56 protein-coding genes, 1 tRNA gene and 1 pseudogene (1 of these 58 running past the window's edge) are annotated in these 53,735 nt (G+C 66.2%); 35 read left to right on the top strand and 23 right to left on the bottom strand.

Annotation, left to right across the window (positions count from 1 at the left end; all coding sequences use genetic code 11):
- The first annotated feature begins 259 nt into the window (after positions 1-259).
- From ispG to C2847_RS01220, 3 genes are all read left to right on the top strand, one after another.
- On the top strand, positions 260-1,465 hold the full coding sequence (ispG, locus tag C2847_RS01210; RefSeq protein ID WP_164835598.1) for a flavodoxin-dependent (E)-4-hydroxy-3-methylbut-2-enyl-diphosphate synthase: 1,206 nt from the start codon (positions 260-262) through the stop codon (positions 1,463-1,465).
- A complete protein-coding gene (gene tgt, locus C2847_RS01215; RefSeq protein WP_105316671.1) occupies positions 1,465-2,622 on the top strand; it encodes a tRNA guanosine(34) transglycosylase Tgt in 1,158 nt (385 codons plus the stop codon). Before ispG ends, tgt begins: the two co-directional genes overlap by 1 nt.
- Before the next feature lie 97 nt (positions 2,623-2,719).
- Positions 2,720-3,955 carry a uracil-xanthine permease family protein gene (locus C2847_RS01220; protein WP_105316672.1) on the top strand — a complete coding sequence of 412 codons (1,236 nt, stop codon included), beginning with the start codon at positions 2,720-2,722 and terminating at the stop codon, positions 3,953-3,955.
- Between the two features lie 18 nt (positions 3,956-3,973).
- On the opposite strand, the gene C2847_RS01225 is transcribed toward C2847_RS01220, so the two are convergent.
- The 3 genes from C2847_RS01225 to rpmB are packed head-to-tail and all read right to left on the bottom strand — an operon-like array spanning position 3,974 to position 6,124.
- Positions 3,974-5,071, bottom strand: a complete 1,098-nt coding sequence (locus C2847_RS01225; RefSeq protein WP_105316673.1) for an AI-2E family transporter — start codon at positions 5,069-5,071, stop codon at positions 3,974-3,976.
- A 4-nt stretch (positions 5,072-5,075) separates the two neighbouring features.
- Positions 5,076-5,771, bottom strand: a complete 696-nt coding sequence (locus C2847_RS01230; RefSeq protein WP_105316674.1) for a M23 family metallopeptidase — start codon at positions 5,769-5,771, stop codon at positions 5,076-5,078.
- A gap of 56 nt (positions 5,772-5,827) precedes the next feature.
- Complete coding sequence (rpmB, locus tag C2847_RS01235; protein ID WP_015718306.1) at positions 5,828-6,124, bottom strand: 50S ribosomal protein L28; 297 nt, start codon at positions 6,122-6,124, stop codon at positions 5,828-5,830.
- 73 nt (positions 6,125-6,197) lie between these two features.
- Here rpmB and lspA point away from each other — a divergent pair, with 73 nt between their 5' ends.
- Together lspA and C2847_RS01245 are read left to right on the top strand one after the other, a co-directional pair.
- A complete protein-coding gene (gene lspA, locus C2847_RS01240) occupies positions 6,198-6,647 on the top strand; it encodes a signal peptidase II (RefSeq protein WP_105316675.1) in 450 nt (149 codons plus the stop codon).
- Positions 6,648-6,719: 72 nt separating this feature from the next.
- Positions 6,720-6,938, top strand: a complete 219-nt coding sequence (locus C2847_RS01245) for a DUF2283 domain-containing protein (RefSeq protein WP_105316676.1) — start codon at positions 6,720-6,722, stop codon at positions 6,936-6,938.
- Positions 6,939-6,942: 4 nt separating this feature from the next.
- Here the strand turns inward: C2847_RS01245 and aspC are convergent, their stop codons facing one another.
- Positions 6,943-8,100 carry an aspartate/prephenate aminotransferase gene (aspC, locus tag C2847_RS01250; RefSeq protein WP_105316677.1) on the bottom strand — a complete coding sequence of 386 codons (1,158 nt, stop codon included), beginning with the start codon at positions 8,098-8,100 and terminating at the stop codon, positions 6,943-6,945.
- Between the two features lie 267 nt (positions 8,101-8,367).
- A complete protein-coding gene (locus C2847_RS01255; protein WP_105316678.1) occupies positions 8,368-9,288 on the bottom strand; it encodes a diacylglycerol/lipid kinase family protein in 921 nt (306 codons plus the stop codon).
- Positions 9,289-9,305: 17 nt separating this feature from the next.
- On the opposite strand from C2847_RS01255, the gene C2847_RS01260 reads away from it, so the two are divergent.
- Both C2847_RS01260 and C2847_RS01265 read left to right on the top strand, forming a co-directional pair.
- Entirely contained in the window at positions 9,306-9,953 is a 648-nt protein-coding gene (locus C2847_RS01260) for a histidine phosphatase family protein (protein WP_105316679.1), read from the top strand.
- 47 nt (positions 9,954-10,000) lie between these two features.
- A complete protein-coding gene (locus C2847_RS01265; RefSeq protein ID WP_105316680.1) occupies positions 10,001-10,855 on the top strand; it encodes a GNAT family N-acetyltransferase in 855 nt (284 codons plus the stop codon).
- On the opposite strand, the gene C2847_RS01270 is transcribed toward C2847_RS01265, so the two are convergent.
- Genes C2847_RS01270 through C2847_RS01280 form a run of 3 tightly spaced genes read right to left on the bottom strand, consistent with a single transcriptional unit; the run spans position 10,825 to position 13,714 of the window.
- Positions 10,825-11,706: a histone deacetylase family protein gene (locus tag C2847_RS01270; RefSeq protein ID WP_105316751.1), complete on the bottom strand. Its 882-nt coding sequence runs from the start codon at positions 11,704-11,706 to the stop codon at positions 10,825-10,827. The genes C2847_RS01265 and C2847_RS01270 overlap by 31 nt on opposite strands.
- A gap of 7 nt (positions 11,707-11,713) precedes the next feature.
- Positions 11,714-12,163: a tRNA (cytidine(34)-2'-O)-methyltransferase gene (locus C2847_RS01275; protein WP_105316681.1), complete on the bottom strand. Its 450-nt coding sequence runs from the start codon at positions 12,161-12,163 to the stop codon at positions 11,714-11,716.
- Positions 12,164-12,166: 3 nt separating this feature from the next.
- The gene (locus C2847_RS01280) at positions 12,167-13,714 is read right to left on the bottom strand and encodes an ATP-binding protein (RefSeq protein ID WP_105316682.1); all 1,548 of its coding nucleotides are present in this window, start codon (positions 13,712-13,714) and stop codon (positions 12,167-12,169) included.
- Positions 13,715-13,934: 220 nt separating this feature from the next.
- Between C2847_RS01280 and C2847_RS01285 the strand changes: the two genes are divergently transcribed.
- The 7 genes from C2847_RS01285 to rlmN are packed head-to-tail and all read left to right on the top strand — an operon-like array spanning position 13,935 to position 19,031.
- Positions 13,935-15,263: an ammonium transporter gene (locus C2847_RS01285; RefSeq protein WP_105316683.1), complete on the top strand. Its 1,329-nt coding sequence runs from the start codon at positions 13,935-13,937 to the stop codon at positions 15,261-15,263.
- Positions 15,260-15,610 (top strand): P-II family nitrogen regulator, encoded by a 351-nt coding sequence (locus C2847_RS01290; RefSeq protein ID WP_105316684.1) that lies wholly within the window; start codon positions 15,260-15,262, stop codon positions 15,608-15,610. Before C2847_RS01285 ends, C2847_RS01290 begins: the two co-directional genes overlap by 4 nt.
- Before the next feature lie 4 nt (positions 15,611-15,614).
- Positions 15,615-16,517, top strand: coding sequence for an HrcA family transcriptional regulator (locus C2847_RS01295; protein ID WP_105316685.1), 903 nt, complete (start codon positions 15,615-15,617; stop codon positions 16,515-16,517).
- Positions 16,507-17,178: a molybdenum cofactor biosynthesis protein gene (locus C2847_RS01300; protein ID WP_105316686.1), complete on the top strand. Its 672-nt coding sequence runs from the start codon at positions 16,507-16,509 to the stop codon at positions 17,176-17,178. Before C2847_RS01295 ends, C2847_RS01300 begins: the two co-directional genes overlap by 11 nt.
- An 11-nt stretch (positions 17,179-17,189) precedes the next feature.
- Positions 17,190-17,414, top strand: a complete 225-nt coding sequence (locus tag C2847_RS01305) for a hypothetical protein (protein WP_105316687.1) — start codon at positions 17,190-17,192, stop codon at positions 17,412-17,414.
- Between the two features lie 31 nt (positions 17,415-17,445).
- Positions 17,446-17,985 carry a Uma2 family endonuclease gene (locus tag C2847_RS01310; protein WP_105316688.1) on the top strand — a complete coding sequence of 180 codons (540 nt, stop codon included), beginning with the start codon at positions 17,446-17,448 and terminating at the stop codon, positions 17,983-17,985.
- Entirely contained in the window at positions 17,982-19,031 is a 1,050-nt protein-coding gene (gene rlmN, locus C2847_RS01315; protein ID WP_105316689.1) for a dual-specificity RNA methyltransferase RlmN, read from the top strand. The genes C2847_RS01310 and rlmN overlap by 4 nt, the downstream gene beginning before the upstream one ends.
- Here rlmN and C2847_RS01320 read toward each other — a convergent pair.
- A complete protein-coding gene (locus tag C2847_RS01320) occupies positions 19,000-20,163 on the bottom strand; it encodes an acyl-CoA dehydrogenase family protein (RefSeq protein WP_105316690.1) in 1,164 nt (387 codons plus the stop codon). The two genes, rlmN and C2847_RS01320, sit on opposite strands and share 32 nt — an antisense overlap.
- A gap of 94 nt (positions 20,164-20,257) precedes the next feature.
- On the opposite strand from C2847_RS01320, the gene C2847_RS01325 reads away from it, so the two are divergent.
- A complete protein-coding gene (locus C2847_RS01325; RefSeq protein WP_105316691.1) occupies positions 20,258-20,980 on the top strand; it encodes a Clp1/GlmU family protein in 723 nt (240 codons plus the stop codon).
- Here the strand turns inward: C2847_RS01325 and leuS are convergent.
- The 4 genes from leuS to proB all read right to left on the bottom strand — a co-directional run bounded on the left by leuS (position 20,958) and on the right by proB (position 26,935).
- Positions 20,958-23,594: a leucine--tRNA ligase gene (gene leuS / locus C2847_RS01330; protein ID WP_105316752.1), complete on the bottom strand. Its 2,637-nt coding sequence runs from the start codon at positions 23,592-23,594 to the stop codon at positions 20,958-20,960. The two genes, C2847_RS01325 and leuS, sit on opposite strands and share 23 nt — an antisense overlap.
- A gap of 131 nt (positions 23,595-23,725) precedes the next feature.
- A complete protein-coding gene (locus C2847_RS01335; RefSeq protein WP_105316692.1) occupies positions 23,726-24,508 on the bottom strand; it encodes a YhjD/YihY/BrkB family envelope integrity protein in 783 nt (260 codons plus the stop codon).
- Between the two features lie 55 nt (positions 24,509-24,563).
- Positions 24,564-25,835 carry a glutamate-5-semialdehyde dehydrogenase gene (locus C2847_RS01340; protein ID WP_105316693.1) on the bottom strand — a complete coding sequence of 424 codons (1,272 nt, stop codon included), beginning with the start codon at positions 25,833-25,835 and terminating at the stop codon, positions 24,564-24,566.
- Positions 25,823-26,935 (bottom strand): glutamate 5-kinase, encoded by a 1,113-nt coding sequence (proB, locus tag C2847_RS01345; RefSeq protein ID WP_105316694.1) that lies wholly within the window; start codon positions 26,933-26,935, stop codon positions 25,823-25,825. Before proB ends, C2847_RS01340 begins: the two co-directional genes overlap by 13 nt.
- Positions 26,936-26,994: 59 nt before the next feature.
- Here proB and C2847_RS12460 point away from each other — a divergent pair, with 59 nt between their 5' ends.
- Positions 26,995-29,775: a PKD domain-containing protein gene (locus tag C2847_RS12460; RefSeq protein WP_244187328.1), complete on the top strand. Its 2,781-nt coding sequence runs from the start codon at positions 26,995-26,997 to the stop codon at positions 29,773-29,775.
- On the opposite strand, the gene C2847_RS01355 is transcribed toward C2847_RS12460, so the two are convergent.
- Positions 29,743-29,952, bottom strand: coding sequence for a hypothetical protein (locus C2847_RS01355; protein WP_128415147.1), 210 nt, complete (start codon positions 29,950-29,952; stop codon positions 29,743-29,745). The genes C2847_RS12460 and C2847_RS01355 overlap by 33 nt on opposite strands.
- 53 nt (positions 29,953-30,005) lie before the next feature.
- Here C2847_RS01355 and C2847_RS01360 point away from each other — a divergent pair.
- Positions 30,006-30,082, top strand: a tRNA-Arg gene (locus tag C2847_RS01360).
- Between the two features lie 94 nt (positions 30,083-30,176).
- Positions 30,177-30,740: a cob(I)yrinic acid a,c-diamide adenosyltransferase gene (locus C2847_RS01365; RefSeq protein WP_164835599.1), complete on the top strand. Its 564-nt coding sequence runs from the start codon at positions 30,177-30,179 to the stop codon at positions 30,738-30,740.
- On the opposite strand, the gene C2847_RS01370 is transcribed toward C2847_RS01365, so the two are convergent.
- Complete coding sequence (locus tag C2847_RS01370) at positions 30,737-31,021, bottom strand: hypothetical protein (protein ID WP_105316697.1); 285 nt, start codon at positions 31,019-31,021, stop codon at positions 30,737-30,739. The two genes, C2847_RS01365 and C2847_RS01370, sit on opposite strands and share 4 nt — an antisense overlap.
- A gap of 54 nt (positions 31,022-31,075) precedes the next feature.
- Here C2847_RS01370 and C2847_RS01375 point away from each other — a divergent pair, with 54 nt between their 5' ends.
- The 9 genes from C2847_RS01375 (at position 31,076) to C2847_RS01415 (ending at position 38,077) form a co-directional block, all read left to right on the top strand.
- Positions 31,076-31,795: an ATP-binding cassette domain-containing protein gene (locus C2847_RS01375; RefSeq protein WP_105316698.1), complete on the top strand. Its 720-nt coding sequence runs from the start codon at positions 31,076-31,078 to the stop codon at positions 31,793-31,795.
- Positions 31,792-32,970, top strand: coding sequence for an ABC transporter permease (locus C2847_RS01380; RefSeq protein WP_105316699.1), 1,179 nt, complete (start codon positions 31,792-31,794; stop codon positions 32,968-32,970). The genes C2847_RS01375 and C2847_RS01380 overlap by 4 nt, the downstream gene beginning before the upstream one ends.
- A gap of 9 nt (positions 32,971-32,979) precedes the next feature.
- Positions 32,980-33,843, top strand: a complete 864-nt coding sequence (locus C2847_RS01385; protein ID WP_105316700.1) for an SPFH domain-containing protein — start codon at positions 32,980-32,982, stop codon at positions 33,841-33,843.
- Between the two features lie 10 nt (positions 33,844-33,853).
- Positions 33,854-34,039 carry a type II toxin-antitoxin system antitoxin gene (locus C2847_RS01390; protein ID WP_105316701.1) on the top strand — a complete coding sequence of 62 codons (186 nt, stop codon included), beginning with the start codon at positions 33,854-33,856 and terminating at the stop codon, positions 34,037-34,039.
- On the top strand, positions 34,005-34,514 hold the full coding sequence (locus tag C2847_RS01395; protein WP_164835600.1) for a hypothetical protein: 510 nt from the start codon (positions 34,005-34,007) through the stop codon (positions 34,512-34,514). The genes C2847_RS01390 and C2847_RS01395 overlap by 35 nt, the downstream gene beginning before the upstream one ends.
- Positions 34,511-35,305 carry a CPBP family glutamic-type intramembrane protease gene (locus C2847_RS01400; RefSeq protein WP_105316702.1) on the top strand — a complete coding sequence of 265 codons (795 nt, stop codon included), beginning with the start codon at positions 34,511-34,513 and terminating at the stop codon, positions 35,303-35,305. Before C2847_RS01395 ends, C2847_RS01400 begins: the two co-directional genes overlap by 4 nt.
- A 9-nt stretch (positions 35,306-35,314) precedes the next feature.
- Entirely contained in the window at positions 35,315-36,136 is an 822-nt protein-coding gene (gene rapZ, locus C2847_RS01405) for an RNase adapter RapZ (protein ID WP_105316703.1), read from the top strand.
- A gap of 73 nt (positions 36,137-36,209) precedes the next feature.
- On the top strand, positions 36,210-37,370 hold the full coding sequence (locus tag C2847_RS01410) for a gluconeogenesis factor YvcK family protein (RefSeq protein ID WP_208619919.1): 1,161 nt from the start codon (positions 36,210-36,212) through the stop codon (positions 37,368-37,370).
- Between the two features lie 8 nt (positions 37,371-37,378).
- Positions 37,379-38,077: a glucodextranase DOMON-like domain-containing protein gene (locus tag C2847_RS01415; protein WP_105316754.1), complete on the top strand. Its 699-nt coding sequence runs from the start codon at positions 37,379-37,381 to the stop codon at positions 38,075-38,077.
- 95 nt (positions 38,078-38,172) lie between these two features.
- On the opposite strand, the gene C2847_RS01420 is transcribed toward C2847_RS01415, so the two are convergent.
- Genes C2847_RS01420 through C2847_RS01430 form a run of 3 tightly spaced genes read right to left on the bottom strand, consistent with a single transcriptional unit; the run spans position 38,173 to position 41,759 of the window.
- Entirely contained in the window at positions 38,173-38,493 is a 321-nt protein-coding gene (locus tag C2847_RS01420) for a DUF3208 domain-containing protein (RefSeq protein WP_105316705.1), read from the bottom strand.
- Between the two features lie 4 nt (positions 38,494-38,497).
- On the bottom strand, positions 38,498-39,631 hold the full coding sequence (gene alr / locus C2847_RS01425; RefSeq protein WP_105316706.1) for an alanine racemase: 1,134 nt from the start codon (positions 39,629-39,631) through the stop codon (positions 38,498-38,500).
- Between the two features lies 1 nt (position 39,632).
- Positions 39,633-41,759 (bottom strand): primosomal protein N' family DNA-binding protein, encoded by a 2,127-nt coding sequence (locus C2847_RS01430; RefSeq protein ID WP_164835601.1) that lies wholly within the window; start codon positions 41,757-41,759, stop codon positions 39,633-39,635.
- Positions 41,760-41,780: 21 nt separating this feature from the next.
- Here C2847_RS01430 and C2847_RS01435 point away from each other — a divergent pair, with 21 nt between their 5' ends.
- The 5 genes from C2847_RS01435 to C2847_RS01455 all read left to right on the top strand — a co-directional run bounded on the left by C2847_RS01435 (position 41,781) and on the right by C2847_RS01455 (position 47,672).
- Positions 41,781-42,830 carry an MFS transporter gene (locus tag C2847_RS01435; protein WP_105316707.1) on the top strand — a complete coding sequence of 350 codons (1,050 nt, stop codon included), beginning with the start codon at positions 41,781-41,783 and terminating at the stop codon, positions 42,828-42,830.
- A 42-nt stretch (positions 42,831-42,872) separates the two neighbouring features.
- Positions 42,873-43,532, top strand: coding sequence for a DUF5639 domain-containing protein (locus tag C2847_RS01440; protein ID WP_105316708.1), 660 nt, complete (start codon positions 42,873-42,875; stop codon positions 43,530-43,532).
- 261 nt (positions 43,533-43,793) lie between these two features.
- On the top strand, positions 43,794-44,855 hold the full coding sequence (pheS, locus tag C2847_RS01445) for a phenylalanine--tRNA ligase subunit alpha (RefSeq protein ID WP_105316709.1): 1,062 nt from the start codon (positions 43,794-43,796) through the stop codon (positions 44,853-44,855).
- A complete protein-coding gene (pheT, locus tag C2847_RS01450) occupies positions 44,852-47,200 on the top strand; it encodes a phenylalanine--tRNA ligase subunit beta (RefSeq protein WP_105316710.1) in 2,349 nt (782 codons plus the stop codon). The genes pheS and pheT overlap by 4 nt, the downstream gene beginning before the upstream one ends.
- Before the next feature lie 16 nt (positions 47,201-47,216).
- A complete protein-coding gene (locus tag C2847_RS01455; RefSeq protein WP_105316711.1) occupies positions 47,217-47,672 on the top strand; it encodes a hypothetical protein in 456 nt (151 codons plus the stop codon).
- A 92-nt stretch (positions 47,673-47,764) separates the two neighbouring features.
- On the opposite strand, the pseudogene pfkA reads toward C2847_RS01455, so the two are convergent.
- From pfkA to C2847_RS01480, 5 genes and pseudogenes are all read right to left on the bottom strand, one after another.
- Positions 47,765-48,696: pseudogene (gene pfkA / locus C2847_RS01460) on the bottom strand (6-phosphofructokinase); the annotation flags it as partial.
- On the bottom strand, positions 48,693-49,505 hold the full coding sequence (rsmI, locus tag C2847_RS01465; RefSeq protein WP_105316713.1) for a 16S rRNA (cytidine(1402)-2'-O)-methyltransferase: 813 nt from the start codon (positions 49,503-49,505) through the stop codon (positions 48,693-48,695). The gene rsmI and the pseudogene pfkA, both read right to left, overlap by 4 nt.
- Position 49,506: 1 nt before the next feature.
- Positions 49,507-50,004 carry a hypothetical protein gene (locus C2847_RS01470; protein ID WP_105316714.1) on the bottom strand — a complete coding sequence of 166 codons (498 nt, stop codon included), beginning with the start codon at positions 50,002-50,004 and terminating at the stop codon, positions 49,507-49,509.
- Between the two features lie 84 nt (positions 50,005-50,088).
- The gene (locus C2847_RS01475; RefSeq protein WP_105316715.1) at positions 50,089-50,619 is read right to left on the bottom strand and encodes an inorganic diphosphatase; all 531 of its coding nucleotides are present in this window, start codon (positions 50,617-50,619) and stop codon (positions 50,089-50,091) included.
- A gap of 10 nt (positions 50,620-50,629) precedes the next feature.
- A complete protein-coding gene (locus tag C2847_RS01480) occupies positions 50,630-51,280 on the bottom strand; it encodes a glycerophosphodiester phosphodiesterase (RefSeq protein WP_105316716.1) in 651 nt (216 codons plus the stop codon).
- A gap of 23 nt (positions 51,281-51,303) precedes the next feature.
- On the opposite strand from C2847_RS01480, the gene C2847_RS01485 reads away from it, so the two are divergent.
- The 3 genes in view from C2847_RS01485 to C2847_RS01495 are tightly spaced (each overlapping or abutting the next) and all read left to right on the top strand, a layout consistent with a single transcriptional unit that may run on beyond the window.
- The gene (locus C2847_RS01485) at positions 51,304-51,954 is read left to right on the top strand and encodes a hypothetical protein (RefSeq protein ID WP_105316717.1); all 651 of its coding nucleotides are present in this window, start codon (positions 51,304-51,306) and stop codon (positions 51,952-51,954) included.
- A complete protein-coding gene (locus tag C2847_RS01490; protein WP_164835602.1) occupies positions 51,927-52,235 on the top strand; it encodes a ComEA family DNA-binding protein in 309 nt (102 codons plus the stop codon). Before C2847_RS01485 ends, C2847_RS01490 begins: the two co-directional genes overlap by 28 nt.
- Positions 52,222-53,735 carry the 5' portion of a DNA internalization-related competence protein ComEC/Rec2 gene (locus C2847_RS01495; RefSeq protein ID WP_105316718.1) on the top strand. The gene runs 556 nt beyond the window's last position, so the window shows 1,514 of its 2,070 coding nt (coding positions 1-1,514); its start codon is at positions 52,222-52,224; the stop codon falls past the right edge of the window. Before C2847_RS01490 ends, C2847_RS01495 begins: the two co-directional genes overlap by 14 nt.

Genomic DNA, 53,735 nt, shown 5'->3' on the forward strand with positions numbered 1-53,735 from the left:
CTGGGGTAAGATGTGCGTGTCCTCTGCACCCTTCAAGGATACAAGACTTTTACGACAGCCTCTCACATGTGTTTGTCCGGGTTCAGCCAAGACCACGCTTCCTAACCAAAGCCTTCGCCAGAGACCCCTTAGGCCCACAGGCTCTTACCTCCCAAGGGGAAGGATAGCCTCCCGGGTCTGAACGCGGGCCAAACGGAGGCTTAACGGAGTGGGGCCCAGGCCCCCCTCCTCCGGGGCCGCCTCCCGTACCATAGGGAGGATGAGACGCCCTACCCCCACGGTCCTTGTAGGGCGCGTCCCCCTGGGGAGCGCCCACCCCATTGCCGTCCAGTCCATGACCAACACCCCTACCGCGGACGTGGAGGCCACGGTGGCCCAGGTCCTGGCCCTCCATCGGGCAGGGAGCGAGATCGTGCGCCTCACGGTGAACGACGAGGAGGCGGCCCAGGCCGTTCCGGAGATCAGGAAAAGGCTCCTGGAGGAGGGGGTGGAGGTGCCCCTGGTGGGGGATTTCCACTTCAACGGCCATCTGCTCCTCAGGAAGTACCCCAAAATGGCCGAGGCCCTGGACAAGTTCCGCATCAACCCGGGCACCTTGGGCCGGGGGCGGCATAAGGACGAGAACTTCGCCGAGATGATAAGGATCGCCCTGGACCTGGGCAAGCCTGTGCGCATCGGGGCCAACTGGGGAAGCCTGGACCCTGCCCTCCTCACCGAGCTCATGGAGATAAACGCCCGCCGCCCCGAGCCCAAAAGTGCCCTCGAGGTCCTCCTGGAAGCCCTGGTGGAAAGCGCCGTGCGGGCCTATGAGGCCGCCCGGGAGCTGGGTCTAGGGGAGGACAAGATCGTCCTTTCCGCCAAGGTGTCCAAGGCCCCGGACCTGGTATGGGTCTACCGGGAGCTGGCCCGCCGCACCCCAGCCCCCCTTCACCTGGGCCTTACCGAGGCGGGAATGGGGGTGAAGGGGATCGTGGCCAGCACCGCAGCCCTGGCGCCCCTGCTCCTGGAGGGCATCGGGGACACCATCCGCATCTCCCTCACCCCCGCCCCGGGGGAGCCCCGCACCCGGGAGGTGGAGGTGGCCCAGGAGATCCTCCAGGCCCTGGGCCTAAGGAGCTTCGCCCCCGAGGTGACCAGCTGCCCGGGGTGCGGCCGCACCACCAGCAGTTTCTTCCAGGAGCTGGCCGAGGAGGTGAACGCCCACCTCAGGGCCAAACTCCCCGAGTGGCGGAGGAAGTACCCCGGGGTGGAGGGGTTGAAGGTGGCGGTGATGGGGTGCGTGGTGAACGGCCCCGGGGAGAGCCGGCATGCCCACATCGGCATCTCCCTGCCAGGGGCTGGGGAGGAGCCCAAGGCCCCGGTCTATGCCGACGGCAAGCTCCTCACCATCCTCAAGGGAGAAAGGATCGCCGAGGAGTTTCTGGCCCTGGTGGAAGACTACGTGGCAAAGCGCTTCGGAACCTGATGGAACCCTTCCGCTTCCAAGTCCTCGCCCGGGCAGGGCGGGCCCGGGTGGGCCTCCTCCAAACCCCCCACGGCCCCGTGGAAACCCCCCTCTTCATGCCCGTGGGCACCCAGGGCTCGGTGAAGGGCCTCCTGCCCAAGGACCTGCAGGCCATCGGCAGCCAGGTGCTCTTGGCCAACACCTACCACCTCCTCCTGCGGCCCGGGCCCGAGCGGGTGCGGGCCCTGGGAGGGCTCCACGGCTTCGCCGGGTGGCGGGGCCCCTGGCTCACGGACTCCGGGGGGTTCCAGGTGATGAGCCTGGGGCACCTGAGGCGCATTGACGAAGAAGGGGTGGTCTTCCAAAGCCACCTGGACGGAAGCCTGGTCCGCCTCACCCCGGAAAAGAGCATCGCGGTGCAGGAGGCCCTGGGGGCGGACCTCATCATGGCCTTTGACGAGTGCCCTCCTTACCCCTCCTCCCGGGAGTACCTAAAGGCGTCCTTGGAGCGCACCCTGCGCTGGCTGGAGCGGAGCCTCAAGGCCAAGACCCGCCCCGACCAGGCCCTCTTCGGCATCGCCCAGGGGGGGACGGACCCGGAACTCAGGGCCCTTTCCACCCGGGAGACAGTGCGCTTCGGCCTCCCCGGCTACGCCATCGGGGGCCTGGCCGTGGGGGAGAGCAAGGAGGAGATGTTCCCCATGGTGGCCCTATCCACCGAGATCCTCCCCGAGGGGAAGCCCCGCTACCTCATGGGGGTGGGGCATCCGGAAGACCTGGTGGCGGCCATGGGCCTGGGGGTGGACCTGTTTGACAGCGTCTACCCCACCCGCACGGGCCGCTTCGGCTCGGCCTTGGTTCCGGAAGGGAGAATCAACCTGAAAAACGCCCAGTACCTGGGGGACAAGCGGCCTCTGGAAGAAGGCTGCGATTGCTACACCTGCCAAACCTTCAGCCGGGCTTACATCGCCCACCTGGTGCGTGCGGGGGAGATGCTTGGAGGCATCCTCCTTTCCCTGCACAACCTTCGCTTCCTGCACCGCCTCACGGAAAAGGCCCGGGAGGCCATCCGAATGGGTACCTACGGAGCCTTTGCCCAGGAGTTTGCGGAAAGGCGCTTCGGCAAGGAGGTACCCCTCTGGTTCCGGGAGGCCATGGCGGCGGGTGGGCATTGGTGATGCGACCCAAGGGGGGATAAGGAAACCCCCCTTCCAAGGGTGAAAGGCCCTGGCTTGGGCAACAGGGCCCACTAAGCACCCTTAGAATGGGCTCGGTATGAAACCACGGCACCTTATCCTGGGCCTCCAGCACGCGGTGGCCATGTTCGGGGCCACGGTGCTGGTGCCCCTCCTCACCGGGCTCAACCCAGCGGTGGCCCTCTTCACCGCCGGCCTTGGCACCCTGGTCTTCCACCTGGTTACGGGGCGGATGGTTCCGGTCTTCCTGGGTTCCAGCTTCGCCTTCATCGCCCCCATCCTGGCCGCCAAGGAGGCGGGCTTCTCTATGGCGGCGGTGGGTGGGGGGATTGTGGCGGCAGGACTGGTGTACGCCCTCTTTGCCCTACTGGTCCTCCTCATCGGCTCGGAAAGGGTGCGCCAGGTCTTCCCCCCGGTGGTCACGGGGCCGGTCATCGTGGTCATCGGCCTCACCCTGGCCCCGGTGGCGGTGCAGATGGCCAGCAAGGATTGGCTTCTTGCGGCCTTCACCTTCCTGAGCGCCGTGGGGAGCGCGGTGTTTCTCCGAGGCCTCTACCGGATGATCCCCGTGCTCCTGGGGGTAGGAGCAGGCTACCTGCTAGCCCTCCTCCTGGGGCGAGTGGACCTAGCGCCCTTGAAGGAGGCGGCCTGGCTCGGCCTTCCCTCCTTCACCCTGGCCACCTGGGAGTGGGGCGCCGTGCTCCTCATCGCCCCTGTGGCCTTCGTCACGGTGATGGAGCACATTGGGGACATCCTGACCAACGGGCGGGTGGTGGGCAAGGACTTCTTCGCCAAGCCTGGCCTGCACCGCACCCTCCTGGGGGACGGCCTGGCCACGAGCCTGGCCGGGGTTTTGGGAGGGCCGGCCAACACCACCTACTCGGAGAACACCGGAGTGTTGGCGGTGACCAAGGTCTACGACCCTCTGGTGCTCCGCATCGCCGCTCTTTTTGCCATCCTCCTCTCCTTTTCCCCCAAGCTCGCCGCCCTCCTCCAGACCCTGCCCCAGGGGGTCCTGGGAGGTATTGCCATGCTCCTTTTTGGCATGATCGCCTCCATCGGTATCCGCACCCTGGCTGAGGCGGAGATCGACTTCACCCACAGCCGCAACCTCATCGTGGTATCGGCCATCCTGGTTCTAGGCCTGGGAGGCGTGGTGGCCGAGCTGGGCAAGGTACAGGTAGCGGGAGCCGCCGTGCCCCTTAAGGTGAGCGGGATGGCCCTGGCGGCATTGGTGGGGGTGGTGCTGAACCTGTTTTTGCCCAAGCGGCTAGAGCCCGAGGGGCTGGCCACCGAGGAGGAGCGCCTGCCCTAGCAGGCCCAGAAAATGCGCCTACCCCTCCCGGTAGAAGCGGCTTTTCCGGTAGTAGTCCTCTAGGAGCACCTTCAGGAAAGCGGCGGCGGGCACCCCCAAAAGGGCTCCCCAGAGGCCGAAGAGGGTGGCCCCCAGGAGGATGGCGGCGATGGCCGTGACCGGGTGGAGGCGCGTGGCCCGGCCCACGATGAGGGGGCCCAGGAGGTTGCCCTCCACCTGGTTGGCCAGCCAGAGGACCAAGAGGGCCAGGAGCGCCTTGACCCACCCGCCGGTGGCCGCCAAAAGAAGGGCCGGAACTCCGGAGACGATGACCCCCACGAAAGGGATTAGGTTGAAGACCCCAGCCAGGAAGCCCAGGCTGGCGGCCAAGGGCACCCCCACGAGCCAGAGCCCCACCCCCACCATGAGGCCCACCAGGAAGGCCACCAGGAGCTGGCCCCGCACGAAGCCGCCCACGCTTCGGTCCAGTTTGTGGGCCAGCTCAGCCACCAGGGGCTGGTAGGGTTCGGGAAAAGCCAGGAGGGCCGCCCGGCCCAGGCGGGGCAGGTCATAAAGGAAGTAGACGGAAAGGGTGAGGGCGGTGAGAAGCTGGAGAACCCCGCCCAGGAGGGAGGTGAAGAAGCCCAAAAGGTTGCCCCCTTGGGCCAGGAGGCCCTGGAGCCAGCGGGCCAAGGTTTCCAAGAAGCCCTGGAGGAGGCCTTGTAGGTTGCGGCTAGCCTCGGCCAAAACGGGCTTCAGGACCTCGGGGACGGGCACCGCCCGCACCCGGTCGGGCAGGGCGAGGAGCCAGGAGAAGAGGGGGTCCAGAAGGCGGGGCAACTCCTGGGCCAGCCGGGTGAGCTCCAGGACCGTCTGGGCGGTGAGGAAGGAGGCGAAGCCCAGGAAAAGGCCCAGTCCCAGGTAGACCAGGACCACCCCCAGGAGCCGGGGAAGCCTTTTGCCTTCAAAGAAGCGCACCACGGGATGGGTGAGGTAAGCGATGGCAAAAGCGGTGAGGAGGATGGAAAGGGCGGGCCAGGCCCGGAGGAGAAAGCGGTAGAGGAGAAAGAAAAGAAGGAGGTAAACGAGAACCCGCACATACGGGTTCTCCCAGACCCGGGCGAAAGCCTCGCGCATGGGGCTATTCTAAGCGGAAGAAGGCCTTGGCCTCCTTAAAGAGCTCCTCCCGGGACAGGCTCTGAAAGAGGAACCTCCCCCGGTCGGGCTCCCCTTCCCAGATCTCAAAAAGAAGCCTGGGAGCCCCTCCCATGAGCCCGGTGTTGCCCACATAGCCGATGGGATCCCCCCGGTACACCCTCTGCCCCACCTTAAGGCCAGGGTAGGGCCCCTCGAGGTGGGCATAGACGCTGGTGCGGCCATCCGGGTGGCGGATCCAGACCTCGAGGCCCCGCAAGAAGTCCATCTGCTCGGGGGAAGCTCCGTTTCGCACCGCCTCCAGAAGCCTCTGGTACTCCTCCGGGGAGGGCTCCTTGTAATCCCCCTCCACCTTCACCACCTCTCCCCCAAAAGCGGCCACCACCCCCATCCCCCGCACCACGGGCACACAGGCATCCCCTTGGATGAACACGAAGCCCGCGCTCACCCCCTTGCGGTAGGGGCGGGGCGCACCCGGGAGGTTTTCGGGCCTAGTGGGCAGGCAGGCCCCAGGTAGGGGAAGAAGATAACCCTGGGGAGCCAGGGCTGCCTTCTGGCTGAGGATCCCCACCTCCTGGCGCAGGCTGGCAAGCTGCCTTCCCCTTAGGGAAAACCCCAGGGTAACCACCAGGCTGTAGAGGGCCAGGGCTAGAAGGAGATAATGCCCCGGCTTCCAGACCATGAGCCCATGCTACAAAAAAAGCCCCCTTTGGGGGGCTTTCCCAAGGGAGGAAGGCCTTAGAGTAGCTTCAAGAGCCTTTCCTTGATCTCCTTGGCGGAAAGGCCCTCCAGTTTAAGCCCTTTGGCCCGGTCCAGAAGCTCGTAAACCTTGGGAATATGGCTCGCCGCCACCCGGAAGGTGATCTCCTGGCCCGCCACCTGGACGCGGATCTTCTGCAGGTTGGGGTACTGCCGACGCTTGGAAATGCCGGTGGTCTTCTTACCCACGCCCCCTTCCCGCTTGGCCTTACCCCGCCTTTGGATGCTATTGGCCACGATGGGCCTCTTTCCGCTGATCTCGCACACCTTGGACATAAGACCCTCCCGTGCCCGAAGGCAAACCCTTTGGAGTATAGCACAAAGGGGGGGATCCGGTAGACTCTCCCCTATGCCCACGGTGCTCATCCCCCTTCTCTTGGCCCTGGACCAGATCCTGAAGCTCTGGGCCCTGGAAAACCTCTCCCCGGTGCCGAGGCCCTTCCTAGGAGACCTCCTCTACCTCACCCTGGTCAAGAACACGGGGGCAGGCTTTGGCCTTTTGGAGGGAAGGGCCTTCCTCCTGGGGTGGCTCAGCCTGGGGGTGGGGACCCTCCTCCTTTACCTTCTGGCCCAAAGGCGCTATGCCTTCTGGCAAACCCTGGCCCTTTCCCTCATCACCGTGGGGGCTTTGGGTAACGGGATAGACCGCCTGGGCCGGGGCTTTGTGGTGGACTACCTGGACCTGGGAACCTCCATCCCCCTTATCGCCACCTTCCCCGTCTTCAACCTGGCGGATGTATGCGTGACGGTGGGGGCGGCCCTGCTCCTCCTGGCTCCCAGACGGAAGCACCGCTTTTAGAGTCCAGGGGCATGCCCAAGAGACTTATCCGGCTTACCCAGCGTACTCCCAGGGCCACAGCGGAGGAAAGCCATGCCAATTACCTATGACCCCGAGGCCGATGCCCTGTACATCGCCTTAGGAGAGGGGCCGGCCACCCCGGAAGAGGTGGGAGAAGGCATTGCCCTGGACTGGGATGCCGAGGGAAAACTCTTGGGCATCGAAATCCTGGATGCCAGCAAGCGGCTTTCCGACCCCAAGGCCCTAAGGCACTTCTCCCTGGAGGCCCTTCCAGTCTGGGATGGAACCTGAGGGCCTAGACCCTTTGCAAAACCTGCGCAAAGCGCTCCAGGGCTTTCCTCAGATTTTCCTCGCTGGTGGCGTAGGAGAGGCGCACGTGCCCGAAGGCGGCGAAGTCGGTGCCCGGCACCACCGCCACCCCCCCTTCGAGGAGCCTCTCCGCCGCCTTCACCTCGTCCTCGGCGAAGGGGGAGGTGTCCAGGAGGACGTAGAAGGCCCCGCTGGGGCGCACCGCCTTCAGGCCAAGCTGGGCTAAGCCCTCAAGGAGCAGGTCCCGACGCCGCCTGTAGGCCTCCCGGGCCATTTGGATGAAGGCCCTCGAGGCCTCCTGGTTGGTGAGGGCCTCGAGGGTGGCCCACTGGGCAATGGTGTCGGGGCTGGTGGTGGACTGGCTGGAAACGTCCGTCATGGCCTTGATGACCGCCTTGGGGCCACAGGCGTAGCCGATGCGCCAGCCGGTCATGGCGAAGGCCTTGGCCGCCCCGTTCACGGTGAGGGTGTGCTCGGGAGCCAGCCGCCCCGGGGAGAAGTGCTCCCCCTCGTAGATGAGGTGCTCGTAGATCTCGTCGGAAACCAGATAGAAGTCGTGCTCCAGGGCAAGCCGGGCCAGGGCCTCGAGGACCTCCTTGGGGTAGACCGCCCCCGTGGGGTTGTTGGGGGAGTTCACCACCAAGGCCTTGGTGCGGGCCGTGATGGCCCTTTTCACCCGCTCGGGGTCGGGCACGAAGCCCTCCTGGGGCAGGGTTTCCACCTCCACCGGAACCCCGCCAGCAAAGCGCACCATCTCCGGGTAGCTCACCCAATAGGGGGCAAGCACGATGACCTCGTCGCCCGGGTCCAAAATGGCCTGGAAGAGGTTAAACAGGGCCTGCTTTCCCCCCACGGTGACGAGGGTCTGGTCGGGGGAGACCTCGAGGCCATTTTCCCGGCGGAACTTTTCCGCCAGGGCCTCGCGAAGCTCGGGGATCCCTGCCGGAGGGGCGTACTTGGTCTTGCCCTGGGCCAGGGCCCGCCGGGCTGCCTCCTTCACGTGCTCGGGAGTGTCAAAGTCGGGTTCCCCAGCGGTGAGGGCCACCAGGTCCACGCCCTGGCGCCTCAGCTCCAGGGCCCTGGCGTTCACCGCCACCGTGGCCGAGGGTTTCATGGCCCTAACCCTTTGCGAAAGGCCGCGCATGGCCTAAGTATACGGGCTACGATGCGTGGGTGGGGGAAGGAACTCGGGAAGAGATAAAAGAGGCCTCGAGGCGGGTGGCAGAGCCCCTCATCGGAAAGGCTTCGCCAGCTTTTGCAAGGGCTGGAGGAGGCGGAAGGGGAAGACACCTAGGCCCACAAGGTTTTCCGAAGCCTCCCCAAGCCCCCTTCCCGGTACGTTGGACACCTCCACGCCCAAGCCTTGAGGACCGGGCATTTTTCCAGGTTCAAGAACCGGCACCTCCGGGCCTCAACCCGCTCCCACCGGGCTTAAAAGGGGCCTTTCCCCCTTCTGCCCCGCCCTGCCTCCCACCACCCTAAGGCCCAAAGGCTCCACCCGGGCCCGGTAAAGGCTGGCCTCGGGAAGAAGCTCCCCATCGGCATGGCCAGGGACAGGATGGGCGAACTCCACCACCACCTCCCGGCCCGCAAAGGCCACCACCTGGGGGTGGGAAAGGTGCTTACCCAGAAGGAGCCGGGGCAGGATGAAGACCACCCCGGGCCGGGTGAAGGAACGGGCCAGGATCATGGAGAGGAGGCCATCCCGGGGGTCGGCCATGGGGGCGATGGGGATGCCACCCCCGTAGGCGGGTCCGTTCATCACCGCCACCAGGAGAAGGGGCCCCCGATGCACCTCCTCCCCCTCCACCACCACCCGCCCCTCGGGCAGGCGAAGCGCCTTAAGCACCCCGAAGAGGGCGTAAAGGTAGCGGGGCATGCCCCGGAGGAAGGAGGGGGCGGTGAGGGCCTTCTTGGCCACCAGGGCATCGAAGCCAATGCCCAGGGAGGCCCCGAAGGGCTCGCCGTTCACCCAGCAGAGGTCTATGGCCTCCTCCTGGGCAAAGAGGGCTAAATCCAGGGCCTCGTTCCAAGGAAGCCTCCTCAGGCCCAGCATGCGGGCGAAGTCGTTGCCGCTGCCGATGGGCACCACCCCCAGGACCTTTTCCGTGCCCGCCAGGCCCCTTAGCACCTCGTGCACCGTGCCATCCCCCCCCACGGCCACCACCCGGGCCCCTTCCGGGGCTCCCCGGGCGATCTCCGTGGCGTGGCCCGGGCCCTCGGTGAGGAAGGCCTTAGCCCCCTTTTCCCGCGCAGCCTTGAGGATGGACCCGGAAAGCCTCCCCACCTTTCCCCGTCCCGCCGCCGGGTTAACGATGACCCACCTTTCCACCCCCGTATTCTAGGGCCATGGGGCTTCTAGCCCATTTCCTCAAGGGCCCCCACCCCAAGACCACCCTGCTCCTTACCCGGGCGGGGCCGGTGGAAAACCCGGGACACGTCCTTTACAGCCATCCGGGCCTTCCCCTTGCGGAACCGGGCAGGCAGGCCCTTCGCCTTCTGGCCAGGCTGGCCTTGCGCTACCCCGTGGCCTGGGTCTACGCCCCCGACAGCCTGGCCGAGGCTGAGGCGGCCGGGCTTCTTGCGGAAGCCCTCGGGGTGCCTTTTACCCTCCTCCCGGAACTGAGGGAACGAAGCTGGGGGAGATGGGAAGGGCTGAGCTTCGCCGAGGTAAGGGAGCGGTATCCCCAGGAAGTGGCCGCCTGGCTCGAGGACGAGGCGGGCTTTGCCCCCCCGGGTGGGGAAAGCTTGAGGAAGGCCTGGGAAAGAGGGCGGGAAGCGATCAGGACCCTCCTTGGAAAGCATCAAGGCCAGGCGCTGTTGGTGGTGGGGAACTGCACCTTAAACCGCGCCGCCTTGAGCTTAGCCCTGCCCCTTCCCGTGGAAGAAGGCCTCAGGGTGGAGCAGGACTATGCCCGGCTTTCCGTGGCGGAGTTCTACGGCGAGGAAGGAGTGGTGAAGGCCCTCAACCTGGGTCAGCTTGAGGAACAAGCTTGACATTTGTCCCTGGCTCCGTCCCGGGCAACGGGGAGTAGACTAGAAGCATGATCCGGCCCGTGGCCCGCCAGGACCTTCCCGGGCTCTTAAAGCTCCTCCGCTGGATGGACGAAAGCCCCAAGCGGGGGGTCTTGGCCCCGGAGGCCCGGGACCTCGAGGGCCTGGCCGAGGAGCTGGAGGACGGCCTGGTCCTCTTGCGGGATGGGGAGGTGGCGGGGTACGTGGGCCTTTATGCCTTTTGGGATGGAGCGGCCCTCGAGGGGCCCCTGGCCTACCGGGAGGAGGACCTTTTCCCCCTTCTCCATGCCGCGGAAAAGCGGGCCAGTGAGCTTCACCTGGACCGGCTTTACGCCTTCCCCCGGGAGGAAAACCACACCCTGCGCCAGGTGCTGGAGGAGGACGACTTCGGCCTTTTGCACCTCACCTACTTCTTCGTAAAAAACCCGGAGGGCCTGGACTACCCATCCCCTGAGGGCGTGGTCATCCGAAGGGGTTTCCCGGGCCCCGGGGCTTACCGGGAGCTTTACCGGGAAAGCGAGGAGGGTTGGGCCCTGCGCCTCAAATGGACGGACGAGGAGCTTTGGGAACACTTCCAGGATCCCCATGTCCGCCTCCTGGTGGCCTACCGGGGGGACGAACCCGTGGGCCTGGCCGAGGTGGAGCTGGAGGACCATGAGGCCAGCGTGGCCTATATCGGCGTGGTGCCCAAGGCCCGGGGCCAGGGCATCGGGCGGGCCCTCTTGGCGGAAGCGGCGAAGCTGGCGCAGAAGAAGGGTGCCACCCTCCTGAGGGTCCGGGCCCACGACCACGAGACCGGGGCCCTGGAGCTTTACCGGGCCTTGGGCTTCAGCCTCGAGGAGGCGGTGGCCACCTACGCCAAGGAGCTCAGGGCCAGGCGGTAGGTCCCCGCATGGGCCTCCACCGTGAGCCGGGGGTCGCGGTTGTACCCCCCGCCCATCACCACCACCAGGGGTACCCCCAAGGCCTTTACCATGCGAAAAACCCGTTCGTCCCGCTTCCGGACCCCCTCGAGGCTCAGGCCCAGGCGGCCAAACCGGTCCCCCTTTAGCACGTCCACCCCGGCGTTGTAGAAGACCAGCCCGGGCCGGAAAGCCTGGGCTATTTCCAACGCTTCATCCAGGGCGTAGAGGTAGACCTCATCCCCCACGCCGTCGGGAAGCCCCACATCCAGGTCGCTCCTCTCCTTCCTTAAGGGGTAGTTCCGCTCCCCGTGGAGGGAAAGGGTGAAAACGGTGGGATCTTCCTGGAAAAAGACCGCGGTGCCGTTGCCCTGATGGGCGTCCAGATCCACCACCAAAACCCGGCCCCCAAAACCCTCCCGCCTGAGCCAAGCCACGGCCACCGCCACATCGTTGAAAAGGCTATACCCCTCGGCCCGGTCGGGAAAGGCATGGTGGGTGCCCCCGGAAAGGTTGAGGCCTAAGCCCAGCTCCAGGGCATCCCTGGCCGCGGCCAGGGTTCCCCCCGCGGCAAAGAGGGCACGCCTGAGGAGGCTTGGACTAAAGGGTAGGCCCAGGCGCAAGGACTCCTGGCGAGAAAGCCCCTCGGTGAAAAGCCTTTCCACATACTCCGGGCGGTGGGCCAGATGAAGGGCTTCCCGGGGCACTTCGGGGGCAGGCAAGATGGGAAGGAGTTGTTTCAAGGCCTCCGCCACCCCCGGGTACTTGTAGAGGGGGAAGGGATGGCCCTGAGGGAGGTCCACCTTTAGGTGGGCGGTGGTATAGGCCCACACGCCTCCATCATGCCCCATGAAGCTGCCGGTAGGCCTCATAGGCCGCCACCCCCACGGCCACCGCCAGGTTCAAGGAGCGCACCGGCCCCGGCATGGGGATGTACACCCCGGGGAAAAGAGCCAGGACCTCCGGGGGAAGCCCCCGGGTTTCGGGGCCAAAGAGGAGGTGGTCCCCGGGCTGGAAGCTCACCCTATAGAGGCAGGTATCCCCCCGGGCGCTAAAGGCCCAGACCCGGGCGCCCGGGGGCAGGCTCTGCCAGAAGGCCTCCCAGGTATCGTGGAGGCGCAGGTCCACGTGGGGCCAGTAGTCCAGGCCTGCCCGTTTAAGCCGGGGACCGCTCAGGCGGAAACCCAAGGGGCGGATAAGGTGCAAGGGCCAGCCCAAGGCAGCGGCGGTGCGGGCGATGTTCCCGGTATTCTGTGGGATCTCCGGCTGGAAAAGGACCAGGTGGAGCATGGCCTAGACCCGCCTCCGGTAACGGGTAGCGGTTCCCCGGCCTGTCCGCTCCACCTTGCCTTCCCGGATAAGCCGGTTCAACAAGGCTAGGGTTGCCCTGGGGGTAAGCCCCAGCTGGGCTTCCACCTCCCGCCGGGAAAGGGGATCGGCCAGGAGGCCCAAGGCCCTTTCCCCCAAGGGATCGCGCCGCACCAGGTAGTACCTTCCCCCTTCCTTGCGCAAAAGGCCCATGCGCTCCATCCGGGTGAGGACCTTGCGGGTCGCCTCTAGAGGAAGCTGGAGGGCGCGGGCCAGCTCCTCAAAGGCGGCCTCCCCCACCCTCCGCAGGTGGCCCACGGCGATGAGGTGGTCCAGGCTGAAGCCACCCAGGCGCTCCTGGGCCTCGGCCAGCTCCCGCACGAAGGCCTCGTCCAGCTCCGGGTTGTAGAGGACCAGGGTGAGGGCCTCGGGGAAAAGGCGGTACTCCGGGGGCTCCTTGCCGTACTTGAGGAGGAGGCGGTACATCTTGTCCACCCCGCTTCCCGCCCGCTCCACGTAGCCCAGGCGGTAGAGGGCCTCGGCCAGACGGGGATTCCGCCTCTTGGGGGGATGGCGGAGGACGTTCTCCGGGGTGATGCCCGGGGGGAAGCCGCCGGGGTTGGAAACCTCCAGGCGATCCGGGTAGTGGTGCACCTGGATGGCATCCGGGCTTTGCCAGTCCCGGTGGACCAGGGCGTTTAGGAGGGCCTCCCGGTAGACCTCCTGGTCAAAGTCCCAGACCTCGAGGCGAAACAGGCCCACCGTGAGGTAGCGAACCCGGTTCCTGGCCTGGATCAGGTCCCTAAGCCTTTCCAAGAGGGCGGGGATGGAGCGCAGGATGTCCTCCCTGAAGGCGTAACCTTCCGGGTCCACGCCGGCCTCGTGATAGTAGTAGCTTACCTCCGCCTGGGGAAGAAGCCGCTTCAGGGCCAAGGGGGTTCCCGCCAGAAGGAGGCCCGCCACCGTGGGCTTGTCCTGTCCCTCCACTCGCTCCAAAAGTCCCAGGGCGAAGAGGAGTTCCAGGTCCGGCAAGGCCGCCAGGTTGCTCCCCCGCTCCTCCAGGATGCGCCTAAGGCGCAGAACCTCCACCGGGTCCAGGTCGGAAAGGCTGGCCGCCGGCAGCACCTGAGCGGTGAAGTCGGGCTCCGGCAGGGCCTGGCCCATCCTCAGCTCCGTGAGCCTTTTGCCGTCCCAAAAGGGCACCCTCCCCGCCCCCACGGCGATGGCCGCCGGGCTCTGCGGTACATGAAGGGCTAAAACCCGGCCCATAGGCCCCTCGATCACCTCCACATAGGGCAGGAGAAGCCCCTGGGTGAGTTGGAAAAGGGCATGGGTGATCTGCAAGGGATGGATCTCCGAGGCTCCCACCACCCGCCCCTCCCCATCCATCCCCAGGAAGAGGATCCCACCCCGGTGGTTGGCTAGACCTGCGGCGTAGCGGGCCAGCTCCTCCGGGGAAAGGTCCGGGGGCAGGAAGAGGGTGCGCTCGTCCTGTCCCAAAGAAAGCCGCTCCAGGAGTTCTTCCCACGTCACGGGCCTCAGTTTAAGGGGAGAGGCCCGGTGTCGACCGGGATGGATTGTGCGCAATGCTGTGCGATCTTATGTGCACATCTGTACACTTTAGGGCCGACAGTATGCGATATAAATACGGCTATTTGCGTTGCATGCTCCAAAAGCTTTTGCTAAGTGTCAAGCTATTGCTTGACATTATGCACACCCGGTGCTACCCTCAGCCCTAAGGGGGTGACGGACCATGCGGAAAACCCTTTTTACAGTGGCAAGCGGGCTTTCAGGGCTGGCCTTAGCGGCAGAGGTGGATGGAGCCGCCACGGCCTGGATGCTGGTTTCCACGGCCCTGGTCCTCCTCATGACCCCGGCCTTGGCCTTCTTCTACGGCGGGCTGGTGCGGAGCAAAAACGCCTTAAACACCATGATGATGAGCTTCGCCGCCTTGGGCTTCGTGGGGGTGGGCTGGGCCCTAGTGGGCTACAGCCTGGCCTTCGGCGAAGGGGGGCCGTGGCTGGGAGGCCTGGGGCACGCCCTGCTGAAGGGAGTGGGCCTCGAGGCCAAGGGGGAGATCCCCCATCTCCTCTTCATGGCCTTCCAGGGCACCTTCGCCATCATCACCGCCGCCCTCCTCACGGGGGGCATGGTGGAGAGGATGCGCTTTCCCGCCCTCCTCCTCTTCCTCACCCTGTGGGGCGTCCTGGTCTACGCCCCTCTGGCTCACTGGGTCTGGGGCGGGGGCTTCTTAGGGGCTTTGGGCGCCCTGGATTTCGCCGGGGGCACGGTGGTGCACATCAACGCCGGCGTGGCCGCCCTGGTGGGAGCCCTGGTGCTGGGGGCCCGGAAGGACTACGGCCGCCAGGCCATCCTTCCCCATAACGTCCCCTTCGTGCTCTTAGGAGCGGCGCTTCTTTGGTTCGGTTGGTTCGGGTTCAACGGGGGAAGCGCCTTAGGCTCTGGCGCCCTGGCCGGCCTGGCCTTCGTGAACACCCTGCTGGCCCCAGCAGCCACCCTGGTGGCCTGGGCCCTTCTGGACCTCCTGCGCACCGGCAAGGTCACGGCGGTGGGCCTAGCCACCGCCATCGTGGTAGGCCTGGTGGCCATCACCCCGGCGGCGGGGTTCGTATCCCCCCTTTCCGCCTTGGTGCTGGGGGCGGTGAGCGCCCTCCCCAGCTACTTCTTCCTCCTTTGGCGGCCTAGGACCCGGTTGGACGACTCCCTGGACGTCTTCGGCGCCCACGGGATCGCCGGTATTACCGGGGCTCTCCTCACCGGCCTCCTGGCGGAAAAGGCCTGGAACGGGGTGGCGGACGGCCTTCTTTTCGGTAACCCAGGGCAGCTCGCCATCCAGGCCCTGGCGGTGGGGATAGCGGTGGCCTACTCCGCCTTTGGCACCTTCCTCCTCCTGAAGCTGGTGGGCCTCCTCACCCCCTTGCGGGCCAGCCCCCAGGAGGAAGGGCTGGGCTTGGACGTGACCCAGCACGGGGAGGAAGCCTACGTGGAAGGCGAGGGAGCCATCCTGGTGCTCTCCGAGGCCACCCCCCCTGCCCTCAAGCCCGCTGGAGGTAAGGCATGAAGCTCATCGTGGCCATCATCCGGCCGGAGAAGCTACAGGACGTGCTGGAAGCCCTCTTCAAGGCGGAGGTGCGGGGGCTATCCATCAGCAGGATCCAGGGGCACGGGGGGGAGACGGAGAGGGTGGAAACCTACCGGGGCACCACGGTGAAGATGGAGCTCCACGAGAAGGTGCGCCTGGAAATCGGGGTGTCCGAGCCCTTTGTAAGGCCCACGGTGGAGGCCATCCTCAAGGCCGCCCGCACCGGGGAGGTAGGGGACGGGAAGGTCTTCGTCTTGCCGGTGGAAAAGGTCTACCGCATCCGCACCGGGGAGGAAGACGAAGCGGCCGTGACCCCGGTACAATAGGGGTGTGACGGCAAGGCAACGGGCCATCCTTCACCTCCTGGTGGAGGAGTACATCAAGACCAAAGCCCCGGTACCCTCGGCGAGGCTTGCCGAGGGGCTGGGGCTTTCTCCAGCCCTCTGCCGCTACGAGCTCATCGCCCTCGAGGAGATGGGCTACCTGCAGAAGCCCCACGCTTCCGCTGGGCGCGTGCCCACCCGCCAGGGTTTCCGCCAGTACTCCCTCTCCCTCCTGCCCCCCAAACCCCTCCCCCAGGCCACCCAGGAACGGATCCAGCGGGCCATGGAGGGGGCCAGGGAGCCCGAGGTCTTCCTGGTGAAGATGGCGGTGGGGCTTTCCGGGTACCCCGCCCTCATGCGGCTCAGACCCAGGACCACCCCGCGGGTGCTCCAGGTCCACCTCTCCCCCCTCCCCGAGGGCACCTTGGCGGTCTTCGTCCTGGAGGGCGGGCGGGTGAAGGAGGCGAGGCTTCCCCTCGCCCTACCCGTAGAGCGGCTGAGGCGGGCGGAGGAGGTCCTTTCTGGCCCCTTTACCGCCCTCCCCGAGGCCCCAAAGGGCCTAGAGGAGCTCTTCGTCCACCTGGGAAGGGCCCTGGCGGCAGGGCTTTCCCTCACCTACCGGGAGGGGCTCTCGGAAGCCCTGAGGGAGCCCGAGGCCAAGGACCGGGGCTTCCTGGAGCGCTTGGTGGACCTCTATGAGGGCCAAGGGGGGGAGGTCCTCACGCCCCCCGGCCGGGTGGACGTGCGGGTGGGGGAGGTGGAGGGCTTGGCCCAGGTGCAGGCGGGCTTCGCCAAGGGGGAGTGGCTGGGGGAGCTGGTGCTCCTCGGCCCCATGCGCATGCGCTACCTCGAGGCCTTCTCCGTGGCCTCGAGCCTCAGCCAGGTCTATACTGGGCAGCATGCGGGTTGAAGTGCGGCTCTTCGCCCTTTACCGGGAACAGGCGGGCACGGACCGCCTCTTCCTGGAGCTTCCCGAAGGAGCCCGGGTACTGCATGCTAAAGAAGCCCTGGAGAAGCGTTTTCCCGGCCTAAGGCTGGAGGGCGGCATGGCGGCGGTGAACCAGGCCCTGGCCCAGGGGGAAACCCCCCTAAAGGAGGGGGACGAGGTGGCCTTTCTGCCCCCGGTCTCGGGAGGGCAGGACTCCTACGGCCTCACCCATGAACCTTTGGACCTTGAGGCCCTGGTGGACTGGGCCACCGCCCCCGAGTACGGGGCGGTGGTGAGCTTCCTGGGCACCACCCGAAGCCCCAACCGGGGGGAGGAGGTGGCCTTCTTGGAGTACGAGGCCTACCCCGGCATGGCGGAGAAGGTCATGGCGGAGATCATCGGGGAGATGCGCTCCCGCTGGCCCCTGGGCCGGGTGGCCCTCTGGCACCGCCTGGGCCGGGTGAACCCCGGGGAGGCCTCCATCGCCATCGTGGTTTCGGCCCGGCACCGCCCCGAGGCCTTCGCCGCCTGCCAGTACGCCATTGACCGGGTGAAGCAGATCCTTCCCGTCTGGAAGAAGGAGCACCGGCCGGACGACAGCTTCTGGGTGGAGGGCTTCGCCCCGAAGGACCACCGCCTCTAGGGCCCCCAGCCATGGCCTCCTTTTCCTTCCTCCTGGGCCTCCTCCTCCTGGTCCTCTGGGCCTTGCCCCTCCTTCTGGGCTTCCTCTCGGGCCGGGCCTACCGGCATGGGCGCACCAGGGTGGGCCTGGGCCTTCTCCTCTTCGGGGGCTTCCTGGGGCTCCTGGCCCGGCCCAGGCCCTTGGGGCTTCTCCTTCTCCTTCTGGGGCTAGGTCTGGGCTACGGGCGGCTACGCTGAAAAACCCCGGCGAAAGCCTTACAATAGGACGATGACCGAGCGGTCCTTGCGCCCGCTAACGGAAGAGGAATACCTGACCCTGGAAGAGGCTAGCCCCGTGCGCCACGAGCTGGTAGGGGGCATCCCCTATGCCATGGCCGGGGCCAGCCTGGACCACAACCTCATCGTCACCAACCTGGTGGCCCTCTTAAAACCCTTGGCCCGGGCCCAAGGATGCCGGGTCTACAGCGAAACCGCCCGGCTTAAGGTTTCCGAGGACACCTTCTACTACCCAGACGTCATGGTGGTCTGCGGCCCCAAGGCCCATCCCCTCTACGAAACCGCCCCTTGCCTGGTGGTGGAGGTTCTCTCCCCCGGTACCGAGGCCCAGGACCGACGGGAAAAGCTTTCCCGTTACCTTAGGCTTCCTAGTCTCCAGGCCTATCTCCTCCTGGAGGGAACCAGGCCGGGAGGCGTCCTTTACCGCAAAACCCCTTCGGGCTTTGGGGAGGAAAGGGTGGAGGAACTCCTCATCCTCCCCTGCCCGGAGGGGACCTTGAGGCTTGAGGAGATCTACGAGGGTGTGGCATGAAACCCATCCTGGAACTCCTCCCTGAAGAGCTTCCCGGCGAGGGCTACCGCAAGGCCCAGATCGCCCACTGGCTCTATGCCCGGGGGGCCATGGACTTCTCCGAGATGACCGACCTGCCCCAGGGCCTGAGGGAGGCTTTGAGCCAGGAGTGGCGCATCTCCGAGTTTGCCCTGGTGGAGGCCTACCCGAGCCGGGATGGAAGCGTCAAGTACCTCTTCACCCTGCTGGACGGAAAGAAGACGGAAGCCGTCTACATGCCCTACGAGAACCGCAAGACCGTCTGCCTTTCCAGCATGGTGGGCTGCCCCGCGGGGTGCACCTTCTGCGCCACCGGGGCCTTGGGCTTTGGCCGTAACCTCACCGCGGCGGAGATCCTCTCCCAGCTCCTGGCCATCGCCCACCACCAGGGCATCTCCCCCAGGGAGATCCGCAACGTGGTCCTCATGGGCATGGGGGAGCCCCTCCTGAACCTGGGCAACGTGCTTCGGGCTATCCGCACCCTGCTCCATCCCAAGGGCCTGGCCATGAGCCCAAGGCGCATCACCCTTTCCACCGTGGGCATCCCCAAGGGCATCCACCGCCTGGCGGAGGAGGACTTGGGGGTGCGGCTTGCCCTCTCCCTCCATGCCCCCGACGACGAGACCCGCAGGAAGATCATCCCCACCGCCCACCGCTACTCAGTGGGGGAGATCCTCGAGGCGGTGCGCCACTACTACGCCAGGACCAAAAGGCGCATCACCTTTGAATACACCCTCCTGAAGGGTTTAAACGACCACCCCTGGCAGGCCCGGCTTCTCGCCAAGCTCCTTAAGGGCATAAGCGCCCACGTGAACCTGATCCCCTTTAACCCCTGGGAAGGCGCTCCCGTGGAGGGTACCCCTAGGGCGGGCATCCTGGCCTTCGCGGAGGAACTGAGGCGGCTCGGGATTCCCACCTCCATCCGCTGGAGCCGAGGGCAGGACGTGGGGGCAGCCTGCGGCCAGCTGGCCCTAAGGGCCCCCAAGGCCCTCACCTTTACACCGACTCTAGAAGGCGCCGGGCAATGACGAGCTTCAAAATTTCGCTCGTCCCCTCCCCGATCCGGGTCAGGCGGGCGTCGCGCCAGTAGCGCTCCACGGGGTAGTCCTTCACGTAGCCGTACCCCCCCAGGACCTGGATGGCCTCGTCGCAGGCCTTCACCGCCGCCTCGCTGGCGAAGAGTTTGGCCTGGGCGGCCTCGAGGGTATAGGACCTTCCCGCATCCTTAAGCTCCGCCGCCTTCAGGTAAAGAAGCCTTGCCGCCTCCAGCTCCGTGGCCGCCTCCGCCAGCTTGAAGGAAACCCCTTGGTACTCGGCAATGGGCCCGCCGAAAGCCTCCCTTTGTTTGGCGTAGTGGAGGGCGTAGTCCAAGGCCGCCCTTCCCAGGCCCACCGCCATAGCGGCGATGCCAATCCTGCCCCCATCCAGCACCTTGAGCACGTCGTAAAACCCCTTGCCCCTCTCCCCCAAAAGGCTGCCCTCGGGCACGAAGAGGTCCTCGAGGACCAGCTGGGCGGTGTCGGAGGCGTTCAGGCCCAGCTTCTCCTCCTTGCGGCCGATGCGGAGGCCCTTTTCCGGGCGGAAAAAGGCGAAGGCGGAAATGCCCAGGTGCTTCCTCTCCGGGCTTGGAGCCGGGTCGGTGCGGGCCACGATCACATAGACCCCGGCCACGCTCCCCTGGGTGATGAACTGCTTGGTGCCGTTCAGAACATACCCCCCGGCCACCGCCTCCGCCCGGGTCTTCAGGGCGGCGGCATCCGAACCCGAACCCGGCTCCGTGAGCCCCCAGGCCCCCAGGGCCTCCCCCGAGGCCAGCTTGGGCAGGAAGGTCTCCTTCTGCCTTTCGTTCCCCGCAAGGAGGATGTGCCCCGTGGCCAAGGAGTTGTGGCTGGCCACGGTGAGGGCCAAGGCCCCGTCGTAATAGGCGATCTCCTCCACCATACGGGCGAAAAGCCGGCTTTTAAGCCCCGCCCCGCCATAGGCCTCGGGCACCGTGGCCCCGAAGACGCCGAACTGGGCCAGCTTCCTCACCAGCTCAAAGGGAAAGGCCCCCGTGCGGTCCCTCTCCGCCGCCCCCGGGGCCACCTCCGCCTTCAGGAACTCGCGGAAGGGCCCCAAGACCGCCCGCTCCTCCTGGCTTTCCTCAAACCAAAGCCCCATGGTGGGGATAGTATAACACTTTCTTGCGACATAGCAAAAATACGTTATCCCACAGGCCCCCGGAATCCCGGGGCATGGGGTAGTTTCAAGGGGGATGCTCCTCCTGGCTGGCCCCACGGATACCGGCAAGTCCACCCTGGCCTTAAGGCTTCTAGAAAAGGCCAAGGAAGCCTACCTCCTGGACCTGGACCCGGGGCAGGGAGCCCTCCCCGGGGCCTTCACCCTCTTCCACTACCGGGAAGGAGCCCTCACCCCCCTACGCCGCTACCTTCTGGGGGCCCTGTCCCCCAGAGGGATGGAGGCGCAGGCGGTGGTGGGGGCCCTGCGCCTAGCCCGTCTCATCCCCAAAGGAAGCCCCGCCGTGGCCGACACGGATGGCTACCTGGACCCCGGGTTCCGGCTTTTGCAGGTGGAGGCCCTGGTGCCCGCCGAGGTGCTGGTCCTGGGGTGGGAGGAACTTTACCAGGCCCTTTCCTGGCGCAAGGACCTAAGGGCGCGCCTGGCCCCGCCCCTTCAGGGGGTCCGCAGGAAAACCCCAGCCAAGAGGCGGAAAAACCGCCTGGAAAAGCTTTTTGCCCACTTTCAGGAAGCCAGGCCCCGCCCCCTTCCCCTCGGTCGCGTGCCCGCATACCCTATGGAACCCCCCGAGCCCCAGCGGCTTTACGGGCTCCTGGACGGGGAAGGGTTCCTCCTGGGCTACGGGCAGCTTCTGGCCTGGGCAGGGGACAAGGGGCTCTTCCTCACCCCCGTGGGGGAGGAGGTGGCCAGGGTGGTACCCACCCGGCTTCTTTTCCCTATCCCCGCACTACCAGGTTGAGGATCTTGCCGGGGACGTAGATTTCCCTCACGATGGCTTTGCCCTCCAGATGGGCCTGGACGTTCTTCACCTTGAGGGCCTCGGCCAGGGCCACCTCCAGGGGGGCGTCCTTAGGGATCTGGATGGTCCCCCGCACCCTTCCGTTCACCTGCACCGCTACCTCCACCACACCCCTTTCCAGGGCGTTTTCGTCCAGCTCGGGCCAGCCCGCCTCAAAAAGGCTATCCGGCCAGAACCAGTGCCAAAGTTCCTCCGCGATGTGGGGGGCGAAGGGGAAGAGCATCTGCAGGTAGTAACGGATGGCGGTCCGGTAGACGGGGGTCACGGGCCGCACCTTCCGGTAGTCGTAGAGGGCATTCAAGAGCTCCATGAGGGCGGCGATGGCGGTGTTGAAGCGCAGGGCCTCGAGGTCCTCCGTGACCTTCTTGAGGGTGGCGTGGAGCTTCCGGTAAAGCTCCCGGTCCGGACCCTCCAGGGCCTCCGCCTGGAACTTCCCGCTTACCGAGAGGAGGGTCTCCTTGTCCTCGGCCACCCGGCGCCATATGCGGTTCAGGAAGCGCCAGGCCCCCTGCACCCCCTCCTCGGTCCAGACCATCTCGTTTTCGGGGGGTGCGGCGAAGAGGATGGTGATGCGGGCGATATCTGCCCCCTCCTCCTTCACGAAGGGCCCCACCATGACCCCGTTGCCCTTGGATTTGCTCATCACCGCGGGCTTCCAGAAGTGAAGGGTGCCGTCCTCGTGGGGCCGGAGCTCCGCCCCCATCTTCCGCACCTCCTCCAGGGAAAGCTCCCTCTCCTGGATCTCCAGGCGGATGCGGGTGGGCTCGGGCAGGCGCACCCTATCTCCCTCCACCTCCACGGGACCGAAGTCCGTCCAGGCCAGGACCATGCCCTGGGTGAAAAGCCCCTGGAAGGGCTCCTCCACCTTCACCATCCCCAGGTCGTGGAGGAACTTGGTGAAGAAGCGGCTGTAGAGGAGGTGAAGCACGGCGTGCTCCACCCCGCCGATGTACTGGTCCACCGGCATCCAGAAGTCCGCCTTCTTGGGGTCAAAGGGCAGCGTCTCGTTCCTGGGGTCAGTGTAGCGCAGGTAGTACCAGCTGGAGTCGAAGAAGGTGTCCATGGTGTCGGTGTCCCGCCGGGCGGGGCCGCCACATTTGGGGCAGGTGATCTCGTAGAACTCGGGGTGGGCCTCCAGGGGGCTTTTCCCCTTGGGCCGGATGTCCTCGATGTCCTTGAGGTCGGGGAGGAGGACGGGAAGTTCCTCCTCGGGAACCGGCACCACCCCGCAGGCTTCGCAGTGGACCATGGGGATGGGGGTGCCCCAGTAGCGCTGGCGGCTGATGAGCCAGTCCCGGAGGCGGTAGGTAACCTTAGCCCTTCCCAGGCCCCTCTCCTCCAGCCAGGCCACCACCTTCCTCTTGCCCTCCTCGCTGGGGGTGCCGTCAAAGGGCCCCGAGTTCACCATGATGCCAGGCTCCTCGTAGGCGGCCTCGAGGGGCTCGGGCAAGGGCTCACCCGGGCGCTCGATCACCTTCCTTATGGGAAGGCCGAACTTCTGGGCGAACTCAAAATCCCTCTGGTCATGCCCGGGCACCCCCATGATGGCCCCGGTGCCGTAGCCAAAGAGCACGTAATCCGCAGTCCAGATGGGGATCTTCTCCCCGGTGGCGGGGTTTATGGCGTAGGCCCCGAGAAAAACCCCCGTTTTCTCCCGGCCCTCCGCCTGGCGCTCGATCTCCGTCTTGCGCTTGGCAGCCTCCACGTAGGCCTCCACCTCGGCCCGCCTTTCGGGAGAGGTGAGCCTTAAGGTGAGGGGGTGCTCCGGGGCCAGGACCATGAAGGTGGCCCCGAAAAGGGTGTCGGGCCGGGTGGTGAAGACGGTGATGGCCTCGTTCAGGCCCTCCACGGGGAACTCGATCTCCGCCCCCTCCGACCGGCCGATCCAGGCCCGTTGCATGGCCTTCACCTTTTCCGGCCAGTCCAGGCCCTCGAGGTCCTCAAGCAGCCTTTCCGCATAGGCGGTGATGCGCAGGTACCACTGCACGAGCTCCCGCTTCTCCACCGGGGTGTCCTCGTGCCGCCAGCAACGGCCCTCCACCACCTGCTCGTTGGCCAGGACCGTCTGGCACTTGGGGCACCAGTTCACCAGGCCCTTGGCCCGGTAGGCCAGCCCCTTTTCCCACATCTTCAGGAAGATCCATTGGTTCCAGCGGTAGTAGTCGGGCTCGCAGGTGGTCACCTCCCGGTCCCAGTCGTAGAGGATGCCCATGAGCTCGAGGCTCTCCTTGGCTTGGCGGATGTTCTCGTAGGTCCAGTCCCGGGGGTGGAGGCCGAACTTGAGGGCGGCGTTTTCCGCGGGCAGGCCGAAGGCGTCCCAGCCCATGGGATGGAGGACCTCATACCCCTGCACCCGGCGGAAGCGGGCCAGGACGTCCCCCATGGTGTAGTTCTTCAGGTGGCCCATGTGGAGGTCGCCGGAGGGGTAGGGGAACATGACCAGCACGTACTGCTTCCCCTTCCTTCCCGGGACCTCCTTGGCCTTCATGAAGCCCTTTTCCTTCCAAAAGCGCTGCCACTTGGGCTCTATGGCGTGCGGGTTGTACTTCTCCATGCGCTCCTCCCTCAAAAAAACCCTTCCCCCAAGGGGAAGGGACGGCCAGGCCCCTTCCCGCCTTAGGGGATTAGCCTGGCCGGACTCATGGGAACATGATACTGCAACCCGGCAAAAAAACGTGGGGCGCCCTAGTCCTCCATCGCCCTCGCCACCACCGCCCCCAGGAGAAAGACCCAAAGCACGAGATATAGGCCAAGGAGCGCCAGGACAAACCCCGCCAGGGGTCCGTAGAGGAGCTCGTACTGGGAGCGGGGAAGGAGCTTGGGAAGCCCAAGCCGAACTCCTTCAAAGAGGAGGGCGGCCACCCCTGCCCCCACGCTCAAGGGCACCAGGTGGCGAAACCCTTTGAGGCCGCGGAAAAAGGCGTAGGTGAGGAGAAAGAGCAAAAAGGCCAGGAAGAGGGGTAAAAAAGCCTCCAGGGGCCCCAAGGCCCCCCGCCACTCCGGAGGGAGGAAGCGGAGGAGAAACCCCAGGGCCAGGCCCAAAAGGGCCAGGAGAATAAGGGCTAGGCCCAAGACCACCGGCATGAGGAGGCCCAAAAGGCGGTGGCGAAAACCCGGGGGGCGGCCAAAGATGAGCCCCAGGGCGTAGCTTAGGGCGGCGAAGAAATTGCTTCCCGACCAAAGGAGGAAGAGGGCGCTCACCAGGGTGAGGGGGAAAGCCCCCCGGGTGAGGAAGCGGAGAAGGTCCTGGGCCAGCTCAGGCCGGGCCGGGAAAAGACCCTCGGCCAAGGCCTTCACTCCCCCCAAAAAACCCTCCCTCAGGGCCTCGCTTCCCGAGAGGAAAAGGCCAAAGACCCCCACCAGGAGAAAGAGAAGGGGCATGAGGGAAAGAAGGGCGTAGTAGGCTAGGGCGGCGGCGAAGAAGGGCACGTGGGCCTGGGTATAGAGGCGTAACACCTTCTGCAGCACGGGCTCCCCTTCCCTAACCCGCTCCCCCCGGCGGGCATCCTCCCCTAGGGGGCACCTATTCCCGCTCCTGCCCCTCCCCCAGGGCCACCCATTTGGTAGTGGTGAGCTCCATGGGCCCCATGGGGCCGTAGGCGTGGAGCTTGGAGGTGCTGATGCCGATCTCCGCCCCCAGGCCCAGCTGGAAGCCATCGTTGAAGCGGGTGGAGGCATTCCATAGGACCAGGCTGGCGTCCACCTCCTCCAGGAAGCGCCAGGCGGCCTTGGGATCTTCCGTGCAGATGGCCTCGGTGTGGCGGGAGCCGTAGCGAGCGATGTGCTCCAGGGCTTCCTCCAGGCCCGAGACCACCTTCACCCTCAGGATCAGGTCCAGGTACTCCCGGTCCCACTCCTCCTCCTGGGCGGGCACTGCCTCCTTGAGGAGGGGAAGGGCTTTGGGACAGGCCCTGAGCTCCACGCCCCTTTCCCGCATGGCCTTTTCCAGCAGGGGGAGGAAGACCTCGGCCACCCTCTCGTGCACCAAAACGGCCTCGAGGGCATTGCACACGGCAGGCCGCTGGGTCTTGCCGTTAATGGCCAGGTGGAGGGCCATATCCAGGTCCGCCCTCTCGTCCACATAGAGGTGATTCACCCCCTTGGCGTGGGCCAGAACCGGCACCCGGGCCTCCTTTTGCACCAGGCGGATGAGCTCCTCCCCACCCCGGGGGATGAGGAGGTCCAATAGCTCCAGGCGGCACATGGCCAGGATGGCCTCCCGGTCCGTGGTGGGCACCAGGCTCACCGCCTCCACAGGAAGCCCGGCCTCCCTCAAGGCCCGATGCCACAGGGAAACCAGGGCCTGGTTGGAGCGGAAAGCCTCCTTCCCTCCCCTAAGGAGCATGGCGTTTCCCGCCTTCAAGGCCACGGAAACCGCCTCCACCGTGGCCCCGGGCCGGGCCTCGTAGATGAAGCCGATGAGGCCCAAGGGTACGCGCATCCGGCCCACCCTGAGGCCGTTTGGCCTCTTGCTAAGCCCCTCAATCCTCCCCAAGGGATCCGGGAGGGCGGCAATCTGACGAAGACCCTCGGTGAGGCTCTTAAGGTCCTTGTCCTTGAGGGCCAGGCGGTCCAGCTTGGCCTTGGGAAGCCCCGCCCTTTCCGCCTCCTCGAGGTCCTCTTGGTTGGCCTTTAGCACCTCCGGCCAGGCCTCCTCCAAGAGGCGGGCCATGGCCAGAAGAGCCCCATCCCGGTTCCCCTTGGCGATCTCGGGAAGCCGGGCCCGAGCCCCCTCCGCCAGTTCCCTCAGCGTTTTCTCAAGATATTCCCTTTGGGAAGCAGCTAACTCCCCCATGCCTCCTCCTTCAACGCCAGGTGGTCCCGGTGGACCACCTCCTCCGTGTAGCGGTAGCCCAGCAGAACCTCAATCTCGGTGCTTTTGTGCCCCTTGATGCGCTCGATCTCCTCGGCGGCGTAGTTGGCCAAGCCCACCCCCACCTCCTCCCCTGCCTCGGTGAGGAGGCGCACCGCCTCTCCCCGGCCAAACCGCCCCCGCACCGCCTTGATACCGGCAGGCAGGAGGCTTGCTCCCCTCTCCCTTAGAGCCCGCACCGCCCCGGCGTCCAGCACCAGCTCCCCCTTGGGCCGAAGGAGGCTGTAAAGCCAGGCTCTTTGGCCCCGGTAGCGCCTTCGGGCGTGGAAGTACGTACCCAAGGAAGCTCCTGCCAGAGCCTCGAGGATCACCCCGGGCCTTCTCCCCGGGAGAAGGAGGGTGGGTATCCCCACCCTTCCGGCGATGCGGGCGGCAAGGAGCTTGGAGCGCATCCCCCCGCTTCCCAAGGGATTCCCCTCCCCGGCATGGGCCAGCACAGCCTCCACCCGCTCCACCTCCGGGATGGGGCGGGCCCTGGGGTTCTTCTTGGGGTCATCCTCATAGAGGGCGTCCACATCGGAAAGGAGGAGCAAAAGCCCTGCCTCCACCAAGGCCGCCACCCGGGCGGAGAGCTGGTCGTTGTCCCCGAAGCGGATCTCCTGGAAGGCCACGGTGTCGTTCTCGTTGATGATGGGAATGGTCTCGAGGCGCAAAAGGGCCTGCAAGGTGGCCTTGGCGTTCAGGTAGCGCCCGCGGGAAGCCAGGTCTTCAGCGGTAAGGAGGACCTGGGCCACGGGAACATCCCCGAAGGCCTCCCGCCAAGCCGCCATGAGGAGGGGCTGGCCGATGGCCGCCAAGGCCTGCTTCAGGGGCATGTCCTGGGGCCGGGGAAAGCCGGTAGCCGCCATGCCCGCGGCCACGGCCCCCGAGGACACCAGGACCACCTCCCTGCCTTCCGCCCGCAGGACCAGGACCTGGCGGGCGATCTCCCCCATGACAGAAAGGTCCAGGCCGGAAGGCCCAGCCAGGACCGCGCTTCCCACCTTGATGACCAGCCGCTTCGCCGCAAGCCCGGGCCGCATTAAGGCCCAGGATAGCACCTCTCATTCCCATCCCTTGGGGACCTGCTAGGGTAGGTGAGATGGCCCGGATAGCGAGCCTCCTCGTTTTGGCCCTGGTCTTGTTGGCTGCCTGCAACGAAGCCTCCCCCAACCGTCCCCCTCAGCTCACAGCCTTCCAGGCGGATCCCCTCGAGGGGGAAGCCCCCCTCACCGTGCGCTTCGCCTGGCAGGCAGTGGACCCCGACGGCGATCCTCTTTCCTGCGTGCTGGAACCGGGGGACGGCGCCAGCCTGGCCTTTGCCCCGTGCGGAAGCGGCACCACCTACACCTACAGCGCCCCGGGGGAGTACTCGGCGCGGCTTCGGGTGCAAGACCCAAAGGGGGCCACCGCCCAAAGCCCCGTTACGGTGAGGGTGCGCCCCAGCAAGAGCTTCACCCTCTCCCTCTCCCCCACCAGCCTCAGTGTGGAACAGGGCAAGACAGGCACCGCCACCCTCACCCTCACTCCCCAAGGGGGATTTAGCGGCACCGTTTCCCTTTCGCTGGTGGGCGCCCCTTCTGGGGTAAACCTTTCCCCAGGAAGCCTGCCCGTGAACGGGTCCAGCCCCGTCAGCCAAGCCCTCACCCTCCGCGTGGGAAGCGCCGTGCCCACCGGTACCTACCCCCTAAAGGTCCGGGCCACAGGGGGTGGCCTCACGCGGGAAGCGGACCTCACCCTCACGGTCGCTCCGCCCACAGATGGGGACTTCAGCCTGACCCTCGAGGGTTCCTCCCTCTCCGTGAACCAAGGAGGAACGGTTTATGTGCGTCTGGTGGTGAGCGGCACCTACACCGGCCAGGTGACCCTTTCCCTGGTGGACGCTGTCAAGAACCCCTTCAGCGGGGTGAGTCTCAGCCCCACCAGCACCTCGGTCCCCTCGGCCCCCATGCTGGCGCTCACCGCCTCCCCCACCCTTGCCCCCGGCACCTACAACCTCTTCGTGCGGGGCCAGGGAGGCGGCCTGGTGCGGGAGGCTTCCCTCACCCTCACGATCAACCCCGCCGCACCGCCTCCTGATTTCAGCCTCAGCTTGAACCCGGCCTCTTTGAGCCTGTCCCAGGGGCAAAACGGCACCACCACCCTGACCCTGACCCCGCAAAACGGCTTCACCGGACAAGTAGCCCTCTCCCTGGAACGCCAGGACGGCACCCCCGCCCCTAGCAGCCTGACCCTCTCCCCCACGAGCCTGAACGTGGCCAGCCCCAACCCGGTCAGCCAAACCCTCACCCTCAGCGTGGCCAGCAGCGTCCCCACGGGTACCTACCCCCTGAGGGTCAGGGCCACCTCGGGGTCTTTGAGCCGGACGACCAACCTCAGCCTCACGGTGACCGCCCCCTCCTCCTCCCCCAACCTGCGCTTCGCCCAAACCGAGTGGGGCCAGACGGTGCTGAAGGAAAACCTGCGCTTGGTGGCCGGCAAGCCCGCCCTCCTAAGGGTGCACCTCCTGGCGAGCCCCTCCCCCATACCCCTAAGCAACGCCCTTTCCGGAGCGGTGTACCTGAACGCCACTTTCCAGGGCAACCTCAGCTTCGCCTGTCCCAACCCCATCCCCACCGCCACCGACCCGGGAAGCCTGGCCAGTACCTGCACCGCCACCCTACCCGCGGCCTGGGTGGCCCCCGGGCTAAAGGTGGAGCTACGGGCCGACCCCCAGGACCAGGTGGCGGAACACGATGAGGGCGATAATCTCCTCACCCTTACCCCCGAGGTGGGCGCAGGTACCACCCTCTACCTCACCACGGTGCCGGTGGTGCACCAGGGGCAGACCGCCACGGTGCCCAACTTCAGCCAGACCCTCTGGCGCATCTGGCCCCTAAAGGAGGTGGCCTTCTCTCAACGGGCTCCCTATACCTTCTCCGGCACCCTGAGCGCCACGGATGGGAACACCTGGGCCCAGCTTCTGGACGAACTCCGCATTTTGCGCCAAACGGACGGGAGCAACCGCTACTACTATGGCTTCGTCAGGGTTTCCTACACCTCGGGCATCGCCGGGATTGGCTACTTGGGTTATCCCGTGGCCGTGGGGTGGGACTACTCCCAGAGCGCTCCTGCGGTCATGGCCCACGAGCTAGGGCATAACTTTGACCGGGAGCACGCCCCTTGTGGGGTATCCGGCGACCCCAGCTATCCCTACGCAGGCGGCAAGATCGGCACGTGGGGGTACGATCTCGCCAACGGCTCCTTAAAGGACCCCAGCCAGTTTTACGACCTCATGAGCTACTGCGGCCCCCAGTGGGTTTCCGACTACACCTACGAGGGGGCCCAGGGTTTCCTGGAGACCTCTCCCCCGAAGCCCCTATCTCTGCCCGAGGAAGGACTCCTCTTTTCCGGCCGTATACGGCAAGGGGAGGTGGTCTTCAACCCGCCCCTCAGGGTTCCCGCAGAACCGGAAGGAAAAGCCTCCCCTTACCATCTTCGGGCCCAAACCCCCTCTGGAGAAGTCCGGGAGGCCCCGGTATTCGTCCTTAAAGACTCCGAGGGCATCCTGCACTTCCAGGCCCGTCTTCCCCCGGAGCCTTACAGCCGGGTGGGGCTTTACCTTGGGGCCCAGCTTCTCAGGGAAGCGGTTAGTCCCCTGCTTCCCCTGGCCGAGCCCCAGGTGGACCTAAGGGAAGAAGGGGGCTTCCTCTTAGCCAGGGTCCAGGGCTACCCCTATTTCTCCCTCTTCCACGTGGCCGAAGACGGTTCCCGCACCACCTTGGGCCTCTGGCACCGGGCGGGGGAGGTGCCGTTTGCCCTCGAGGGCCTGCCCCCGGGCGGCCAGTGGGAGGTCCAGCTCTCCGATGGGCTAGGGGTCCGCATCCTGCGGTTTTCCCGCTAGGAAGTGGCCTTCCCGGAAGGCCACCTTCCCTTCCCGCCTTAGCCGCACCAGGAGGGCGAAGAGGGTGGCCTTCTTGAGGCCAGGGTGGAGGGCTTGAAGCTGGGTGTGAAGGTCCTCGAGGGTCCTGGGCTCCCGAAGAAGATGGAGAAGATGGGCTTCCAGACGCTTATCCCGCACCAACCCCATTATTGACAAGGGGGGCTTCCCCATGCTACCTTGAGGGTCGGCTTGGGCCCGTAGCTCAGTTGGATAGAGCGGCTGACTACGGATCAGCAGGTCAGGGGTTCGAATCCTCTCGGGCCCGCCACATCCAGGACGCAAAGCTTCCGGGGTCGGTAGCGACCCCGGAAAGCGCTTTTTACTGCCCTTGCCGCCGCAGGTTACCCCCTAGAATGGGGGCCATGAAGATCTACACCAAGACGGGGGATGCGGGGGAGACCGGCCTCTACGGGGCCGAACGGGTGGTGAAGGCCCACCCTCGGGTGGAGGCCTACGGCACCGTGGACGAGGCCAACTCCGCCATCGGCTTGGCCCGAAGCCTCCTGCCCAAGGAACACCTGGACCTCCAGGACCTGCTGGAGCGCATCCAAAACGCCCTCTTTGACCTGGGGGCCGACCTGGCCACCCGCATGGGGAGCCCCTACGAGAAGAACGTCGCCCGCATGGACGCCCAGGACGTGGAGGAGCTGGAACAGGCCATCGACCGCTACATGGAGGAAAGCCCTCCCTTCCAAGGCTTTATCCTCCCGGGAGGGCACCCGGCGGCGGCAGCCCTGCACCTGGCCCGCACCGTGGTGCGACGGGCGGAGCGCAAGGTGGTGGCCTTAAGCCGGGAGGAGCCCGTGAACCCCGAGGCCATCCGCTACCTCAACCGCCTTTCCGACCTCCTCTTCGTCCTGGCCCGGGTGGTGAACGCCCGCCAAGGGGTGCGGGAGGAGGCGTGGCTGGTGAAGAAAAGGCGCTAGGGCCAGGGCTTGCCGTAGACCCGTACTTCAGCCCCGGGGAAGGCGGTTTCCAGGAGTTCCTTTAGATAGATCGCCGCCGAGGGCAGAAGCCCGCCGCAGGGGCCTTCCATGTAGAGGAAGAGATAACGGGGACGCCGCGGCGACTGGGAGAAACCCAGGCACCCCTCGTACTCGGGGAAGTACTCGTAGAAAAGTTCCAGGAGGTCCTGGACTAAGTCTTTGGCCTCGGGCAGGGCCTCGATGGAGCTCCGCGGCTTGACCCAGAAGGTCATGGCCTTCATCAGGACCATTATGGGCCTTGACCGCCGCTGGGAGTTGTGATATCATCGAAATATATGATTGAAGTCAACCACCTCTCCAAGGCCTACGGCAAGCGCCTAGCGGTGGCGGACCTCTCCTTCCAGGTAGCCCCCGGGGAGGTGTACGCCCTCCTAGGCCCCAACGGGGCAGGCAAGACCACCACCTTGCGCATCCTCTCCACCCTGGTCCGCCCCACAGGAGGAAACGCCAAGGTGGCGGGGTTTGACGTGGTGCGGGAGCCCCTCGAGGTGCGCCGGCGCCTGGGCCTGGTCAACGGGGGGATGCGGGTGTACGACCGCCTCACGGGGCGGGAAGCCCTGGCCTTCTTCGCAAGCTTCTACGGCCTGGAAGGGCAAGCCTTCCAGGAGGCCTTGAACTGGGTCGTGGAGCTCTTGCAGATGGAGGAAACCCTGGACCGCAAGGTCATGGAGATGTCCACGGGCATGCGCCAGAAGGTGGTCATCGCCCGGGCCATCCTGCACCGCCCGCCCGTCCTCCTCCTGGACGAGGCCACGGCCGGGTTGGACGTCTTCGCCCGCCGGGCGCTTTTGGAGTTCGTGAAGGCCTACCGGGACCTGGGCCACACCCTTGTCTACTCCACCCACGCGATGAGCGAGGCGGAGGAGGTGGCGGACCGGGTAGGTTTTCTGCACAAGGGAAGGCTGGTGTACCAAGGAAGCCTGACCGAGGCCCGGTCCCTGGGGCAGGGAAGCCTGGAGCGGGCCTTTGTGCAGGTGGTGAAGGAGGCGGCGTGAAGGGGATCTACCGGGTTCTCTGGAAGGAGCTGGTGCAGGTCTTCCGCGATGGCAAGCTGGTCTTCTCCACCCTGGTCCTGCCGGTCTTCTTGATGCCCGTCTTCATGTTCGGGCCAAGCCTGGTCCTGGATAGGCTCCTGAAAGGGGCCCAAGAAGAGCGGCAGGAGGTGGCGGTCTTTGGGCTTCCAGAAGAGGCCCTATCCGCCCTACGGGCGGCCAACCTTCTTCCGAAGCCCCACCCGGATCCGGAAAAAGCGGTGCGCGCCGGGGAGTACCCGGTGGGGGTGCGGTGGGAGGGCGGGACCTACCGGGTGTATGGCCGCCTCTCGGGGGGACTCACGGAGGGGCAGGTGGCGGTGGGCAAGGTGCAGGCCGCCCTACAAAGCCTCAAGGAGGCCAAGGTGGCCGAGGTCTTGGCCAGGAAAGGTATACCCCACGAGGTCCTTACCCCCTTCCGGGTGGAAGTGGTGAACGCCTCCTCCGAACGGGAAAAAGCCGGGGGGCTTCTGGGCTTCCTCCTGCCTTTCTTCTTGGTGGTCTTTGTCCTCTCCGGGGGGCAGGTGGTGGCGGTGGACGCCACGGCGGGGGAGAAGGAAAAGGGCACCCTCGAGGCCCTCCTCATGGCCCCGGTGCCCCTCCTGCACCTGGCCCTGGGCAAGACCCTGGCCACGGTGGCCATGGCCCTCCTTTCCGGGGTGTCGGGGCTTTTGGGGCTGGCCCTGGGCGGGGCCTTGGCCGCCCGCTTGGGCGGGGGCCTCCTCACGGAAACCGGCCAGACCCTGGAGCTAGGGGGCCAGGTAGCCCTGGACGGGGGAAGCTTTCTCGCCCTCTTCCTCAGCGCCTTCCTCCTGGCCCTCTTCATGGGGGCGGTGATGGTGAGCCTGGGGCTTTACGCCCGGAGCTTCAAGGAAGCGCAGAGCTACATGGCCCCCCTCCAGCTGCTGGCCCTTTTGCCCCTCCTCTTCCTGCAGTTCCGGGGCTTCTTTGAGCCTCAGGCTTGGTACCACCTGGTGCCCCTCTTCAACGTGGCCCTGCTCATGGACGCCCTCTTGAAGGGGAGCGCCACCCCCCTGCAGGCGGGCCTCACCTGGGGCTCCACCCTGGCGTACGCCGGGCTAGCCCTCCTCTACGCCGTGCGGGTTTTCGCCCGGGAAGAAGTGGTCTTCAGAAACTAAGGAGGCAGCATGCGCGAGGTAAAGGAACACAAGGCATGGCAGGCAAGCGGCTTTCTGGCCTTCCTGGCCCTCCTTCTGGCCCTTCTCTGGCTGGGTTGGGCAGGGTACCGGCTGGTGGGGGAAAGGGAGCTTCTCTACCTCTGGCACCTCCTCCTCGCCCTTCTGGCCTCGGGGCTTCTGGCGGCGGGGATCTTCACCGTGCAGCCCAACGAGGCGGTGGCCCTGGTCTTCCTGGGGCGGTACGTGGGTAGCGTCCGGGAGGAAGGCTTCCACTTCGCCAATCCCCTGGCCCAGCGAAAACGGGTCACCCTTAGGGTCCACAACTTCACCTCCGATAAGCTCAAGGTGAACGACGCCCAGGGCAACCCTATAGAGATCGCCGCCGTGGTGGTGTGGCGGGTGGTGGACACCGCCAAGGCTCTTTTCCAGGTGGAGAACTACCAGAGCTTCGTGGCCATCCAGTCGGAGGCGGCCATAAGAGCTCTCGCCAGCCGCTATCCCTACGATGCCGAGGGCAAGTCCTTGAGGGGAAGCCCCGAGGAAATCGCCGAGGAGCTGAAGGCCGAGGTGCAAGAGCGCCTGAGGGTGGCCGGGGTGGAGGTGTTGGAGGCCCGCCTCACCCACCTGGCCTACGCCCCGGAAATCGCTCAGGCCATGCTCCGCCGCCAGCAGGCCCTGGCGGTGGTGGCGGCCCGGAGGCTCATCGTGGAGGCGGCGGTGGGGATGGTGAAGGAAGCCCTCCTGGGCCTCGAGGCCCAGGGCATCGCCCTGGACGAGGAGCGCCGGGCCGCCATGGTGAATAACCTCATGGTGGCCCTGGTGGCCGAAGCCCAGGCCCAGCCGGTGGTGAACGTGGGCACCCTGTACGCCTGAAGGAGGTGGGGTGAGAGAGGAGAAGAAGCGCTTCCTCTTGCGGCTTGACCCCAGGCTCTACCGGGTGCTGGAGAAATGGGCCCAAGACGAGCTGAGGAGTGTGAACGCCCAGATCGAATACCTCCTTAAGGAAGCCGCCAAGAAGGCAGGGAGGTGGAAGGATGAAGCTCCACCCGAAGAGGGACGGGAACCCTAGGCGGTTTTTCCCGGTTTTGTTCCTCCTTTCCCTCCTGGCCCTGGGTGGGGTTATCCTCCTGGCCGCCCGGGAGGATCCCGAAAGCCTTCCCCTCCTCCTCGGCATCCTCCTGGTGGACCTCTTCCTAATGGGGGGCCTCCTCTACTGGCTCATGGGGTTTCCCCAGAGGCTTTTCTACGAGCTCAATGGCCCGGTGCTCGTCGTCCACCACCCCCTAGGCCGCCGCACGGTCCACCGCTCGGAGGTGGCGGAGGTGAAGCCCCTCTCCTTCGCCCTTCCCTGGTGGGCCCTTCAGGGGGAGGTCTCCATGCCCGGCTACCACCGCAAGCGGCTCCGCCTCGAGGGCCTCCCCGTGGAGGCCTTCGTGGGGGCCAGGCGGGGGGAGGGCGTACTTCTTGTGCTTAAGGACGGCTCTGGGCTCCTCCTCAACCCGGAAGACCCCGCACCCTTGTTGAGGTGGAAGGAGGAGGCATGAAAGCCCTTTATTGGACTTTGGGCCTTTCCTGGAGTGCCTTTTTGGCCTTCTACCTGTTGGGCGGAAGGGTGGGTACCCCCGCCCATCTAACCTTCAGCCTCCTCTACATGTGGATTCCCGGCCTGGTGGCCCTTTCCTTCGCCCGCAAGGAGGGAGTACGCCTCCCCCTTGCCCTACAGCCCAACCGCTACTGGCTTTTCGCCTGGCTCTTCCCCGTGGCCCTCACCCTGCTTTCCATTCCCTTAAGCCTCCCCTTCGGCGCCTGGAAAGGATGGGAAGCCCTCCGGCAAACCGTGCCCCCAGGGGTTGTCCAGGAGCTGCCCGAGGTCTTCTGGAACCTATTGCCCTTGGTCCTGATCCTCTCCGCCCTGGTGGCGGGAGCCACGGTAAACCTCCTGGCTGCTCTGGGAGAGGAGCTTTTGTGGCGGGGGTACCTGTGGGAAAAGCTCAAGGAGCGGGGCTTCTGGCCCGCCAGCCTGGAAATCGGCTTCTTTTGGGGCCTGTGGCATGCTCCCCTTATCCTGGCTGGCCACAACTACCCCAAGGAGCCCCTCCTCGGCGTTCCCATGATGATCCTTTTCACCCTGGCCCTGACCCCTGGGCTCCTCTGGGTCCGGGAAAAGGCGGGCTCGGTGCTGGCGGCAGCCCTCTTCCACGGAACCCTGAACGCCATAGCGGACCTTTCCCTCCTACTGGTGGAGCGCACCCACGACCTCCTCATCGGGGTGATGGGGCTTCCCGGGCTTTTCCTCCTTTCCCTTTTCAACCTCTGGCTGAGGAGGCGGGTATAGTCAAGGGGGATGCGGTTTCTGGTGCTTTCGGGGCTTTCCGGGGCGGGCAAGACCACGGCCAAGGGATACCTGGAGGACCTGGGCTACTTCATGGTGGACAACCTCCCCCCAAGCCTGTGGGAAGCCCTTTTAGAAGAGCTTGCCCAACGAGGGGTGAAGCGGGCCGGGGTGGTGTTGGATGCCCGGGCCCTGGCCTTCTTCGGGGATCTGGAAAGGGTATTGGACCAGCTCAAGCCCACGGTGGTCTACCTCGAGGCCCGTCCTGAGGTCCTCCTCCGCCGCTACAACCTGACCCGGAGGGTCCACCCCCTGGGGGCGGGGAACCTCATGCGGGAAATCGGGGAGGAGCGCCGCATCCTGGGGCCCTTAAGGGCCCGGGCCCACCTCATCCTGGACACCTCGGAGCTCTCCCCTCGGGCTCTAAAGGAGGCTTTGGTGAGGTTTTTGGGGGAGGAAACGGGCTTTACCCTGCGCCTCCTCTCCTTCGGCTTCAAGTGGGGCCCGCCCCAGGAGGCGGATCTGGTCCTGGACGTGCGCCCCCTGCCGAACCCTCACTACGACCCGGCCCTCAAACCCAAGACGGGCCTGGACCCGGAGGTGAAGGCCTACGTCTTCCGGGAGGAGGTGGAGCCCTATTACCGCGCCCTCTTGAGCGTGGTGGGCCTGGCGGCGGAGGGGGCCCAAAGGGAAGGAAGGGCTTTTTACACCGCGGCCGTGGGCTGCACCGGGGGAAGACACCGGAGCGTGGCCGTGGCGGAGCGGCTCGCCGAGGAGCTTGCGGGCCGCTTCCGGGTGGAGGTGAGCCACCGGGATGTGGACAAGGAGGAGTAAGTACCAGGAATTGTACCGAGTAGCCAAAGGGCTTGCCCGGCGCTTTCCCCCGCTTCGGTGGCTTTACCCAGGGATGCGGGTCAAGCGCTACGCCGCCTTGGCGGGCCTGGGGGTAGGCCTCATGGCCTACGGGCTTGCCCGCTTCCTCCCTCCCCCACCCCCGGAACCCTGGGCCCTGGGCCTGGTCCTCCTGGGCCTCGCCCTCTTGGTGGGAGGGGTAAGGAGCATGAACCGGAGCATGCTCTCCGCCTTCACCGAGCCGGAGGAGGTTCCCGAAAGGGTCTACGTGCGTAGGAGGCTGGAGCAGGGTCCCAAGGTGGTGGCCTTTGGCGGAGGGACCGGGCTTTCCCGGGTTCTACGGGGCCTAAAGGAGCACACGGCCAACACTACCGCCATCGTGGCGGTAACCGACGACGGGGGCTCCACGGGCCGGCTCCGCCTGGCCTTTGGCCTGCCGGCGGTGGGGGATCTGGTGGACTGCCTGGCGGCGCTTTCCGACCATCCAGCCTTGCCTAAACTCCTCCACCACCGCTTCCAGGAGGGGGAGCTTAGGGGCCACACCTTTGGCAACCTCTTCCTCTTGACCCTGAACCAGGAGGCCAGGGATTTCGCCCAGGCCATCCTCGAGGCCAACGCCATCCTGCAGCTGAGGGGCCAGGTCTTTCCCGCCACCCCCGAGGCGGTGCGGCTTAAGGCCCGCTTCCGCGATGGCTCGGAGGTGGTGGGGGAGGTGGCCATCCGGGAAAAAAGGGGACAAATCCGGGAAGTCTTCCTGGAACCCGAACCCCTAAGGGTTATGGAGGAGGCCCTCCAGGCCATCCGTCAGGCGGACCTCCTGGTCCTGGGACCGGGAAGCCTGTACACCAGCGTCATCCCCAGCTTCCTGCCCAAGCCCCTCATGGAGGCCATGGCCAGGGCTAAGGCCCCCCTGGTCTACGTGGTGAACCTCATGACCGAGCCGGGGGAAACCGATGGCTACACCGCCTACGACCATTACAAGGCCATCGCCTATCATCTCGGCAGGAGGCCCGAGGTGGTCCTGGTGCACACCGCCCCCATCCCGGAGGAGGTCCAAAGGCGGTATGCGGCAGAAGGGCGTTTTCCCGTGGCCTTTGACCCCAGGCCCTTCGCCGTGGACGGGGTGCAGGTGATCCCCGGGGATTTCCGGGAGGAGGGACCCTTGGCCCAGCACGATCCGGAAAAGGTGGTGAGGGCCCTCGTGGCCCTGGTATAAAGATGGGCGTGCTGTTTCTCTTCCAGGACCCCGTGGGCGACGATCAAGGCCTGGCCTACCTCTATCCCCGGGCAGCCCTTTTCCAGGAGGCGGGGGAGGGCTATGCCGACCTCCTGGCCCTAGCGGGGGAGGAGCGGGAAGGCCACCTGGTCTTGAAGGTAAGGCTGGCCCGCTACCCGAACCCCTTAGGGGGGTCCTTAGGCTTCAGCCTGGCCACGGTGGTCCTCTGGTTGGACATCGAGGAGGGAGGTGAAGAGGAGCTCCTCCCTGGCCTCCATACCCCAAGCCGGGGGGGCTGGGAGGTGGCCTACGTCCTCACGGGCTTTGGGGCAGAGAAGAGGACCCCGGAGGGATCGCGGGAGCCGGTGCGGGCCTGGCGGGAGGGGGAGTGGGTGCTCCTGGACACCGGCCTGCCCCCAGGGCCTTATGCCTATTACGGAGGGGTAGGGCTCTTCGACCCTTTCGCCCCTTGGTACCTGCGACCGGTGGGGCTCGAGGGGGGGGCCTGGACCCTGGGCGGCCCCGCGGGGAGCCCCCCCCTGGTGGACCTCCTGGCAGAAAACCCCATGGACCAGGTGCGGGCCTACCAGGAAGGGGTCCTATGGCCCCTCAGGAAACCCAGCCCCTCCCTCCGGCGGGAAAGCCTTTTAGCCTTCACCTTGGGCGGGGTTGCCCTCCTCTTGGCCTTCCTCCTGCGAAAGCGCTAAGGGCCTTTGCCCGGGCACAAGAGCCCTTTCCTACGTCCGCGTTCTCCCTGCCCAAGCGGACTCCCCAGCCCACGGCCGGCCCAGGGCGAGGGAGGTCATAGGGGGCGGAGGTCCTCCAGGAGAAGCCAGACTGCCCCGGGGGGAAGGGCCTGGAGAAGGGGCTCCAAGACCCCCGCCACCCGCTCCGCCAGGGGCTTCAAGGCCTCGGGCGGCTCCTCGGTGAGGACCAGAAGGGTGACCTGGTAAAAACGCTGGGTGTGGGTGGGGGTGCCGTCCTCAAAGAAGGGCGTGGGGGGCGGCACCTCGTCCAGGAGAAACCTGGCTCCCTCCACCTCCTGGGGAAGTAGGGTTTTCAGGTCCAAGGCAAGCCCCCTGGGGTACCAGAGGTAGCCCTGGAACAGGCGCACCGCTTGCACCCGTCTAGTTTAGAACCTCCCACACTTCCTCGCCATAGCGGTAAACCCGAGGAAGCCTCCGGGAAAGGTGCACCGCCACCTCGTAAGGGATGGTCCCCCGGGCCTCGGCCCAGGCGCAAAGCCCCGTGGGGCCGAAATCCGGGGAGAGTACCTCCAAGACCGCCTCCAGGGGCAAAGGCCCCGGGGAAAGCACCGTGGTCTGGTCCATGGAGATGCGGCCCACCACCGGGTAAAGACCTCCTTCGGGACCCTTCACGAAGCGCACCGCCCCCCGGGGAAGGCCGTCGGCATAGCCCACGGGCAAGGTCAGAAGCCACTCCCCACCCCGGGCCACGTACTCCCCTCCATAGCCCACCCGGTCACCCGCCCTCAGCTCTTTTACCAGGGTGGGCCGGGTGAGGAGGCGGAGGATGGGCTTTAGACCGAAACCCGGGATGAGGCCATAGAGGGCGAGCCCCACCCGCACGTTCTCCCCCCCGTGCAGCAGAAGCCCGTAGGAGTTTTCCAGGTGGTAGAAGTAGCCTTCCCCTAAAGCCTCCCGCACCCTTTGGAAGCGGCTTCTTTGCACCTCCACGAAAGCCTCGTCCTCCCCGGCGGTGGCCAGGTGGGTGTAGACTCCCTCCACCCTTATCCCCAAAGCCTCCACCGCCAGGAGGGCATCCTTGGCCTTCTCCCAGGGAAAGCCCACCCGGTTCATCCCCGTGTCCACCTTGAGGTGGGCCCTGGGGGTTAGGCCCAAGGCTTGGGCCCTAGCCGAAAGGGCCTTGGCCGCCTCGAGGGTGGAGAGGGTGGGCACCAGGCCCAGGCGCAAGGCGGCTTCCGCCTCCAGGGGATGAAGGCTTCCCAAGAGGAGGATCTCCCCCTCCACCCCGCCTTGCCTTAGGGCCTTCCCCTCCTGCACCGTGGCCACCGCCACCCGCCTCGCCCCCTTTGAGAAGAGGAAGCGGGCCAGGGGTAAGGCTCCATGCCCATAGGCCTCGGCCTTGAGGACGGGGATCACCTCTCCCCTGGCCTTGGCCTTGAGGAGGAGCCAGTTGGCCTCGAGGGCCTTAAGGTCCACCTCTATCCAGGCGCGGGCCTCCTTGGGGCCCCCTAGACCCCCCAAATGAACTCCCAGGTACGCCGCGGCGTGACCCATGCTAATCCTCCAAAAGCCCCACAAAGCGGTGGGGATCGGGATCCAGCTTAAAGCGACGGCGGTCCAGGTGGGCAAGAAGCTCCCTAAGCCGCTCCGTGCTTCCCTTCAGGAGAAGGTGGAAGACGTACATCCCCTTCACCCTGGGCACCGGGGCAGGGGCCGGGCCCAAAACCTCCCCTTCTCGGGCCACACCCTTCAAGGCGGAAAGGAGGCCATAGGCCTCCTCGAGGGCCCGCTCCTCCTTGCGGTTGGCCACCTCCAGCTTCACCATCCGCACCTTGGGAGGGTAATCCAGGGCCTCCCGCAGGGCCTTTTCCCCCCAGGGAAAAACCTCCACGCTTCCCTCTAAGAGCGCCTGGTGGGCAGGGTGGTCGGGGGTGTAGGTCTGGAGGACCAGAAGGGGCCTTCTCCCCGGCCTCAGCTCGGTGAGGGCCCAAAGCAGGCGATGGTACCGCTCGGCGGCGCGGAAATCGGAATCGTAGAGGAAGCCATCGGCATAGGGCAGGAGGACCAAGGCCAGCTCGGGGAGCACCGGGCCCCGGAGAAACGCGGTGGTGCCCACCACCACCCCTGGCTCCCCCTCGAGCAGGGGGCCCAGGTCGTCCTTCCCCTCCTTGGAGTAGCGGTACACGGGTAGGGAAAGGCGCCCCCTTAACTCCTCCTGCAGCCATTCCAGCCCTGGCCCCTTGGGCTCGAGGAGGGGGGAACCGCACTCCGGGCACAGGACCGGGGGAGGCTCGCGGTGGCCGCACTGGTGGCAGACCAGCTCCCCCCTGCCCCCCTTGTGGTAGCGCAAGGGAAGGGCGCAGTTGGGGCAGGTGGGCTTGTACCCGCAGTCGGCGCAGAGGAGGAGGGCACTATAGCCCAAGCGGGGAGAAAGGACCAGGGCCTGCCGCCCCTTCTCCTCCACTTGCTTCAAAAGGGCCCAGGCCCTCCCCACAAGGGGATAGCCCTTCTCCCTCCTCAAGTCCAGCAGGAGAACCCTTGGCTTGGGTACGGGGAAGGCCAGGCCGGGCTTTTCCAAGATCTCCACCGCGGGCACTAGGGAAAGGTAGGTGAGGGGCACTCCCAAAAGCCTCGCCCTGAGCTCCGCCAAGGGGGGCACAAAGGCCCGGGTCCCCGAGGGGAGCTTGTAGCTTTCGCTTCCCTCTTCCACCACCACCAGGGAATCCGGGGTGAAGGGGAGAAGAAGCCCGCCATAGGTGGCAAAAATCAGGCCCCCAGGCTGCCGAAAAAGGGCCTCCCGCGCTTCCCGGGAAAGGCCCCCATGGTACGGCTTGGCCTGGGGGAAGTGGCGGAGGAAGCGTTCCAAAAGGCTTACCTCGGGAAAGAGCACCAGGTGGCTTCCCTTGGCCACCAGACCCGCCAGGAAACGCATCCTCTCCCCAAGCCTTCCCCCGTTGAGCCTTTCGGGCCTTTCCGGAAGGAAGAGGGGCTTTAGGGGCTCGCCCGCAGGGGAAGGCTCCCTAGGAGTCCCGTAACCGATATACCCCTCGGCGAGAAGCCTCTTCACCCGGCCCACGCCTACCCCAGCAGCCCGGGCCAAGGCTGCCAAACTCTCCGCTTGGCCCAGGGTCCAAAGGACCTGCAAAACGGCGTCCAGAAGAGGGTCTGGATGCCGCTTCTTTAGGGGGACGAGAACCTTTTTCCCCTCCTTAAAGGCCACCTCCTCCTGCAAGACCCCAGCCTCCCGCAGGTAATCCAAAAGCTTAGGGTCAAACCCCTTAGCCTCCTGCCAGGTGATAAGGCCCTCCAACCCCTTGGGCAGAAGGGCTGGGTCCGCCCCCGGGTAGAGGCGCACCCGGTGCCTTAGTTCGGGAAAAGGGGGCAGAAAATCGGCAAGCACCTGGCCCAAGGGAGCAAAGAGGTAGCGGGCGGCTTCCTCCAGAAACAGGATCTCCTCCGGGCGCAAATAGGGCCTCGAGTCCAGATAGGCGATGGCGTGCCGCAGGGCATGGGAGGGCCTCCCCCCCTCCCCCACCACCACCCCCACCCGCACCTCCCCCCGCCAGGGCACCGCCACCCGTTTCCCCAGGGCTTCTTCCCCGTCTACCCCCTCCTGGCCCAGGGGAGCCAGGTAGGTCATGGGGGGAAGGGGCAGGGGTAAGGCCACCTGAAGAAGGCGCATGCTGCCCATAGGATAAGGGGGATGCGGTGGGCGGTGGTGCTCTCTGGGATAGCCCTCTACAGCGCCCTCTACGCGGTGGTGCCCCTGCTTCCCCTTTTGGAAAAGCTCTTCGCTGCCCCTCCGGGGGCTGCGGGGCCAGGCATGGGCCTGCCCCTTTTGCTTCTGGTGCTCCTTTCCCCCTGGGTACCCCGCCTGGGCCTGCCGGCGGGTACCCTGTTGGGCGGGGGCCTTCTTTTGGTGGGCCTAGGGGGGGTGCTTGGGGCTTTTAGCCCAAGCCTTCTCCCCTGGACCCTTTGCCGCATCCTCCAGGGGATCGGGGCTGCCCTCGTGCCCACCTTGGCCATTGCCCTCATCCCCCTTCTCTTCCCCCAAAAGGCCTGGGAGATGGCCGGGGTATACATGGCGGGGAATGTTCTGGGCGGGGGCATGGGCCGGGTGCTGGCAGGGCTTTTGGCGGAGATCGTCGGGGTGAGGGAGGCCCTCTTCCTCCTTTCCCTACCCGCTTTTCTCCTGGGTCTTCTCCTCATCCGGGCTCCTGCGGGGCTTCCCACCCTGGGTAGGCCGCAATACGACCTTTCCGCCTTTCCCTTGTACCTGGCGGGTTTCATCCTCCTTTTCCTGAACCTCTTCCTGGCCAACCTCCTCCCTTACCGCCTTTTGGAGCTGGGCTTCCGCCCAGGCGAGGTGGGGCTCGTGTACATGGCCTACCTCTTCGGCATCCCGGGAAGCGCCCTTTCGGGGCTTCTGGCCCGCCGGTTCGGGGCGGTGGCCACCTTTCGCCTGGCCTTCTCCCTGGTCCTCCTCGCCCTGGGGCTCCTGCTCCTCCCACCCCCAGGCCTGGTTCTGGGATTCGTGCTTCTGATGGCCGCCCTCTTCACCGCCCAAAGCCTGGCCTCAGGAGCTGCAGGAAGAAGGGGAGCGGGGGTAAGCGGCACCTACGTGGCCGCCTTCTACCTGGGGGGCACCCTGGCCGGGCTTCTTTATCCCTTCTTCCTCCATAGCTTCCCCCTGGCGGTGGCGGTGGGCGTGGCCCTGGCCCTTCTCAACCTCCTCCTGGCCCCCGTCAGGTAGGCTCTTTTTTCCGGAAGCCTCCGCCCGCGCTACCATAACCCCATGGAGCTCCATGCCGCCGACCAGTACCTGGTGGCCCCCGGGGAAGCCGGGTTTCTTTCCGTGTACGAAAGGCTTTCCGGCACCCGGCTCTACCCCCCTTTCCCCCCGGTGGAGCTCCCTGGTGGGGTGGGGGGGCTTTTGGAACGGGGGGGCTTTGGCCAGACCTTCTTCTTCCCGGCGGAGGTCCTGGGCTTGACCTTTAAGACCCCCAGGGGAAGGGTAGTGCGGGCCGGGGGGGTGGTGGTGAAGAACGTGCAGGGCTACGACCTGGTGCGGCCTTTTGTGGGGAGCTTCGGCCTGTTGGGAAAGGCCCTCGAGGCGGTCTTTCGCCTGAGGCCGGGGCAGGCCTCCGTCTTTTTAAAGAGGCCCTTCACCGGAGAGTTTCCGGAGCTCACCCCCCATCCCCGCTTCCTCTTCGCCCTCCAGGAGGGAGGGAAGTGGTGGCTTTACGCCTTTCACTTCGGCCACGAGAAGGAGGTGGACCGTTTCCAAGAGGCCTTCGGCGGGGAGGAGGCCAGACCCCTGGACCTGCGGCCCCTCTTCCCCCAGGGGATGGGGGTGGGGGAGGGTCCTCTCAGGGACCTCCGCTTCTCCTGGGCGGATGGGGGCAGGGCCCCGGAGCCCCCAGGAGCCCTCTGTAGGTTGGCAGAGACGCTCTAATAAAAACCCCCACCCCTAGAGGGTGGGGGACGGATTTAAGCCCTAGAGGTTTCGCACCACCACGTAAAGCCCTAGGGCAAAGTAGAAGGCGAACCAGGCGAAGACGATCACCGGCTGGGTACATCCACTCACCTCCTTGGCCTTGAGGGTTTACCCTCAGCCATTGTGACCCACATGCCAGTCTTCTTGGCAGCAATCCGGGGGTATCCCAAGTTCTCCAAGGAGTTTTGCCCTGGGTGGAAGCAGGGTATCCTTTAAGGGATGCGGGAGCTCGAGCAAGAAGCCCTAGCCGCCATCCGGGAAGCCCGGGACCTCGAGGCCTTGAAAACCCTGAAGGCCCGCTACCTGGGCAAAAGGGGCCTCCTCACCCAGGAGATGAAGGCCCTTGCCAGCCTTCCCCTCGAGGAAAGGAAAGCGAAGGGCCAGGCCCTAAACGCCCTCAAGGAGGCCATCGAACGGGCCCTGGAGGAGCGGGAAAAAGCCCTGGTGGAAGAGGAGCTGAGAAGGGCCCTGGAAAGGGAGCGCCAGGATGTCTCCCTGCCGGGGGTGGAGGTTTTCATCGGGGGACTCCACCCCATCACCCTCATGGAGCGGGAGCTGGTGGAGATCTTCCGCTCCCTTGGTTACCAGGCGGTGGAGGGCCCCGAGGTGGAAAGCGAGTTCTTCAACTTTGACGCCCTGAACATCCCCGAGCACCATCCGGCCCGGGACATGTGGGACACCTTCTGGCTGGAAGGGGAGGAGCATAGCCTTCCCGGCCCCTTGGGAGAAGAGGCTAGGGGCAGGCTCCTTCTTCGCACCCACACCTCCCCCATGCAGGTGCGCTACATGGTGGCCCACACCCCCCCCTTCCGCATCGTGGTGCCGGGGCGGGTCTTCCGCTTTGAGCAGACAGACGCCACCCACGAGGCGGTCTTCCACCAGCTGGAAGGCTTGGTGGTGGGAAAGGGGATCACCATGGCCCACCTGAAGGGGGCCATCTACGAGCTGGCCCAGGCCCTTTACGGCCCTGAGTCCCGGGTGCGTTTCCAGCCCGTCTACTTTCCCTTCGTGGAACCCGGAGCCCAGTTCGCCATCTGGTGGCCGGAGGGGAGGAAATGGCTGGAGCTGGGAGGGGCCGGGATGGTCCACCCCAAGGTTTTCCAAGCGGTGAACGAGTACCGGAAATCCCGGGGCCTTCCCCCTGCCTACCAGGGGGTCACGGGCTTCGCCTTTGGGCTCGGAATCGAACGCCTGGCCATGCTCCGCTACAACATCCCCGACATCCGCTACTTCTTCGGGGGAAGGCTTAAATTTTTGGAGCAGTTCCGGGGGATTTTATGAGGGTGCCTTTTACCTGGCTCAAAAGCTACGTACCTGAGCTGGAAAGCCCCCAGGTGCTGGAGGAGCGCCTGGCGGGCTTGGGCTTTGAAACCGACCGCATGGAGAGGATCTTCCAGATCCCCAGCGGCGTGGTCTATGCCCGGGTCCTCGAGGCCCACCCCATCCCCGGAACCAGCCTGAAACGCCTGGTCTTGGATGCGGGGAAGGTGGTGGAGGTGGTCTCGGGGGCGGGAAACGCCCGCGCGGGGATCGGAGTGGCCCTGGCCCTTCCCGGCACCGAGGTGAATGGGCTCAAAATCGGGGAAAGGACCATCCAGGGGGTGGTTTCCCACGGCATGGCCCTTTCCCCCAAGGAGCTTGGGGTGGGGGAGTACGGGGGAGGGCTTCTGGAGTTCCCCCCCGATGCCCTTCCCCCCGGCACCCCCCTGGCCGAGGCCTGGCCGGAAGAAGAGGTGCTGGACATCGAGGTCACCCCCAACCGCCCAGATGCCCTGGGGATCCTGGGCTTGGCCTTTGACCTCCACGCCCTAGGCTACAGCCTGATTCTGCCCGAGGTGCGGCTGGAAACGGGGAAGGTACCCTTACCCTTTGGCCTCAGGGTGGAGGACCCTCGCGGGGCTCCCCACTTCACCCTTTCCTACGCCTTTGGCCTCCAGGTGGGGCCAAGCCCCATCTGGCTCCAACGGGTGCTTTTCGCCTGCGGGATGAGGCCCATAAGCAACGTGGTGGACATCACCAACTACGTGATGCTGGAACGGGCCCAGCCCATGCACGCCTTTGACCTCCGCTTCGTGGGGGAGGGTATCCTGGTGCGACGGGCCAAACCCGGGGAAAAGCTGGTCACCCTGGATGGCGTGGAAAGGGAACTCCACCTCGAGGACCTGGTGATCGCCGGGTACCGGGGAGAGGAAAGCTTCCCCATCGGCCTCGCCGGGGTCATGGGGGGCGCGGAAAGCGAGGTGAGGGAGGACACGGAGGCTATCGCCCTGGAGGTGGCCCAGTTTGACCCCGTTTCCATCCGCAAAACCGCCAGGCGGCACGGCCTCCGCACCGAGGCCAGCTACCGCTTCGAGCGAGGGGTGGACCCCGTGGGCCAGGTGCCCGCAGCCCAAAGGGCCCTAAGCCTCCTCCAGGCCCTGGCGGGGGCCCGGGTGGCGGAGCGCGTCCTGGAGGAGGGAACTCCCAGGGAACCCAAGCCCATTCCCTTTCGCCCCCAGTACGCCAACCAGCTCCTCGGCACCCAGTATCCGGAAAAAGTACAGCTTGGCATCCTAAGACGCCTGGGCTGCCGGGTAGAGGGGGAAGGTCTTTACCGGGTCACACCCCCCAGCCGCCGCCTAGACCTCGAGCTGGAAGAGGACCTGGTGGAGGAAATCGCCCGAATCCAGGGTTACGAAAGCATTCCCCTGGACCTGCCCGCCTTCTTCCCTGCCCCCGACAACCGGGGGGTGGAGAGGCCCTACCAAAGGGAGCGCCGCCTGCGGGAACTCCTTTCGGGCCTTGGCTTCCAGGAGGTTTACACCTATAGCTTCATGGACCCCGAGGAGGCCTCCCTCTTTCGCCTGCCCCCGCCCCCCTGGCGCCTCAAAAATCCCTTGAGTCCCGAAAAGGCCGCCCTGAGGACCCACCTCTTCCCCGGCCTCCTCAGGCTCCTCAAGGAAAACCTGGCCCTGGACCGCCCGGAAAGGGCCCTCCTCTTCGAGGTGGGCAGGGTTTTCGGGAAAGAGGGGGCTTGGGTGAGGGAGGAAACCCATCTGGCAGGCCTCCTCTTCGGGGAAGGCCTAGGGCTTCCCCATGGGGAGAAGCTTTCCGGCTACCCCCTCCTCAAGGGGCTTCTGGAGGCCTTTTTGAACCGGCTGGGCCTGGACCTCAGGGTGGAGGCCCATCCCTACCCCTTCCTGCACCCCGGGGTCTCCGGGAGGGTCTGGGTGGAAGGGGAGGAAAAGGGATTCCTGGGCCAGGTACACCCGGAGATCCTCAAGGCCCTCGAGCTCCCCCCGGTCCATATCTTTGAGCTCCACCTCCCCCTTCCCGAAAAGCCCCTCCGCTTCCAGGACCCCTCCCGCTACCCCTTAGCCCTCAGGGACCTGGCGGTGGTGGTTCCCGAGGCCACGCCCTACGGGGAGGTGAAGGCCCTCCTTCGCCAGGCAGCAGGACCATACCTGGAAAGCCTTCAGATATTTGACCTCTACCAGGGCCCACCCCTCAGGGAGGGGGAGAAGAGCCTGGCCTTCCACCTACGCTTCCGCCACCCCGAGCGCACCCTCAAGGACGAGGAGGTGGAGGAGGCCATGGCCCGCCTCCTGACGGCTTTAAGGAGCCGGGGCTGGGACATCCGGGGCTAGAGGGTAAACTGAAGCCATGCTCACTTGGGTGGACCTCCTGGCCCTACTGGGCTTAGCCGTGGCCCTGGCCTGGGGCTACCGGAGCGGCCTCCAGGGGGCCTTCGCCGGGCTTGGGGTGGTGCTCTACCTCCTCCTGGCCCAGGTAGGGTTTGCCGGCCCCTGGTGGGGTCTGGGCCTTGGGCTTCTCCTGGGGCTTCTGGCCAAAAGCCTCCCCCTTCCCTCCCTTTCTCAGGGCCTCGAGGCCCTTCTGGGCTCCCTGGGAGGGTTCCTTTTGGGCCTCTTCGTGGCCCTGGCCATCTGGACCGGCTATCCCTGGGAAAAAACCGCCGCAGGAAGCCTCCGCTACCCCTCCCTGAACCTTCCCACCCCGGTCTACGACGGGGTGAGCCAGAGCCCCTTCGCCCGGGAGGCCTTCCGCCTGGCCTGGACCTCCCCCTGGCTCAAACGGGCCCTGGGCCTGGGCCAGCCGTAAGGCCACTTATACCCCTTTCCATTTCCTTCTTCGGGTACTCCCGCAATGGAGCCTACAAAAGGGCTTCCCCGAGGCTCCCACCCCCGCGCCANCGGTTGATGTCCTTTTTCCGCTCCACCGCCTCCTTAAGGGGGGTAAGCTCCACCTCCCCCTCCACCTCCCCCACCATGACCCCGCTGGTCCCCCCGGCCAGGGCCTCCACCGCCGCCGCCCCCAAGCGGCTTGCCAGGATGCGGTCCTTGGCGGTGGGGCTTCCCCCCCGCTGGATATGGCCCAAGACCGTGACCCGGGCCTCCACCGGCACGTGCTCCCTTATGGCGGCAAGAAGCCCCGCCGCCCCTCCGGGATAGGCCCCTTCCGCCACCACCACGATGGAGCTGGACTTGCCCCGGCGCAGGGATTCCAGAAGCCCCTCGGCGATGGCCCTGGGGTCCACGGGCTCCTCGGGCACGGCGATCACCTCGGCCCCCCCCGCTAGGCCCACGTCCAGGGCGATGAACCCGGAGTCCCGCCCCATGACCTCGATGAAGAAGACCCGCTCGTGGCTGGCGGCGGTATCCCGGATGCGGTCTATGGCCTCGAGGACCGTATTCACCGCGGTGTCAAAGCCAATGGTGTAATCGGTTCCGTAAAGGTCGTTGTCGATGGTACCGGGCACCCCCACCACGGGGACTTTATGCTCCTCCAAAAGCCGCATGGCCCCGCGAAAGGTACCGTCCCCCCCGATGGCCACCAGGCCCTCTATGCCCGCCGCTTTGAGCTTCTCCGCCGCCTTGGCCCGGCCCTCTTCCGTGAGGAACTCCTGGCTTCTTGCAGTGAGGAGGATGGTTCCTCCCCGCTGAAGGATGTTGGCCACATCCCGCACCCCCAAGGGCACCATCTCCCCCTGGATCATGCCCGCATAGCCCCGGCGGATACCGATCACCTCGAGGCCCAAGGCATAGGCCTGGCGCACCACCGCCCTGATGGCCGCATTCATCCCCGGGGCATCACCGCCGGAAGTAAAGACCCCTATGCGCTTCATTCCCCCTCCTCAAAAGGCTCCTTCTCCCCTTCCAAAGCGAGGCGATAGGCCTCGTTCCTGGGAACCCCCCTCTGCAGAAGGGCCCGGAAAAGCTCCTTACCCTTAAGGCCCTGGGCTTTTAGCTCCTCCAAGAGCTGGTTGGCCTCCACAGGTGGCGCCTCCTTGGGTCCCAGCACCAAAACGAACTCGCCCCTCGGGTTTTGAAACAGCCTCCAGGCCTCCTCTAGGGTCCCTCGGAAGATCTCCTCGTGCACCTTGCTGATCTCCCGGACCACGGCCACGGGATACCCGGGACCGTAGATCCCCATGAGGTCCTCCAGGGTTTTTTGCAGACGATGGGGGCTTTCGTACAGCACCGCGGTCCTTCCTTCCCGGGCCAGGGCCCAAAGCCGTTCCTTGCGCTCCTTGCCCCCCTTGGGCAGAAAACCCTCAAAGGTAAAGCGGTGGGTGGGCAGGCCCGAGGCCACCAGGGCGGGGATGAGGGCGGTGGGACCCGGAAGCGCTTCCACCCGCCAGCCCCATTCTAACGCCAGCCGCACCAGCTCCGCCCCGGGATCGGAGATGCCCGGGGTGCCGGCGTCCGTGGCGTAGGCCACGTAAGCGTAAGGGGAAAGGAGTTCCCTGGCCCTCCCCATCGTGTGCTGGTCCAAACGCAGGGTGGGGGTAGCGATGCCGTAGTGGCGGAGGAGAAACCCGGTACGCCGGGTGTCCTCACAGGCCACCACCTCCACCTCCTTGAGCACCCTCAGGGCCCTTAGGGTGATGTCCTCCAGGTTGCCGATGGGGGTGGGTACCAGGACCAGACGCACCTTAGAGGAGGATGGGCTTTAGAAGCTCCTGGACCTCGCGGAAGGTGAACTGGTACACCGAGCCCGAGGGCAGGGTGAACTCCAAAAGGTCCGGGCTTCCCGGGAAAAGGATGCGGCGCAGGGCCATGGGGCCCTGGTCGGTTTCCACATGAGCCGTCAGGTAGTCGGGCTCCAGGTTGGGTTCGTCCTCGGCCTCCTTGGGGGGTTCCTCCCCCACCCCCTCCTCCAGGCGGCGAAGGGCTTCCAGGAGGTCGGCCTTGAGGGTCCGCATCTCCTCCTCCAAGGTACCGTCGGAAAAAACCAGAACCGCCTCGTCCCCTTCCCCATAGGCGGTAAGCCCCCAAAGGACCTCCCCTTCCTCCTCAGGAGGGGCCTCCACCAGCTCCAAGGTGCCGTTGGAAAGCAGGCGCAAGACCGCCCCGCAGGCCTCGCAGTCCACGAGGTCCCCCGCCTTGTACCCCTCCAACTCCAGGGTTTCCCCACATGCCGGGCAGACCATAAATCCCCTCCAACCCTATTGTAGTCCGCATAAGAAGGGCCTCGCCTTTCGCGAGGCCCCTCCCAGTATCCCCCGGGGCTGGCCTCAATGGGCCCCATAGCGGGCGATGCAGGCCCTCACCTCCTCCAGGGCCGCCTGCCGGTCTCGCCAGCCCGTCACCTTCACCCATTTGCCCTTCTTGGCCTCGAGGGCCTTGTAGGTTTCAAAGAAGTGCTGGATTTCCTGCTTAATCCCCTCGGGCACATCGACGATGTCCTGAATGTGGTCCAGGCGCTGGTCCTCCGCCACCACCCCGATGACCTTGGCGTCCCCGCCCTTCTCGTCCTCCATGAGCAGAAGTCCCACCACCCGTACCTCCACCACCACCCCGGGCAAAAGGGGGTAGGTGGAGAGAACCAGGCCGTCCAGGGGATCCCCGTCCTCGGCCAGGGTGGAGGGAATGAACCCGTAGTCCCCGGGATAGAACTGGGCTCCGGGGAGAACCCGGTCCAGCTTGATAACCCCAAGATCCGGATCGTACTCGTACTTGTTTCCGGAACCCCTGGGCACCTCGATGACCATGTTCACCACCTCGGGGGCACCCTTACCCACGGGAAGGCTCTTCAGGTTCGCCATAGCCCCTCCATTATACGAGGACCCCCGGGAAATCGGTGACCAGGGCATCCACCCCCCAGGCGGCAAGCTCTTGGGCTTGCTGGCGGCGGTTTACCGTCCAAGCCAGCACCCGGTAACGGACCTTTAGCTCCCTGACCCTGTCCTCGGTGAGCAAAGAGGCCTCGGGATGCACCCATTCCACCCCCAGGCAGGGGGCCAGGGCCTCCGCCTCCCCGTGCTGGTAAAGCAGGCCCAGGGGCCCCACCCCAAGCCGTTTAAGGCGCACCAGGGCCAAGGGATCAAAGGAGCTCACCCAGATCCTATCCGAGGGGTAGCGGGCCAGGAGCCTGGCCAAGGCCTCCTCCCGGCCGTCCGTTTCCGGGGGAAGGCTTTTCAGCTCCACGTTGATCCAGGCTTCGGGGAAGGCCCGGAGCACCTCCTCGAGGGTGGGCACATAAGCCGGGAGTTCCCTAGAGGAAACCCCGCTAATAGGGATGCCTCCCAGGGTGAAGTCATGGTGCACCACCAGCACCCCATCGCGGGTGAGGTGCACGTCCAGCTCAAATCCATCCAGCCCAGCCTCCAAGGCCTGGCGGAAAGCCTCCAGGGTATTTTCCACATAGACCTGGGCCTCGCCTTCCGCCAGGCGAGGGGCACCGCGGTGTCCCAAGCGCAAGGGCACGAAGGGAAGTATACAATGGGGCCATGGGCAAGTATGAAGCGGCGTTTTCCCGCCTGGGCGAGGAAGCCTTGGCTAAGCTGGAAGGGCCGGGTGGCTTTCTGGCCGTCACCGAGGCCCACCTGGTCTTCGTGGACGACGCCGGGGTAAAGCGCCTGGAGCTTTCCAGGATCCGCCGGGTGGGCAAAGGAGAGGCCGGCACCCTTTTGGTGCAGGGGGAGGAGGATTCCCTGGTCCTCCCCCTGAAGGCCTTCCCCCTGGAGGAGCTCAAGGCCTTTCTGGAGGGGTTGAAACCCCACGTGGCCCGGGCCCGCAAGGCCACCTCGGCTCCCGCCCCCGGCCCCAAGGCTCCCCTGACCCAGGAAACCCCTCCCCCACCCCCTCCTCCCGAGCCCCCGAAGGCCCCGGTGTGGGAGGAGGAACCCCCTCCCAAACGGGACTCGGTGGAGCTGGCCCCGGAGCCGGAGTCCCCTCCCCCAGCCCCCACGCCCAAGGCCCAAGGAGGGAGAAACCCTTTGGCCCTTCCCTTAAAGGTCCTTTCCCTCCTCACCCTGGCCTACACCGTGGCCTTCGTGGCCCTGAATCCCGGGGTGGATCCTTGGGTCCTGGCCGGAGTTCTCCTAGGCGGGCTCGGTCTGGCCTTGACGGAGTGGTCCTCTTCTACCTCCTCGCGGTAGCCCTCCTGGGTCTTTCCAGCCTCTGGCCCAAGCTGGTCCCGAAACCCCAGCCGGTGCGGGTGGAAACCCTGGCGGAGGCCAGCTTTGAGCCCCCAGCCCCTGAGCCCATCAGCTTGAACCAAGCCAGCCTCGAGGAGCTCATGAGCCTCCCTGGGGTCGGCCCCGTGCTGGCCCAGAGGATCGTGGAGGGAAGACCCTACGCCCGGGTGGAGGACCTCCTGAGGGTCAAGGGCATCGGCCCCGCCACCCTGGAACGGCTCAGGCCCTATGTACGGCCCTAGGGCAGTCTTCCCCAAGCCTCTCCTCTCCACCTGGGGTCCAGGGGTGGGCTTGGGTCTAGGCGGGCTCCTGGGAGCCTGGGGGCTTTTCCATCCCTGGGCCCTTCTCCTGGCGCCCTTCCTCCTCCCCCTCCTCCGGCTTCCCCTCGCCCTTGGGCTCGTTTTTGTCCTCCTCCGGGGCCTCCTTTTCCCCGTACCGGAACCCCCTTACGGCACCCGTCTCGAGGGTGTCTTCACCCTCCACCAAGGCACCATCCTCTGGCAGGGGCACAGGCTTTGGGTGCAGCACTACCCGGGCCTGGAGGATGGCCGCTACCGGCTGCGGGGGTACCTGGCTCCACCCCAGGGCAAGCGCAACCCCGGGGGCTTTGACCAGCGCACCTGGCTCCTCTCCCGGGGGATAAGGGGGGTGTTTCACGTGGAACGGGCGGAACCCCTGGCCCCGCTTCCCGACCCCCGGGCTCCCTTCCGTTCCCGCCTGGCACATGGGCTCTCACCCCCTGCCCTCGAGGTCCTAGAGGGCTTGGTCCTGGGGGATAAAAGGGAGCTGGAGGACACCTATACCCAGTTCCAAAAGGCGGGGCTCGCCCATCTCCTGGCCCTCTCGGGCCTCCACGTGGGCTTTCTGGTGGCAAGCCTGGTTTTCCTTCTCACCCCTTTGGGCCGATGGCGCTACCTTCTGGCCCTCCTGGCCCTTCCCTTTTACCTCTGGCTGGCGGGGCCAAGCCCCTCCTTGGTGCGGGCCAACCTCATGGCCGGGTTATCCCTCCTGGGTCTCTTCCTCGGCCTTGGAGCCGCCGGGGTGCTCCAGGCCCTGGGCCTCGCCCTCTTTCTCCAGCTCCTGTGGTGGCCCGCAAGCCTGCTAAGCCTTTCCCTCCAGCTCTCCTACCTGGCGGTTGCGGGGATCGCCCTCCTCCTGCCCGCCCTCCCCCGACCCCAGGGAGCACGGGGGTACCTGGCCGGAGCCCTTCTCACCAGCCTGGCCGCCCAGGTCCCCCTGGTTCCCCTTCTCCTGGACCGCTTCGGCTTCCTACCCCTCCTCTCCCCCCTCAGCAACCTCCTGGCCCTGCCCCTGGCCTCCCTCCTGGTACCCCTGGGATTCCTCAAGCTCTTCCTTGGAGGTCTTCTGGCACCCCTTCTGGAGCCTTTGGCCCGGGCCCTCCTTCTCCTGGCCCAGGCCGCAAGCCACGGCCCAGCCCTAAGCTGGGGGGAAATTTCTCCTTTGGGGTTCGCCCTTTACTACCTTGGGCTTTTCCCCTTGGCCCTGGCCCTGCACCGGCTTCTCCCCTGGCGGAAAGCCCTCCTCCTCGCCAGCTTTCCCCTTCTAGCCAGCCTCCTTGCCGCCTGGCCCAAGCCCCTGGACCTCTTTGCCCTGGACGTGGGCCAGGGGGATGCCCTGCTGGCCCGGCTGGGTGGGGCCGAGGTGCTGGTGGACGGGGGCCGGCCCGAGCAGGGGGAGAAGGTTCTGCGGGCCCTAAGGGCCCTGGGGGTGGAGGCCCTCGA

The organism is Thermus tenuipuniceus (genome assembly GCF_002964845.1).
Classification (GTDB): domain Bacteria; phylum Deinococcota; class Deinococci; order Deinococcales; family Thermaceae; genus Thermus; species Thermus tenuipuniceus.

Coding starts and splice junctions, on each gene's coding strand:
- ispG (WP_164835598.1), top strand. CDS start 260: ATGAGACGCCCTACCCCCACGGTCCTTGTAGGGCGCGTCCCCCTGGGG.
- tgt (WP_105316671.1), top strand. CDS start 1,465: ATGGAACCCTTCCGCTTCCAAGTCCTCGCCCGGGCAGGGCGGGCCCGG.
- C2847_RS01220 (WP_105316672.1), top strand. CDS start 2,720: ATGAAACCACGGCACCTTATCCTGGGCCTCCAGCACGCGGTGGCCATG.
- C2847_RS01225 (WP_105316673.1), bottom strand. CDS start 5,071: ATGCGCGAGGCTTTCGCCCGGGTCTGGGAGAACCCGTATGTGCGGGTT.
- C2847_RS01230 (WP_105316674.1), bottom strand. CDS start 5,771: ATGGTCTGGAAGCCGGGGCATTATCTCCTTCTAGCCCTGGCCCTCTAC.
- rpmB (WP_015718306.1), bottom strand. CDS start 6,124: ATGTCCAAGGTGTGCGAGATCAGCGGAAAGAGGCCCATCGTGGCCAAT.
- lspA (WP_105316675.1), top strand. CDS start 6,198: ATGCCCACGGTGCTCATCCCCCTTCTCTTGGCCCTGGACCAGATCCTG.
- C2847_RS01245 (WP_105316676.1), top strand. CDS start 6,720: ATGCCAATTACCTATGACCCCGAGGCCGATGCCCTGTACATCGCCTTA.
- aspC (WP_105316677.1), bottom strand. CDS start 8,100: ATGCGCGGCCTTTCGCAAAGGGTTAGGGCCATGAAACCCTCGGCCACG.
- C2847_RS01260 (WP_105316679.1), top strand. CDS start 9,306: ATGGGGCTTCTAGCCCATTTCCTCAAGGGCCCCCACCCCAAGACCACC.
- C2847_RS01265 (WP_105316680.1), top strand. CDS start 10,001: ATGATCCGGCCCGTGGCCCGCCAGGACCTTCCCGGGCTCTTAAAGCTC.
- C2847_RS01275 (WP_105316681.1), bottom strand. CDS start 12,163: ATGCTCCACCTGGTCCTTTTCCAGCCGGAGATCCCACAGAATACCGGG.
- C2847_RS01285 (WP_105316683.1), top strand. CDS start 13,935: ATGCGGAAAACCCTTTTTACAGTGGCAAGCGGGCTTTCAGGGCTGGCC.
- C2847_RS01290 (WP_105316684.1), top strand. CDS start 15,260: ATGAAGCTCATCGTGGCCATCATCCGGCCGGAGAAGCTACAGGACGTG.
- C2847_RS01300 (WP_105316686.1), top strand. CDS start 16,507: ATGCGGGTTGAAGTGCGGCTCTTCGCCCTTTACCGGGAACAGGCGGGC.
- C2847_RS01305 (WP_105316687.1), top strand. CDS start 17,190: ATGGCCTCCTTTTCCTTCCTCCTGGGCCTCCTCCTCCTGGTCCTCTGG.
- C2847_RS01310 (WP_105316688.1), top strand. CDS start 17,446: ATGACCGAGCGGTCCTTGCGCCCGCTAACGGAAGAGGAATACCTGACC.
- rlmN (WP_105316689.1), top strand. CDS start 17,982: ATGAAACCCATCCTGGAACTCCTCCCTGAAGAGCTTCCCGGCGAGGGC.
- C2847_RS01320 (WP_105316690.1), bottom strand. CDS start 20,163: ATGGGGCTTTGGTTTGAGGAAAGCCAGGAGGAGCGGGCGGTCTTGGGG.
- C2847_RS01325 (WP_105316691.1), top strand. CDS start 20,258: ATGCTCCTCCTGGCTGGCCCCACGGATACCGGCAAGTCCACCCTGGCC.
- leuS (WP_105316752.1), bottom strand. CDS start 23,594: ATGGAGAAGTACAACCCGCACGCCATAGAGCCCAAGTGGCAGCGCTTT.
- C2847_RS01340 (WP_105316693.1), bottom strand. CDS start 25,835: ATGGGGGAGTTAGCTGCTTCCCAAAGGGAATATCTTGAGAAAACGCTG.
- proB (WP_105316694.1), bottom strand. CDS start 26,935: ATGCGGCCCGGGCTTGCGGCGAAGCGGCTGGTCATCAAGGTGGGAAGC.
- C2847_RS12460 (WP_244187328.1), top strand. CDS start 26,995: ATGGCCCGGATAGCGAGCCTCCTCGTTTTGGCCCTGGTCTTGTTGGCT.
- C2847_RS01365 (WP_164835599.1), top strand. CDS start 30,177: ATGAAGATCTACACCAAGACGGGGGATGCGGGGGAGACCGGCCTCTAC.
- C2847_RS01370 (WP_105316697.1), bottom strand. CDS start 31,021: ATGAAGGCCATGACCTTCTGGGTCAAGCCGCGGAGCTCCATCGAGGCC.
- C2847_RS01375 (WP_105316698.1), top strand. CDS start 31,076: ATGATTGAAGTCAACCACCTCTCCAAGGCCTACGGCAAGCGCCTAGCG.
- C2847_RS01385 (WP_105316700.1), top strand. CDS start 32,980: ATGCGCGAGGTAAAGGAACACAAGGCATGGCAGGCAAGCGGCTTTCTG.
- C2847_RS01395 (WP_164835600.1), top strand. CDS start 34,005: ATGAAGCTCCACCCGAAGAGGGACGGGAACCCTAGGCGGTTTTTCCCG.
- C2847_RS01400 (WP_105316702.1), top strand. CDS start 34,511: ATGAAAGCCCTTTATTGGACTTTGGGCCTTTCCTGGAGTGCCTTTTTG.
- rapZ (WP_105316703.1), top strand. CDS start 35,315: ATGCGGTTTCTGGTGCTTTCGGGGCTTTCCGGGGCGGGCAAGACCACG.
- C2847_RS01410 (WP_208619919.1), top strand. CDS start 36,210: ATGCGGGTCAAGCGCTACGCCGCCTTGGCGGGCCTGGGGGTAGGCCTC.
- alr (WP_105316706.1), bottom strand. CDS start 39,631: ATGGGTCACGCCGCGGCGTACCTGGGAGTTCATTTGGGGGGTCTAGGG.
- C2847_RS01430 (WP_164835601.1), bottom strand. CDS start 41,759: ATGCGCCTTCTTCAGGTGGCCTTACCCCTGCCCCTTCCCCCCATGACC.
- C2847_RS01435 (WP_105316707.1), top strand. CDS start 41,781: ATGCGGTGGGCGGTGGTGCTCTCTGGGATAGCCCTCTACAGCGCCCTC.
- C2847_RS01440 (WP_105316708.1), top strand. CDS start 42,873: ATGGAGCTCCATGCCGCCGACCAGTACCTGGTGGCCCCCGGGGAAGCC.
- pheS (WP_105316709.1), top strand. CDS start 43,794: ATGCGGGAGCTCGAGCAAGAAGCCCTAGCCGCCATCCGGGAAGCCCGG.
- pheT (WP_105316710.1), top strand. CDS start 44,852: ATGAGGGTGCCTTTTACCTGGCTCAAAAGCTACGTACCTGAGCTGGAA.
- C2847_RS01455 (WP_105316711.1), top strand. CDS start 47,217: ATGCTCACTTGGGTGGACCTCCTGGCCCTACTGGGCTTAGCCGTGGCC.
- C2847_RS01470 (WP_105316714.1), bottom strand. CDS start 50,004: ATGGTCTGCCCGGCATGTGGGGAAACCCTGGAGTTGGAGGGGTACAAG.
- C2847_RS01475 (WP_105316715.1), bottom strand. CDS start 50,619: ATGGCGAACCTGAAGAGCCTTCCCGTGGGTAAGGGTGCCCCCGAGGTG.
- C2847_RS01485 (WP_105316717.1), top strand. CDS start 51,304: ATGGGCAAGTATGAAGCGGCGTTTTCCCGCCTGGGCGAGGAAGCCTTG.